Genomic DNA, 57,066 nt, shown 5'->3' with positions numbered 1-57,066 from the left:
CGACCTACTATTCGTTGGACGACGAATCCCGCTACATCGTCGCTGGGCGGATCGGCTTCGGCTCGGTTTCGGGTGCGCCGCTCGGGGACATCCCGGACAATTTCCGGTTCTTCGCGGGCGGCGGCGGTTCGGTGCGGGGCTATCCGTACCGGACGCTCGGACCGATCGGTCCGTTCAACCTGCCGATCGGCGGCCGCAGCCTGCTGGAGGCGTCGCTCGAGGCGCGGATCAAGATCACCGACACGATCGGAGTGGTGCCGTTCTTCGATGCGGGCACCGCCTTCGCCTCGGCCGTGCCGGATTTCGATGAGAAGATCCGGAAATCGGTGGGCATCGGGCTGCGTTACTACACCGGCATCGGCCCGATCCGCGCCGATCTCGCCTTCCCGCTCGATCCCTACAAGGGCGGCCATGTCCGCCCGGCCGTTCTGTATCTCAGCCTGGGGCAGGCGTTCTGAATGGCTGGTTTTTTCGGGAGACTGAGCAAGATCGCCATCCGGCCCAACACATCACCGGGCGTGGCGCGGGTCCCCTCTGCCGTGCCGGAAAGGGGAAGCTTCGCAGCCGTTCCGAACCGGTTCTCGTGCGTTGCGCCCCTCGGCGCTGAAAAGGCTATCGCGCTCGCGCTGACCTGCCTTCTCCTCCTCGCCACCCTCTCGCTGACGATCATTACACCGACCCGCGCGGACGACGGCGAGAAGACCGTGCTCGGCGGGTTGCTCTCCCGGGCGCTCTCGACACCGTCCTCGCGCGTGGCGATCGGGGCGGTGGACGGTGCGCTGTCCTCGGACGCCACGATCCGCGACGTGGCGGTGAGCGACCGCGACGGCGTGTGGTTGAAGCTCGACCGGGCCCGGATCGTCTGGCGGCGCCTCGCGCTGCTGTCGGGCCGGCTCGAGGTGGACAGCCTGGAGATCGGGCGGATCGACGTGCTGCGCCGGCCGATCCCCGGCCCGACCCCGCCGGAGGCCAAGCCGGACGGCAAGCTGCTGCCGGACCTGCCCGTGAAGGTCGAGATCAAGGGCTTCAAGCTGGCCGAGCTGGTGCTGGGCGAGCCCGTGGCCGGCCAGCCGGCCCGGCTTTCGGCCGAGGGCAAGGCGCGGCTCGGCGCGGCCAGCGAAGGGCTCGACCTGCAGGCCCGGGCCCAGCGTCTCGACGCGGCCGGACGCTTCCTGCTGTCCCTCGTCTACGTGCCGCAGGGCGACCGTTTGGAGCTGAAGGCCAACCTGGTCGAGCCGGCCGGCGGACTGCTGTCCAAGGCGGCCAACGTTCCCGGCACGCCTCCGATCGACTTCGACCTCGCGGGCACCGGCACGCTGGATGCCTGGAACGCCCATCTCGATTTCACCGCCGGCCCGGATATCGGCGCGAAGGGCGGCGCCAAGATCTCCCGGATCGGCGCCGAGCGGCGGCTCGCCCTGGATCTCGCCGCGCGCATCGAGGGCCTCGTGCCCGGTCCAGCCGCATCGGTCTTCGCCGGCACGACCAAGCTCGACGGCGGCTTCGCCTTCGCGGATAGCGGCGCCTTCCGGATCGACCGGCTGGAGCTGACCTCGCGGACCGCGCGGCTGGCTGCCAGCGGCAGCCTGACCAAAGACCGGATCGCCGACCTGACGCTCCAGGCCCGCGCCCTGCCCACCGAGGGCGCGGTCACCAAGGCCGGCGAGGCCGAGATCAGCACGCTGGTTTTCGACGGCAGCGTGAAGGGGCCGCTCGCCGCGCCGACGGTGCGGGGGACCCTCGAGGCGGCCGGCCTGCGTAGCCGGGATTCCAGCCTTGACCGGATCGAGGCGCGCCTCGGGATCGATCCCCAGGGCGACCCGTCCGCCCAGCATTTTTCCATCACAGCGGACGGCAAGGTCGACGGCCTGCGGTTGGCGGACCCGGCCCTGCGTCGCGCTCTCGGCAGCCGCGCGCAACTGACCCTGCGGGCGGCCTCCGGGCCGGACGGGGTGATCGACGTGTCGAGCCTCCGGATCGAATCCGACACCGCCAAGGCGAGCTACGCCGGACGGGTCGGACAGAACACCCTGACCGGCACCCTCGACGCCGCGCTGCCGGACCTGGCGATGTTCTCCGGCCTCGCCGGGCGCGGGCTCGCCGGGAGCGTCGATGCCAAGGCGCGCCTCAGCGGCGACCCGGCCCGGAAGGCGCTGGCGGCAGACCTGACCGTCACCAGCGCCGGCCTTGCCACCGGCATCGCGGCGGTTGACCGCGCGCTCGGCCGCGCGCCGACGCTGCAAGGGCGGGTGTCGCAATCCTATGACGGCTACGGATTCGATCATCTGCGCCTGGAGGGCTCGGGCCTGACCGCGACCCTGCAGGGCGAGGCGACCTCGGCCAGCGCGGACGTCACCGGGCGGATCGACCTCAAGAGCCTTGCCGACCTCGACGGACGCCTGACCGGGCGCGCCGGTATCGACGCGCGCATGACCGGCTCCCTCGAGCATCCCCAACTCGCCGCGACCGTCACGGCGCCGGCCGCGACCGCGGACGGCAAGCCGATCCGCGACCTGCGGGCCGAAGCCATCCTCTCAGACGCCCTGCTGGCGCCGGACGGTACGCTGACGCTGGCCGGCGACGTCGCCGGCAAGGCGCTGCGCGGCGGCGCCCACGTGGCGAGGACGGGGCCCGACTGGGTGCTCGACCGGCTCGACCTCAACCTCGGCTCGGTGGCCGTCTCGGGCAACGCCATCGTGGCGGCCGAGACCTGGCTGTCGGCCGGTACGCTATCCGTGAAGGCGGCCAATCTCGCCGACATCTCCCCGCTCGCCCCGGAGCCCGTGGCCGGCCAGCTCGATGCCACGGTCACCCTCTCCCGGGACGGCGGCCGCCAAGATGCCGCGATCCGGGCGACCGGTGCCGCGCTGCGCTACGGCGCCTATGGCCTCAATCGCCTCGACGCCGACCTGAGGGGCCGCGACCTGCGCGCCCATCCCGTCCTCGACGGACGCCTGGACGCCGACCGGCTCCTCGCCGCCAGCCAACAGATCGATACGGTCCGGCTCGCCGCGATCGGCAGCCCGACGGGCAGCGACGTGACGCTCACCGCCAAGGCGCGTGGCTTCAACCTCGACGGCGCAGTCCGGGTCGTGCCGGACGACGACACCCGCATCGAGATTCAGCGCCTCTCGGCTGCCCGCGGCGGCGACCGCTTCGCCCTGACCGGACCGGCCTCCGTGACCTTGCGCGACGGTGGCGCGGTGATCGACGGGTTGTCGATCGCGGCGGGCACGGGCCGGGTCACAGTCTCGGGCCGGGCCGGGCGGGATCTCGATCTGAAGGTGGCGATCCGCGCGCTGCCCCTGTCGTTGGCCCGGATCGCCGCGCCCGACCTCGCCCTCTCCGGTACGGTGGACGGCGATGCGGACCTCCACGGCCCCGCGGCGAGCCCGGAGGGTCATTACGCGCTCACCGTCTCCAAGCTTGTGGCACCCCAGACCCGGCAGGCCGGCCTGCCGCCGGTCGATGCCAGCGCCAAGGGTGCCCTATCGGACGGGCAGGCCAGCCTCGACGGCCGGATTACGGCCGGGCGCGGCGTCGCCCTGACGGTGGCGGGCTCGCTGCCCGTGGAGACCGGAGGCCCGCTGAACCTGCGCGCCCGCGGCACCCTGGACGCGTCCCTTGCCAACACGCTGCTGAGCACCGGCGGGCAGAGCGTCACAGGGCGGGTCGCCATCGATGGCGGCGTCACCGGCACCCTGGCGGCGCCCAAGGCCCAGGGTTCGGCGGTGCTGAGCGGCGGCAGTTTCACCGACCCGGTCAACGGCATCCGGCTGACCGCGATCGACGGGCGCGTGACCGGCCGCGGCGACAGCCTCGTGGTCGAGAGCCTGACGGCGTCCGCCCGGAACGGCGGCCGCCTCTCGGTCACAGGGCGGGTCGCCCTAGAGCCGGATTTCCCCGGCCAGTTCCATATCACCGCCGACAAGGCGGAGCTGGTCTCCAGCCCACTGATGAATGCGGTGTCGAGCGTCGATCTCACCCTGGCCGGCCCGCTGGCCCGGACGCCGCGGATCGCCGGCCGGATCGACATCGTGTCGATCGACGTGGCCGTGCCCGATCGGCTGCCCTCAACGGTGAAGCCCCTGCCGGGCGTGCGCCACGTCAACACGCCGCCCGACGTCCGGGCGCGGCTGGCGCTGCGGGCGGACCGCAAGGCGGCCGTCACACCCGGCAAACGGCAGAAGAAACCCGCCGTGCCGTTCGATGCCACCCTCGACGTGCGCATCGAGGCGCCAAGCCGGATCTTCGTGCGCGGGCGCGGCATCGATGCAGAGCTCGGCGGATCGCTCCGAGTCACCGGCACGTCGCGCGCGCCGAACGCAGTCGGTGGCTTCGGCATGCGCCGCGGGGTGTTCCAACTGGTCGGGCAGCGTCTCGATTTCAGCCGCGGCAACCTGACCTTCGCGGGCAGCCTGACCACGCCGGAACTCGATTTCGCCGCCGAGACCAAGGCCGGCGACGTCACCGCCCGGGTTGCGGTGAGCGGCTACGCGGACGCGCCGCAATTCAGCCTGACCTCCGATCCGGTCCTGCCCCAGGACGAGATCCTGTCGCGCCTGCTGTTCAAGAAGGCCGCGGGCGGCCTGTCGCCGTTCCAGGCACTCCAGCTCGCGCAGGCCGTGGCGCAGCTCTCGGGCGGTGCGGCCGGGCCGGACGTGTTCGAGCAGGCCCGCAAGAGCCTCGGACTCGACAGCCTCGACGTCTCCACGGGCGCCAGCGGCGGCCCGGCGCTCGGCGCCTCGCGCTACATTTCGGACCGCGTCTCCGTCGGTGTGAAGGCGGGCGCCAAGCCCGCCGACACCGCAGTTGGCGTCGATTTCGACGTGACGCGCCGGATCAAGCTGAAGGGCGAGGCGGGGAGCGATGGGCGCACCAGTCTGGGTGTCGGTGCGGAATACGAGTGGTAGGAGCGGGGCGTTCCTTGCTCCTCCGCTTGAAGCGACTGGCGTGCCGTCGATGATGGGCGCAATGCCTCACCCGTTTGCGGGCTGACGGATCCACGGATCAAGCTGGGCGATACGTGCGCAGGACCTAGCGAGGCTCCCTTCTCCCGTGCGGAAGAGGCGGCACGTCGCATCCTCTGAAAGCCGATATGGGAACATCGGAGTCCGCAAAGGCAGAGGGGGGTTGCGGACCTCCGGGTTCGCTTCTCCTGCGTGACCGATCGATCAATGACCGGATCACCGTCCACCACATCACGGTGTGCCCTCACCTTCAAAACCCACACCCCTTCAAACACCTCGGGCGAAGATCCGTTGGCCGGGCGCGACAAGTCTGCTTAGGTGTCGAAGTAAGCCGCGCGGTCAGCCGCGGTTCGGGTGGGAAACGCGAAGGGCGATGGACGAGCTTTTCGAGACGGATGACGATCCGGAGGTCCCGGAGGGCGGCTTCCTGCGGATGCTGCCGATCATCAACCGACGCGGCCTCCACGCCCGCGCCTCGGCGAAGTTCGTGCAGACCGTGGAGCGCTTCGACGCTGTGGTGACCGTCACCCGGGCGGGCGAGACCGTTGGCGGGCGGTCGATCATGGGCCTGCTGACGCTGGGCGCCGCCATGGGCACCCGCATCGCCGTTACGGCGGTCGGCCCGGATGCGCAGACCTGCCTCGACGCCATCGAGGCCCTGCTGGCCAACCGGTTTGGCGAGGACGAGTAGGAGGCCCGCTCAGGTCTCCCGGCCGGGCCACGTGCACAGGTCCGAGACCGGGCAGCGCGGGCAGGCGGGCTTGCGGGCCGTGCAGGTGTCGCGCCCGTGCCGGAACAGCCAGACATGGGCGCCGTCCTTGAACCGCTCCGGCACCGCAAGGGCGAGGCCGTCAGCCACCGCGTCCACCGTGCCGCCAGGGGCCAGCGGGATCCGGTTCGAGACCCGGAACACATGGGTGTCTACCGCGACCACCGGTTCGTGGAACGCGAAATTCGCCGTCACCTCGGCGCTCTTGCGGCCGATGCCGGGCAAGCGGCGCATCTCGGCTGCGCTGCGCGGAACCGTGCCGCCGTAGGTCTCGATCAGGGTCGCCGACAGCTTGACGATGTTGCGCGCCTTAGACGGCCCGAGCCCGACCGGCCGGATGATGTCGGTGATCTCCCCCTCGCCCAGTGCCCGCATCTCCGCCGGATCCTTGGCCAGGGCGAACAGCGCGTCGGCGATGCGCGCCACCGTCGGGCCGGTGGATTGGGCCGAGAGCAGCACGGTGACCAGAAGCCGGAACGGATCGGTGTCGTCGAACCCCGCCTTCGGGGCCGGATCGGCCGCGGCGAAGCGCGCCATCACGGCCTCGACCCGCTCAGGTGTTCCGGGGGATGCGGGCGCCGCGGGGCCCTTGGTCCGGCGGGGTTTGGGCCGGAGGCCGTGGAGTGTGTCGCGCGCCATGGGGACCAGCTAGGGTCGCGATGGCCGGACCGACACGCGGCGGATTGACGGCCCCGCTCAGCCCCGCGCCCGGCGCCAGGCCACCGGGCCGGCGCCGAAGTTGAGCATGCCGACCGCGATCGCATCGACACGGCGCAGCAGTGCAAGCCGCAGCACCCCGCTCCGGGCGGTGAGGCGGCCGGCCAACCCGATCCGCGCGGGCTCGGATGGTGCGGTGGCGGCCGGAGCGCGATCGTCGAAGACCGGTACGGAAACGGCCTGGGGCGCCCAGCCAGCGGGCCGTACGCCGAGGAGGCGGTCGGCCGGGATCGTCCGCGTAAGGCGCGCACGTTCCGCAGGCCGAACCGGCGCCGCGACGAGGCCGCCACCGCGGACCGGACGACCGAGAGTTGCCAAGCGGGTGCGGATCGCACGATCCACCACCTCGGCGGCATCGTGCGGCGCGAGGGGGCCAGCCTGCGCGTCCCGGCTCCAGGCCAGGGCGAGGTCGGGATGCGGCCGCTCCGACGCGGGCTCGCGCACCGCCGTCCCGGTGAGGCCACCCTGTATCACGGTGAAGCGTTGCGCCATCGCCTGTCCCGATCCTTCGACCAACCGTCCCAGTCCGGGACGCGGGGGCGCCCCGGAGGCGCCGTTCGGGTCGATGGCTTCAAGGACGGTGCCGCCCGGCGGATCAGCCCCCCGGGATCGCCAGCGGGTTGTCGGTGAGCGCGGCGGCGTCGGGCGCGTCCACCCGCGGCCGGCCCAGGAACGCGTCCCAGAGGCGCTGGACGAAGGCCGGGTCGAGGTCGCGCAGGATCAGCACCAGCCGCGAGGTGTGGTCGGGGTCGGGCCAGGCCGGCAGGGTCAGGGGCGCGTGGAACACGTGCTGGACCCCATGCACCACGATCGGGTGCTCCGGGTCATCGGCCAGCGCCACGATACCCTTGAGCCGGAGCAGCTTCGGGCCGTGGCCGGAGCGCAGCAGGTCCATAAACATCTCGAAGGCCGGGCGCGGCACCGGCGCGGCGCTGGTCAGGCACACGGCCTGGATCGCCGCATCGTGGCGGTTCACGTCGGCCTGGTGCGGAAGTTCCAGGGCCGCGTCGCCGAGCCAGGCGCGAACGTCGGCGCCCTTGCCGTCGAGGCCGAACAGCCCGCCGAGCAAGTCCTCGGCCGGCGCGTCCGGGGGCAGGATCGGGGCTGCCGGGTTGAGGGCGGCGAGCCGCGCGCGGATCCCGGCGGTGTCGCCGGCGAGGTCCGCCTTGGTCAGGACGATGCGGTCCGCCACCGCGGCCTGCCGGACGGCCTCCGGGTGGGTGTCGAGGGAGGCGGCACCAGTCGCCGAATCCACCACCGTCACCACCGCCTGCAGGCGGTACCGCAGCACCAGGTACGGGTGATAGATCAGCGCGTGCAGGATCGGCGCCGGGTCGGCCAGCCCGGTGGTCTCGATCACAACCCGGCGGAACGGCGTGATCCGGCCGTTGTCGCGCTTGCGCAGCAGGTCCTCGAGGGTGGCGATCAGGTCGCCCCGCACCGTGCAGCACAGGCAGCCGGCGCCGAGCAGGACCATGTCCTCGTCGATGGACTCAATCAGCAGATGGTCGAGCCCGATCTCGCCGAACTCGTTGACGATCACCACCGTGTCGGCGAGTGCCGGATCGCGCAGCAGCCGGTTCAGCAGCGTGGTCTTGCCGGCTCCCAGGAAGCCGGTGAGCACGGTGAGTGGGATGGGCTCCGGGCGGCGAGGATCCGAGACGGGCGAGGCAGTCGATGACATGGCCGCCGAGATGGGGTTTTTCGGGTCCGGAGGCAACGCGTCGGCGTGCGATGCCGGGCTGCCGCTACTCCTCGGCGGCGGCCTTCTTGCCCTGAGGCTTCTTCACCTCGGCCTTCCGGGCCTCGGGCTTGGCCGACGACCGCTGGGCTGCGGGCTTGGCGGGGGACTTGGCGGCGGGCTTCGAGAGGCCCTTGCCGGGCTTGGCCTCCGGCATGCCCGGTGTCTCGACGGACGTGTAGGCGCTGGCGTTGCGCGGCAGGCCGTGGGCCGGCTTCGCGGCGACCTTCGAGGCCGGCTTGGCCGCGGCCTTGGCGGCGCTCGCCGCCTTGGCCTGCTCCAGCCGGGTCTCGCGGGCCTGCTTGGCGGCCTGCAGCGCGGCCTCGCGCTTGGCCTTGGCGGCTTCCAGCTTGGCGGCGCGCGTGTTGGCGGCTGCGGATTTCTGGGCGTTCTCCTGGGCCTCCAGGATCTGCTGGCCCTCCGCCGGGTTGCGGCCGACCCAGACCGCGATCGGCTGGAGCGGTGCCCGCGGCGGCAGCGTCCGGGCGCGCAAGGCCGGGCTGGAGAAGGCCGCCATGGCGAGGGCGGGGGAATTGGCTGCGGAACCGCCGATGAGCTGCGCCGCCGAGCCCGGAGCGCTGACCGCGCCGGCGCCGTCGTCGATCGCGGGGGGCTTCTTGCCGCCGCAGACGTAGGGGCGGATGTCCGGCGGCGCGCCGAGCGCGGAGGCCGGCAAGGCATCGAGGGTCGGGCTGGTCCAGCCGGCGCTCTGGGTGAAGGCGTAGTCGAACAGGTCGGCAGCCTTCACGTCGCGCTCGCGGGGGCTCGGCTGGCCCATCACGATGGTGATGACCCGGCGGCCGTTGCGCGAGGCGGTCGCCACCACGTTGAAGCCGCCCGAGCAGATGAAGCCGGTCTTCATGCCGTCGGCGCCGGGATAGCGGCCGAGCAAGCCGTTGTGGTTCGCCATGACGGCGCGGCCGAACTGGATCGCCGAGATCGAGAACAAGTCGTGGGAATCCGGGAAGTCGCGGATCAGCGCCCGGGCCAACACCGCCATGTCGCGGGCCGAGGTCCACTGGCGCGGGTCGGGCAGGCCGTTGGGATTGGTCCAGCGGCTGTCGCGCATGCCGATCCGCTGCGCGGTCTCGTTCATCTGGTCGGCGAAGCCTTCGACCGAGCCGCCGAGCGTCTCGCCGATGGCGTAGGCCACGTCGTTGGCCGACTTGACCATGATGATCTTGAGGGCGTTGTCGAGGGTCAGCTGCGTGCCCGGCTTGAAGCCCATCTTAGAGGGCGGCTCGGAGGCCGCCGCCGCCGAGATCGTGACCATCGAGTCGAGTGAGACCTTGCCCTGCCGCACCAGATCCAGGGCGACGTAGGTGGTCATCAGCTTGGTGATCGAGGCCGGGTACCAGGGATCGGTCGGCGCCTGGGCGTAGATCACTTTGCCGGAATCGACATCGACCACGAGGATCGGGGCGGTGACCGCGTTGGCGGCCTGGATCCCGATCAGACTCGTGCCGAGAAGACCAGTCAACGCCGCGAGTCCGACGGTTACGCGCCGGAGGAGAGAAGAGGACATTCGAGCCCGACTCGTCAGAGGATCGCCAGGGTCGGCGCCGAGGCACCGGACGTCCGGCCGGCAGGCCGGGATTCTCGCGGCTCGGACCGCTGGAGGCGATCGTCGTGCTGCATCACGGCATGAACGTCGCTACCGTGGCAAGAGCAAGGCGAGACGCGACCGCGGGTCTGCGTGGCCCGGCGGCCAGTGGTCCGCGGGCCGTCCGCCGCTTATGTGCGGGATGGCGGTGAGGCGAGAAGAGTTCGGGAACAGCGGTGGCTTACGCGGTCAAGGAAATCTTCCACACCCTGCAGGGGGAGGGCGCCCAGGCGGGACGCGCCGCGGTGTTCTGCCGATTCGCCGGCTGCAATCTGTGGTCGGGTCGGGAGGCGGATCGCGCAGCCGCGGCCTGCCGGTTCTGCGACACCGACTTCGTCGGGTTGGACGGGGAGGGCGGCGGACGCTTCGCCGACGCGGCGGCGCTGGCCGGCGCCATCGCGCGGACCTGGTCCGGGGGGCCGGAGAGCCGCTACGTCGTGTTCACCGGCGGCGAGCCGCTGCTCCAGCTCGACACGCCCCTGATCGAGGCCGTGCACGCCGAAGGTTTCGAGATCGCCATCGAGACCAACGGCACGCTGCCCGCCCCCCCGGGCATCGACTGGATCTGCGTCAGCCCCAAGGGTGCCAATCTTCTGGCGCAAAAGACCGGGCACGAATTGAAGCTCGTCTATCCCCAGGCCGACGCCGACCCGGCGGATTTCGTCGGCCTCGCCTTCCGGCATCGCTTCCTGCAGCCGATGGACGGCCCGGAGCAGCGCGCCAGCACCCAGGCCGCCATCGCGTATTGCCGTCAGGACGCCCGCTGGCGCCTGTCCTTGCAGACGCACAAAATCATCGGGATACCGTAGGGAGGCCGGACGCGCCGTTCGCCACGCCGACCGTCGGGCCTGCCTTGGCTGAACAGGGCCATGATCTCCCTTCCCGAGCCGATACCAAGAGGAGTGGCGCTGTGGCCGACGCCCCATGCGGCGCGATCCGGGCTGCGCTCAACGCATCACCCCTCCGAGGGGCCGCACCAGCCGGGCAGGTAGCCGGCGTCCTTGGACTTGGCCAGCGCCATCGCCTTCTCCAGCGCCTCGGAGAAGTCGGCCTCGATGCGCTTCTCCTTGATGTTGCGGCGTAAAAAGTCCGCCCACAGGAACTCACTGAACGGCGTCGTGTCCTTGGCGAAGCCGCCCGCCCGGCGCAGCTCGCCTGCGAGGCTGCGGAACGGATCGTCGACGAGGTCCCCGATCGCCTTCGGGATGGCCTTGAAATCCTGGCGGACACCCGCGGCGTCGTAGGGGTAGACCCAGGATTTGTGGTCGCAGACCGTCCAGAACGCATCCTTCTCCAGGTGATGCAGGTCGGCCAGCACAGTGACCAGCACGCTCTCGACGCCCTCTTCCTGCAGGGCCCGGGAGAGATGGTGGTGGTCCACCACGTAGTGGCGCTTCTTCGGGCCGAGCACGGTCGGAATCATGTGCGCCCCGAGGAACGCCTTCTTCTTGTCGCCGTCGTAGCTGCGCCAGCGCCGCCGCTTCTCCTCGACCTCCCGGTAGCCCACCGTCATCTGCGTCGGGCGCAAATCGGCGATCGGGATCGGCTTCAGAAGCGGCTCGCGGACGGGCATGACCTGGGCTTTCTGCGTTGTTCTGTCGCGCAGATCACACAGACGGTCGTGCAGCGGAAGTGCGACGCGGCCGGATCACGCTCACGATTTGCCGAGCGGTCCGGCGCGCACGGCGTCCAGCACGAACACCCTGATCGCCGAGGACAGGTTCTGGCCGCCGCGCCCGGCATCGATCGTCCCGACGAGCGCCTGGACCGACTGGCCGCGCGCCTCCGCAACCTCCCGCAACGCCGCCCAGAACGGATCCTCCAGGGATACGCTGGTGCGGTGCCCGGCTATCACCACGGAGCGCTTGCTGATGCCGGCGCTCACGCCGGGTCGGTCACGAACGAGGCAGTCATGCGGTCGCGTCCGGATCCGGCTCCGCGCGCTCGAGCCGGTGGCCCTCGTGGCGGTCGGTCTCGAGGGCCTTGCGCCGCTGCTGCAGGGTCTTGGCCTTCTTCGGCCGCCCGAAGGCGATCCGGTTCTCCTCGGCCTTGGCATCCTCAGCCGCGCGGGCCTTGGCTTTGCGGACCTGGCGCAGGTTGATGATCTCGGCCACGGACCGCCTCCCAGTTCTTGGTCGGGGGCAGGGGCCCCAAGTCACCGGGGCTCCGTCCCGGACCCCACGAGGTCCCGGACCTTGTGGGGTCCGGGATGTGTCAGCGACTCAATCGGCGCTGGGGGCCAGCATCGTCTCCGGCCGAACGACGCGCTCGAACTCCGCCTCGGTGACGTAGCCGAGACGCAACGCCTCCTCCTTGAGGGTGGTGCCGTTCTTGTGCGCGGTCTTGGCGATCTCGGCGGCCTTGTCGTAGCCGATCGACGGGGCGAGGGCGGTCACCAGCATGAGCGAGCGGCTCATCAGGTCGGCGATCTTGTCCTCGTTGGCCTTGATGCCGACCACGCAATTGTCGGTGAAGCTCACCGCGGCGTCGGCCAGCAACCGGATCGATTGCAGCACCGCGTTGGCGATCACCGGCTTGAACACGTTCAGCTCGAAATTGCCCTGCGAGCCGGCGAAGCTCACCGTGGTGGCGTTGCCGACGACCTGGCAGCAGACCATGGTCAGCGCCTCGCACTGCGTGGGGTTGACCTTGCCGGGCATGATCGAGGAGCCGGGCTCGTTCTCGGGCAGCGACAGCTCGCCGAGGCCGGAGCGCGGGCCGGAGCCGAGCAGGCGGATGTCCTGGGCGATCTTGAACAAGCCGGCAGCCAGCGCCGCCAGCGCGCCCTGCGTAAACACCAGCGCGTCGTGGGTCGCCAGCGCCTCGAACTTGTTGTCGGCGCTGGTGAATTCCAAGCCGGTCAGCGCCGCGACCTGAGCGGCGAATTTCTCTGCGAAGTCGGGATGCGCGTTGAGGCCGGTTCCGACCGCGGTGCCGCCCTGGGCGAGCGCCAGCACGCCGGGCAACGTCGCGGCGACGCGCGAGCCGCCGAGCGCCACCTGGGCGGCGTAGCCCGAGAATTCCTGGCCGAGGGAAACCGGGGTCGCGTCCTGCAGGTGGGTCCGGCCGATCTTCACGATCGATGCGAACGCCTGCGCCTTGGCGTCGAGCGCCGTGTGCAGGTGCGTGAGCGCCGGCATCAGCCGACCACTGATCTCCCGGGCCACGGCGATGTGCATGGCGGTCGGGAAGGTGTCGTTCGAGGATTGGCCGCGGTTGACATGATCGTTCGGGTGGATCGGCGTCTTGCCGCCGCGCTGGCCCCCCAGGGCCTCGTTGGCGAGGCTTGCGATGACCTCGTTGGCGTTCATGTTGGACTGGGTGCCCGAGCCGGTCTGCCAGACCACGAGCGGGAATTCCGCGTCGTATCGGCCGGCCACCACCTCGGCGGCGGCCGCCGCAATGGCGTCGGCGAGCTTCGGCTCCAGGGCGCCGAGGTCCTTGTTCACCAGCGCGGCGGCCTGCTTCACAAGGCCCAGGGCGTGGACCAGCGGGGCCGGCATGCGCTCGGTCCCGATCTTGAAGTTCTGGATCGAGCGCTGCGTCTGCGCGCCCCAGTACCGGTGGGCCGGGACCTCGATCGGCCCGAAGGTGTCGGACTCGGTGCGGGTGGCGGTTCCGGTCTCGGTGGGCGACATCGTGGCCTCTACGTTTGGTGCAGTGCGGTGCCTACTTAAATGAGGCACGGATGAATCGCGATGCCGGTTTTCCCCGGCGCCGGACAAGAGTGGGGCTCTGTTCCCGCCGGATAAGGAGCCGATGAGCGCGACGATCGACCGAACCGACCGCGATCTGGCGGAGGGCGCGTCCGCCCGGTTCCGCCCGCCCGTGCCGCGCCCGCTGCGCGAGCCGCTGGGCCTGTTCGACTTCCTCCGGGCCGCCCGCAAGAACCCGATCACGACTTGGATGGAGGTGCACTTCAAGGAGCCGATCGTGGCCGCCGATGGCGCCATGGGCCGGATCACCGTGGTGAGCGACCCGGCTTTGATTCGCTACCTGCTGGTCGAGAATGTCGAGGGTTACCGCAAGGACGATCTGCAGCGCCGGGTGCTGGCGCCGGGCCTGGGCAACGGGCTTCTGAGCGCCGAGGGCGACGAGTGGCGGCTCCAGCGCCGGACGCTTGCCCCAATCTTCAACGCCCGCACGGTGCAAGGCTTCTCCGACGCGATGAACGCGGCCGGGGCCAAACTGGGGCGCCGCCTCGCCCGCCGGGGCGGCAAGCCCGTCGACGTGGCGCTGGAGATGACCCGCGTCACCCTCGACGTGCTGGAGCGGACGATCTTCACGCAAGGCCTGCCGGGCGATCCGGACGCGCTGGGGCGCGCCATCACCCGGTTCCTCGAGGCGGTCGGGCCGATCGATCCGCTGGACGTGTTCGGCGTGCCCGACTTCGTGCCGCGCATCGGCCGCCTGCGGGCACGGCCGGCCGGGCGCTTCTTCGCCGAGGTGGTCGACGAGCTCATCGCCCGGCGCAAGGTGCTGATGGGGAAGGACGAGGCCCCCCGCGACCTGCTTACCCTCCTGCTCGCCGCGCAGGATCCCGAGACCGGCAACGGCCTTTCGGACCTCGCCGTGAAGGCCAACATTGTCACCTTCATCGCGGCCGGCCACGAGACCACGGCCAATTCGCTGACCTGGGCAGTCTACTGCCTGTCGCAGGATCCCGCCGCGCAGGCTCGGGTGGAGGCCGAGGTCGACGCGGCGGGCGCGGACGATTTCGCCGTGGAGCAGCTGCCCTACACGCGGGCGGTGATCGAAGAGGCGATGCGCCTGTTCCCGCCGGTGCCGTTCCTCAGCCGGCAGGCAACCCGGGACGACCGGCTCGGCCGGATCAAGATTCCGCGCGGCTCGCTCGTGATGGTGGCGCCCTGGGTACTCCACCGCCATCAGACGCTGTGGCAGAATCCGGAGGCGTTCATCCCGGAGCGCTTCCTACCCGAGAACCGCGACGCGATCCCGCGCTTTGCCTACTTGCCCTTCGGGGCCGGCCCGCGGGTCTGCATCGGCCAGAGCTTCTCCATCCAGGAAGCCGTGATCGTGCTGGCCCACGTGGTCCGGGCTGTGCGCTTCCACCTGCCGGCAGACCACCCGCCGGTCAGCCCACTTCACCGGGTGACGCTGCGGCCTGAGCACGGCCTGCGGATGGAGGCCGAGCTGCGGCGTTGAATGGGTTGCCGGGGTACCGGCCGGTTCATATCTTCTGGGCCGGGCGGAGGGAGCCCCCCGATGTCTAACACCGCAGCGCTCGCTACGCTGGACTACGCCGGGCAGGTCGCCCGCGTCCTGCGGTCCAAAGCCAAGACGGAGAAGTTCGTAGCGGAGCAGTCGAAACTTCAGGCCGAGACCCTGAAGGTCGGTCGGGGTCGCATGCTTACCCCGCTTTCGATCGGCTTCGCCGGCATGGCCGCGTTCTTCGGGCCGGTGCCGCCTTCGTCAAACTGTTCGGATGTGACGACTGCCTGGTAAGGAGACGGACTGGCTGGAGTGCTTCGCCATATCGGACTGATTTTTGGGCGTATGCTTCAATCGCTCCAGCGTGCCTCAAGCCGGCGTGTGTTGCGATCATAGATGCGCGCAGCCACGAAGAGCCCCCCAAGACCAAGCGTCGACATGGCGACGGCGATCGTTAGGATTTGAAAGGCGTAGCTCTGGGGCATCCTGCTACGCGTCTGGGCGCAGGAACAACCGGATCGCGATCCGCCAGATCAAATGTCGGATGGGAGACGCGAGCAGGAAAGCTTAGCCGCTATTGACGAAGACATCTGCGGGATGCTGAACCAGCGGACTGATGAACGTCGTTCCGACCGTGAGGAGCGCCGTATTGTCGAAGACGGTCGCGACGAGCTTCACGCCCTCATCGAAGCGTTTCGCACGATTCTTGCGCTCCGCCGCCGACAAGAGGGGCTCCGCAAAAATCTCGTCCACCGGTGAATCCCCGAGCCCTCGATTCGGCCCGGTGAGTTCAGCTCTTCTTCCGGAACGCGTCCAGGCTCACGACCTCGGCGCTGCCCTCTTCACCGTCCTTCTTGGCGGCGGGGCGGGGGGCCTTCTCGTCGGGCTTGTCGCCTTGCGCGGCGGGGGCCGGCAGGCCCTTCGGGGCGGCCGAACCGATCGTGGCGAGCCCGGACCCCTTGGGCCGGACCTCGGTCGGCTCGGAGCCGGCCCCGCGCGGGCCGGTCTTGGCCTGGGTGGCGTTGGCCTCTTCGGGCGCCTCGCCGGCCTCGCTGAGATCGAACTTCAGGCCGAACTGCACGGAGGGGTCGAAGAAGCCCGACAAGGCGTCGAACGGCACCAGCAGCCGCTCCGGCACGCCCGAGAAGGACAGGCCGACCTCGAACGTGTGCTCATGGACGCTGAGGTCCCAGAATTGGTGCTGCAGGACGATGGTCATGTCCTGCGGGTATTTCTCGCGCAGGGCCTGCGACATCCGCACGCCGGGCGCCTCAGTCCGGAACGAGACGTAGAAGTGATGGTCGCCCATCAGCCCGTCCCGGGCGGCATCGGTCAGCACCTTGCGGACGACGCCGCGGAGGGCGTCCTGCACCAGGAGATCGTAGCGAATCAGGTCGTCTGCCATCTGCGGTCGCGCTCTAGCCCGGTCTGCGCCCGGCGCCCCGCCGCGGATGGCCGGACCGAGGAAATGAGTGACGACTTCTGGTGCCGGGCGCCTTCATGCCCCGCCTTCACGATGCGAACCGCGAGGACTTGAGACCGATCTTGGAAACCGCTTACGCGGCCACCGCCACCGAAGCAAAAGTGTCATTGGCGACTCTTGCAAAGGCCCGATAACGGCGGAACCATACCGAACGAAAGATCAACCTTTACGCCTTCGTCGAACCTGCTTCGCCCCCGCCTGAGACCAGTCCAACTCCGTCGGCCTTGCGGCCATCGGTCCTGGGCTCAGGTGGAGGCGCCGGGTACCGCCCCCGGGTCCGATCGGTTTATTGCGAAGATCGTTTATCGCCATAGCCGGCCTCGCGACCGGCTCCCAAGATATAGAGGGGATCGGTCCGGTTTTGAAGCCCGATCGTGTCGCGCCACTGTCTCAGGGCGAACCTCTTGACCAGGCTGTTGCCGGAAGTGCGCAGTTGAGCCGTCCCGCGCCCATGCTCGACCGGATCTGGGGGGTGATCTGGCGGCTCGCACTGCTGGTCGGCCTCGTGATCGTCTATCTCGGCGCCGCGAGCCTGCTCTCCCTGGTGACCGTCCGGGTCGGGTTCGACCTGTGGGCGGGGATCGATCCGTTCCTGCCGACCGAGCGCCGACCGTTCCTCGGCGCCGTGGAACTCGCCCACCGCGCGTTCGCGGTCGATGCCCTGCGCCAAATCTACCTCGCCGCCCTGGTTCTAGGCGGCGCCTGGTGGCGCGACCCCGCCGGCTGGCGCCGACGCCTCGCCCTCGACCGCGAGCGCCCGAATGGGATGCGGCCGGTCGCGCTGCTGGCGCTCCTCCTGGTCTGGCCGGTGCTGCACATCGCCTGGGTCACAGGCACCGCCGAATTATTCGGCGCGAGCTTCGGCCAGCGGGTGCGACTGTCGCCGTTCATGAGCCAGAGCGCGGTCGCGGCCTGGTTGCTCTATCTCGCGGTGCTGGCGCCCGTTGCCGAGGAGCTGCTGCTGCGCGGGGAGGCCTTCGCCCGCGCCCGGGACGCCCTGGGGCCTTTGGGGGCGGTGCTGATCACGGCCGTGATCTTCGCGGCGGCCCATGTCTCGTCCTGGGGGCTCGCCCGGCCGGTCTCGCTGCTGCCGCTCGCGCTGGTGCTCGGCTGGCTGCGCTGGCGCACCGGCCGGCTCTGGCCGGGCATCGCGCTCCACGGCTGGTCGAACCTCGCTTTGGTGACCTACGTGCTTTGGCCGACCTGAGCGCGTGACAAGGGCGGACCGGGTCCGGCGATGACGGTGGATAGGCGGGCCGCGCGCTTGCCGGCGGCGCCGCACACGCGCAGGAATACGGGATGGACGCCTATCACAACCTGTTGCGGCGCATCCTCGACGAGGGCGTGGCCAAGGACGACCGCACCGGCACCGGGACGATCTCGGTGTTCGGCCACCAGATGCGCTTCGATCTGTCCGCAGGCTTCCCGCTGGTCACCACGAAGCGGCTGCACCTGCGCTCGATCATCCACGAGTTGCTCTGGTTTCTGACCGGCGACACCAACGTGGCCGCCCTGCGGGCCAACGGCGTGACCATATGGGACGAGTGGGCCGACGAGCACGGCGACCTCGGCCCGGTCTACGGCCGGCAATGGCGCTCCTGGGCCAAGCCCGACGGCGGCAGCGTCGACCAGATCGCCTGGGTGCTTGAGGAGATCCGACGCAATCCCGATTCCCGCCGCCTGATCGTCTCGGCTTGGAACCCTGCCGACCTCGACCGGATGGCCTTGGCCCCCTGCCACTGCCTGTTCCAGTTCTACGTGAGCGACGGTCGCCTCTCCTGCCAGCTCTACCAGCGCTCGGCCGACGCCTTCCTGGGCGTGCCGTTCAACATCGCCAGCTACGCGCTCCTGACCCACATGATCGCCCAGGTGACCGGACTCGGGGTCGGCGACTTCGTCCACACCTTCGGCGACGCGCATCTCTACCGGAACCACATGGAGCAGACCCGGATCCTGCTGGACCGGGCGCCACGCCCACTGCCGCAGGTGCGGCTCAACCCGGAGGTCCGCGACCTGTTCGCCTTCCGGTACGAAGACATCGCCATCGAGAACTACGACCCGCACCCGGCCATCTCGGCCCCGGTGGCGGTATGAGCACGACCATCTCGCTGGTCGCCGCGATCGCCCGCAACGGCGTGATCGGCCGCGACAACGGGCTCGCCTGGCAGCTGTCCAGCGACCTGAAGCGGTTCAAGGCCCTGACCATGGGCAAGCCGATGCTGATGGGCCGACGGACCTGGGCCTCGATCGGCCGTCCGCTTCCGGGCCGCCGCACCCTGGTGCTCACCAGGGATCGCAGCTTCCGCGCCGAGGGCGCCGAGGTGGTCCACGATTGGGATGCCGCCGCGGAGGCCGCGGCTGCGCCGGAGCTCATGGTCGTGGGCGGGGCGGAGATCTACGCTCTGGCCCTGCCCCACGCCGACACGCTCCACCTGACGGAGGTCGAGGCCGAGCCGGAGGGCGACGTGCGCTTCCCCGCCTTCGATCGCACCGCGTTCCGCGAGACGTTTCGCGAGGCGCACCTGGCCGGCCCGCGCGACGAGCACGCCTTCGCGTACGTCGATTGGGCGCGTATCCGCTGAGGCGCGCCGCCGCGGTTGTGTTCCGGCCTGTGCGTGCCCACCTGCCAGCCTTGACAGCATGGGGCGCACACCCGCAGGTGCCTGTCGGGCGTGCGATCTCATGGGGCTCCGGGCCTCGTGAGAAGAGCCGCCCGCGCAGGCGTTTAGCCAACAAACCGACCTACCCGTCCCACGAACGGGCCGGTGGGCGGGATGAGGTGGGCGAGCGTGGCCGTTCAGGCAGGGAGACGCGGTCCGGGGAGCACGCTCAGTGTGCGGACCGGGTGCGGGCAGGCAGGAGACGACGGCTAGGATGCTTTGGAGCAATCAGAGCGGCGGTGGCGGCGGCGGCCCGTGGGGTCGGCCTGGCGGCAACGGCGGCGGCCCGTGGGGTAACGGCGGCGGCGGCAAGACCCCGCCCAACCTTGAGGACCTGCTCCGGCGCGGGCAGGACCGCCTGCGCGGCCTGATCCCGGGCGGCGGCAACAGCAACAACGGCTATGGCGGCGGAGGCCCGAGCGGCATCGGCGGCGGCCGCAGCGCCGTGGTGATCGCGGGGCTCGCGGTTGCGGTCTGGCTCGCCACCGGCTTCTACACCGTCTACCCGCGCCAGGTCGGCATCGAGACGATCTTCGGCCGCTACGTCGGCACCAAGGGCGAGGGCCTGCGCTACAATTTCCCCTATCCGATCGGCGGCGTGGTCAAGCCGGATGTCGGTTCGCAGAACTCGATCCAGATCGGTTTCCGCGCCGGGCCCGGCAGCCAGGGCCGCAACCGCGACGTGCCGGACGAGAGCCTGATCCTCACCGGCGACGAGAACATCGTCGATCTCGACTTCGAGGTGCAGTGGCGGATCAACCCGCTCAAGGCCTCCGACTTCGTGTTCAACCTTCAGAATCCCGAGGGTACTATCAAGGCGATCTCCGAGAGCGCGATGCGTGAGGTGATCGGCCGCCGCAACATCCAGGCGATCCTGACCAACGAGCAGTCGAGCATCGCCCAGGAGGTGAAGGAGATGGTCCAGAAGGCGCTGGACGAGTACGGCGCCGGGGTGCGGATCGAAGTGGTGCAGCTCGTCTCGGTGAACCCGCCGCCGGAAGTCCGGCCGGCCTTCATCGACGTGAACGCCGCCCAGCAGGACGCCGACACGGCACAAAACGAAGCCAAGACCTACGCCAGCCGCGAAGTGCCGCAGGCAAGGGGCCGGGCGTCGCAGATCTTCCAGCAGGCCGAGGCCTACCGGACGAAGGCGACGGCCGACGCAACCGGCCAGGCCGCGCGCTTCAGCGAGGTTTACGCCTCCTACAAGGCCGCCCCGGCCATCAGCCGCGAGCGGCTCTTCCTGGAGACGATGGAGAAGGTCCTGGGCTCCGTGAACAAGGTGATCATCGACCAGAACGGCGCACAGCCGGGCTCGGGCGCCGCGGCAGGCGTCCTGCCGGTGCTGCCCCTCACCGAGTTCGGGGCCCGCGCCCAGTCCCCGGCCACCACGGGAGCCGCCCGATGAAACAGGCTCTCCGCACCGGCCTGATCGCCATCGCGGCGATCGTCGCGATCGGGCTCTATGCCTCGATCTTCACCGTCGGCCAGATGCAGCAGGCCCTCGTCCTGCAATTCGGCCGCGTCCGCGCGGTGCTCAACGCCACCGGCGAGGAAAAGCCCGGCCTCTACTTCAAAGTGCCGTTCGTCGAGAACGTCGTGATCTTCGACAAGCGCGTGCTCGACCTCGACCTGCCGGTGCAGACGGTGCTCACCGCCGACCGGCAGAACCTCGAGGTGGACGCCTTCGCGCGCTACCGCATCCTGGATCCGCTGCGCTTCTACCAGGCGGTGGGCAATATAGGGCTCGCCAACCAGCGGCTCGCCAGCTTCACCAATTCCGGCCTGCGCAACGTGCTCGCTCGCTCGACCCGCGACGCCATCGTCAAGACCGAGCGCGGCCAGCTGATGCACCAGATCCAGGAGGACGTGAATCGGCAGGCCAAGGCGCTGGGCATCGAGATCGTCGACCTGCGCATGACCCGGGTGGACCTGCCCGCGCAGAACTCGGCTGCCGTCTACAAGCGGATGAAGACCGAGCGTGAGCGCGAGGCCGCCGACATCCGCGCCAACGGCGACCAGAGCGCCGCCACGATCCGCGCCAAGGCCGACCGCGAGGTCACCGTGATCCTCGCCGAAGCGACGCAAAAGTCCGAGCAACTGCGCGGCCAGGGCGACGCCGACAAGAACCGGATCCTCGCAGAGGCATTCGGCAAGGACCCGGACTTCTTCAGCTTCTACCGCTCGATGCAGGCTTACGAGACTGGTCTGAAGGGCTCCGACACGCGGCTGGTGATCAGCCCCAGCTCGGACTTCTTCCGCTACTTCAGCGACCCGCAGGGCCGGGCGACGGCTTCGGCGCCGCGCACGCCGCGCGGGCCCACGGACCCGACCGCTTCGACGGGCGCGACGCGCTGACCGCTGGCGCCCCGGCGCCAGCAGACTACGATGCAAGAAAATACGCGGGCGGCCGATTCCGGTCGGCGGCCCGCGAAACCGGAAACGCGTTCTTGAAGAGGTCGACTATGCACCCCGTCGTGAGCGCCCCCCGGGCGTCCTTCGGCCGCGCGCAGGCGCAGCCCCGTTCCCGCACCCGCTCGTTCATGGCGGCGATCCTGGTCGGCGCCTCGTTCGCGACGGCGTCCCTTCCGGTCACGGCCTTCGCCAAGGGCCCGGCCTCGCTGGCCGACCTTGCCGATCAGGTCACCGACGCGGTGGTCAACATCTCCGCCTCTACCACGGTCGATGCGCGCAGCAGCCGCACCATGCCGCAGCTGCCGCCGGGCACGCCCTTCGAGGACCTGTTCGAGGAGTTCTTCAACCGCCGCGGCGGCAAGGGCGGTGACAAGGGTGGCGAGCGGGGCGACAACGACTCGCCGCGCCAGCAGCGCAAGTCGAACTCCCTCGGCTCCGGCTTCATCATCGACACGTCCGGCATCGTGGTGACCAACAATCACGTCATCGGCGACGCCAACGACATCCAGGTGATCCTGCACGACGGCACCAAGCTGAAGGCCGAGATCATCGGCAAGGACTCGAAGATCGACCTGGCGGTGCTGCGCGTGAAGCCCACTGCCGAGCGCCCGCTGAAGGCAGTCCCGTTCGGCAAGTCCGACACGATGCGCCCGGGCGACTGGGTAATCGCCATCGGCAACCCGTTCGGCCTCGGCGGCTCGGTCTCGGCCGGCATCGTCTCGGCGCGCGGCCGGAACATCGAGTCCGGTCCCTACGACAACTACATTCAGACCGACGCGGCCATCAACAAGGGCAATTCCGGCGGCCCGCTGTTCAACATGGACGGCGAGGTGATCGGCATCAACACGGCGATCCTGTCGCCCACCGGCGGCTCGGTGGGTATTGGCTTCGCGGTACCGTCGGATACGGCCAAGCCCGTGATCGACCAGTTGCGCGACTTCGGCGAGGTCCGCCGCGGCTGGCTCGGCGTTCGCATCCAGAATGTCGACGACGCCACCGCGGAGGCGCTCAACCTGAAGGGCGGCGCGCGTGGCGCCCTGGTGGCCGGCGTCGACGAGAAGGGTCCGGCCAAGACCGCCGGAATCGACGTCGGCGACGTCATCCTGAAGTTCAACGGCGCCCCGGTGAAGGCGTCGGCCGACCTGCCCCGGATCGTCGCGTCGACGCCCGTGGGGCAAAAGGTCGACGTGGTCGTGGTCCGCAAGGGCGAGGAGCTGACCAAGCCGGTCACGCTCGGCCGGCTCGAGGACACCGACAAGCCGCAGCTCGCCAACCTGCGCCAGCCTGAAGCCGAGAGCACGACCCGTCAGGCTCTGGGGCTGAACCTCTCCGGTATCACCGATGAGTTGCGCAAGAAGTACTCCATCAAGGACACCGTGAAGGGCGTGGTCGTCACGCGCGTCGATCCGAACTCGACGGCCGCCGACAAGCGTATCCAGCCCGGCGAAGTCATCGTCGAGGTCGGCCAGGAGGCGGTCAGCACGCCCGCCGAGGTGTCCAAGCGGGTCGACGCCTTGAAGAAAGACGGCCGCAAGTCCGTCCTGCTGTTGGTTGCGAGCGCCACCGGCGATGTGCGCTTCGTGGCGATCGGGCTCGAGTAAGCCGGATCTGACCGAGAGAGCTTGGAGGCCGTCGCTCCGGAAGGATGCGGCGGCCTTCATTTTTGCGGCTAGGCTCAATGGCTCATGGAGACCCACTCCGCGGCGCTTTCCCGCTCGGTCCCAGGTCGCGTTAGCCTGCGCACTGCGCGAGAAGCGAAGGGGCCACTCGAGTAGGCCAAGGGCTTGGCGGATGCGCGGGTCGATGAAAAGCTCATCACCAAAAGCGACATCCGCGACGTTCAGGCCGGCATCGAGGCTCTCAGCCTCAAGATAAAGTCAGACATCGGTACGACCGAAGGCGCAATCACTTCCGCAAAGAGCGAGATGGTGCGCCGGATTTTGGGTTAGACAGGCCTTCAGGGCCAAGCCCGGCCGTGTGCCATCGTCATGCTCGACGGCATCCGCATTCACGAACCCGTCAAACCACGAACTCGGCCACCGCGAAGCCCTGCAGGTACAGCAGCGCGGTGAGGTCGCCGCGCTCGATCCGGACCCGGGCGGCGGCCGCGACCGCAGGCTTGGCCCGGAAGGCCACACCGAGGCCGGCCTCGTCCAGCATGTCGAGGTCGTTGGCGCCGTCACCGACCGCCAGGGTCTCGGCGGGGCTGAGCCCGAGGCCATCGCGCAACTCGATGAGCGCCGCGCGCTTCTCGGCCTTGCCGACGATCGGATCCACCACCACCCCGGTGAGCCGCTCGTCCGCGACGCCGAGCACGTTGGCCCGGTGCTCCTCGAACCCGATCATCTTGGCGATCGGCCCGGTGAACAGGGTGAAGCCCCCCGAGACCAGGCAGGTCCGGGCACCGTGCGCGCGCATCGTACGCACCAGCGTCGTCCCGCCCGGGGTGAGGCTGAGTTGCTCGGTGATCAGCCCGTCCACCGCGGCGACCGGGATGTTCTTCAGGAGCGCCACGCGCTCGCGCAAAGCCGGCTCGAACGCGATCTCGCCCCGCATCGCCCGCTCGGTGATCGCCGCGACATGATCCTTGAGGCCCAGCGTTCCGGCGAGCTCGTCGATGCATTCCTGCTCGATCATGGTCGAATCCATGTCGGCCAGGAACAGGCGCTTGCGCCGATGCGCATCGGCCGGCAGCACGGCGAGGTCGATCGGCTCGCCGGAGAGCGCGATCCGCAGCCGCTCCGTGAGGGCACCGGCGTCGGTGGGATCGCCCGGCACCAGGATCTCGGCGGCGACATCTCCGTGCAGGATCCGCGGCGGATGCTCCGTCCCGAGCACGGCGCGCGCCTCAGCCAGCACCGCGTCGGTGATGGACGGCCGAGCCGGGTTTGCTATCAGGACCGCGACCAGCATCGTGGAGTTTCGCCTTGCCAGACCGGATGGAGGCCGGGGGGCGCCCGGCGGCGATCCTCATCGCAGGGCCTACCGCGTCGGGCAAGTCAGCGCTGGCCGCCCGGCTGGCGCAGCGCCACGGCGGCGTCGTGATCAACACCGATTCCATGCAGGTCTACGGCGACCTGCGCCGGCTCACCGCCCGGCCCGCCCCCGACGAGGAGGCGCGGGTGCCCCACCGGCTCTACGGCCATGTCGACGGGGCCGTGAACTACTCGGCGGGGCAGTTCTCCCGGGATGCCGCCGCCCTCCTGGCGACGCTCGACGGCCGGCTGCCGATCTTCGTCGGCGGCACCGGCCTGTATTTCCGGGCCCTGGAACAGGGGTTTTCGGAGTTGCCACCGGTGCCGGAGGCGGTACGCATGCAGGTGCGCAGCGAGGCCGAGGGCCGCCCGACCGAGGCCCTGCACGCCGATCTCGCCCGTCATGACCCCGACGGCGCGATGCGCCTGCGCCCGAGCGACCGGATGCGGGTGATGCGTGCCCTGGAGATCTTTTTGGCCACCGGCCGCCCAATCGCCAGTTTTTACGGCGACCCCGTGCCTGGGCCGCTGGCCGGCCAAAGCCTCGAGAGGCTTTTTCTGGCGCCTGACCGCACGGTCCTGCGCACCCGTATCGACGCCCGCTTCCGCACGATGGTCGCCGAAGGAGCCCTGGACGAGGTTTCTCGCCTGCGCGCCCGCAAGCTCGATCCCATGCTTCCGGTGATGCGCGCTCACGGTGTGCCGGGACTGATCGCCCATTTCGACGGGGCATTGGATCTTGAGGCCGCGATCGCCCGGGGCCAGGCCGACACGCGGGCCTACGCCAAGCGGCAGGTCACATGGTTCCGTCACCAGATGGGGACTGGATGGCGCTGGCTGGACCCGGATGCGGCAGCTGAACTGTGACGAATACGATGCGCTGCGCTCCCGCGTCCTGACGGGCTCGGATGTCCGGGGATCCGTCCTCGATCAGTGACATGCACGCGCCTTTCCCGCACGCCCTTCCCATCCCGCGAAAAATCGGGAACGATCCCGTCGCTTTCCCATCCATGGACCGGTGCCTGTGAGCTTGGACGACCCATCTCCGCTCGCCCGTACCGCACCGGAGGGCGTCTGGCCGATCGATCCGGACCCGCGTCTCACGAGCCTCCCCGGTCGCCAGCTCTGGCGCTTCACGGGCGGCCGGCCGGTGGCGGCCGAGGTCGCGGGGGTCACACTCGCCGCCGGGGATGCCCGGATCGCCCATCTCGGCATCCGCCGGGATGGGGAGGGTTGGCCGTTCCCGGCCGCGTTCGCGTACGCTCCCGGGACCGGCGCGGCCCTGGGGCCGCCGGTTCCGGTGCCGGCCCCGGAGATCCTCGACGTCGCGGCTGAGAGCGTCTTTGAGGTGCCGCTGCCGAGCGGCGTACCCCTTCTGATCCGGGCCGGGCATCCGGCCGCGCTCTACCTGTTTCAGGAGAATCTGGGCGCGTTCGAGGGCTGGGACGGAAGCAGGTTCGTCGGCCTCGGACGGCTGCCCCCGGCACCGGTGGGGTCGGGCCTGACGGCGGGCCGCCGGGGTATCGCCTATGCCACCGCCGATGCGCTGGTCGGCGTGCGACTGCCGCAGCTCGGGCCCCACTCCGACCATGCCGAGGCCCGGATGCCGGGCCTGCGCTTCCGATCCGCGCCGTGCTGGCGGGGCGGGGACATCCTCGCCCTGGGCGAGCGGCATGGACGTCTCGTTCTGTGCCGCATGGCGGCCGCATCGAACGTCCTCGTGCTGCACGACCTCGACGCCCCCGCGCCGGATGCGGACTTCGCTGGCCCCTGGATGAACCGGCTCGGCGATTCGTTCTGGACGGGTCCGGATGGGTTTGTCGCCTGCCGGACGCTCGATGACGACACCCGGGTCACGCCCTGGCCGGACGGCTTCGCGCCGGTGGTCGCCCAAGCCCCCTGGCGCGACCGGGCCGATTTGCACCATCAACTCGGCATGGTCGCGGGCCGCTACCACGTCGCCGCCCTGGCACCGGATCCAGGTCTCCACGGTCTCGACGGTCCGCATCTCGCGGCCGGGCCTTGCACCTATGCCGGCGCGGAGCGATTCGATGTGCCCTGGCAGGCCTCCGAGGAAATGCTCAACCTTGGCGCCCATGCCGGCAACTTGCTGGTGCCGCGGCTGGCGATGACCCGCGACACGATCCTGCTCGCCCTCGACATTCCCGGCCCGCGCGGGGGCTTCTTGCGCGGCGAGAGCCTACCGGCGCCCGTGGCCGGGCACGTGCTCCACCACGCCCACGGAGCCGGCCTGCGCCGGCTGCCGGTGGGTCTGGCGGTGTCGCGGATCGGCGATGCGCGGGCGCTGCTGCACGATGGCGTGCTCTACCTGTGGAGCCGGTCGGAATGCCGCTGCCACGCCCTGCGGCTGCGCGCATCATGAGCCGGGCGCCCCTCCGGGCCTTGCTGATGCTCGCTCTCTTGCTCGGTGGACGCGCCCTGGCCGATGCGCCGGTGCGGCAGGTCTTCCTGGTGCAGGATTCCGGTTGGATGGAGCCGTTCCTGACCGCCGAGGGCTCGCAGTTCCGGCCCCTCGTCGAAGCCCTTGTGGCATCCGCGGCCCGGGTCCCGGGGGCCGACGTGGCGGTGGCGACCTTCGACCAGGACGGACAGGTGCCTGGCCGGCCCTCGCCGCGGATCCTGTATGAGGGGGCCTACGATTCCGCCCGGGTCCGGGCTGCTGTCGCGGCGATCGACCTGCCGCGCAAGGCCGGTGGTGGCGCCTATGCCGATGCCGACTTCAACGGCGCGCTGCTCGGCGCGATCCGCATCGGCCTGCGCGGCCGGGACGGGGTGATCTGGATGGTCACCAACAACAAGAACTCCCCGGGCAACAGCGCCGAGGTCGAGCGCAACACCGCCGCCTTCTACGCGGCGCTGCGCGGGTCCGACGCGATCAGCCGGATCGTCGCCTACCCGGTTCGGATGCCCCTGAAGGGTCGCAACTTCTCGGAGGGCGGCTTCGTCATCTACGGCATCGGCTACGGCGCGGCCGGGGGCCGGGCACTCGAGGCCGCCTTGGCCACACCCGGACTGAAGGCCCTGTTCAATCATCCGCCGGTGAGCTTGAAGCCGGTGCTGGCCGGCGGCCTTACGCTGCGCTTCGACCGCCTCGACGCCGGAGGGTTGCAGGCTGGGCTGGAGAACGGCGTGCTGGTGGTGCGCGGGGCCGACGCGGCGGCGGGGACGGTCCTGCGGCTCACCGCCCACCTGGGGAACGGCCTCTATCCGCAGCGGGTCGCGGCCGCCCGGCTGGCGCTGCGCTGGAACGAAGAGGGGGCCGGGACCGGGCTGGCCCAGGCGGCGGTCTCGCCGTCCGACATCACCGATCTGGCGCCCCAGGCCGAGAGCGGGCCGCTCGCGGTGGTCCTGACCCTGCCGCCGATCCCGCGTCCGGTCGGCCTCGCCGGTCTGGTGTCCGACGGCAGCACCGTGGATGGCACCCTGACTCTGCGGCTGGCGGACTTGCGCCTGGCGCTGGATCCGGCCTTCCTGGAACGGGTGCGGCCGATCTTCGGCAGCGGATTGTTGTCCGGAGACCAGATGGGCGGGCCGGTAGGGGATGCGAGCGCCGTGGAGGGCCGGCTGCCCGGCCTGTTCCGCGATTATCGCGGAGTCTCGGAAGCCTCGGTGAGTCTGCCGGTGCGGATCGAGGCGGCGTTCTCGCCCTGGCCGCTCATCGCTGCCGCCGCGGCTGCCCTGGGCCTCGCTGCCGCCGCCGGCCTCGGGGCGGTGGCCGCTACCCGGGCAAGGCAGCACACCGTGACGCTCGGCACCGTCCAGAAGCGGGTGAGCCTCAGGCCGTACCGGGCCCAGACCGTCCGTGCCCCGGACGGCAGCCGCTGGCAGGTGCGGGCGGGCCTGTGGGGGCCGGCCCGAGCAACCCGTCTCCAGGAGCCCGGAACCGGCGCATGATGTTTTTGTATCGCGATGGCGTTGGGCCATCCGGGATCGTCCGCGTCCAGGCCCGGACGGGCCAGGATTTCACCATTCCCGCCCCGCAGAACCCGGCCCCGCAAGCCGATCCGCTCCAGACCGTGCCGCCGCCGGCCCAATCCAGCACCGCGGCGAACCCGTTCAGCGGGCTCGAACGGGGGCCGACCACCACAGAACTCGCGCTCGGCGCCGCCGCGGTGGTGGTGCTGGCGCTGCTGTTCCTGTTCGTCCGCCAGGGCGTGCGCGCCCACCTGATCAACCGCCGCGCGACGCTGGACGCCGCCAACGGCGCGAGCTGGATGCTGTTCTCGGCGCTGATGCTCACCGCGTCGATCCTGGTGAGCGCCACGGTCGGCCGGCTGTGGCAGGCCTGGGCGGGGCTGGCGGCCGGCTTCGCGCTCTGCATCGTGCTGTTCGGCGCCGCCCTGGTGCTGTTCCTGCGCGCACCCGACCGGAGGCGCTGAGACCATGGCTGATGCCCGGCCCGCCGCCGAGACCGAAACGCTTCTGAAGGTCCGCCCGACCGTGTTCGTGGCGCTTGGCGGCACCGGCATGGAGGTGCTGCTGCGCCTGCGTCGCCGGATCCTCCAGGCCGACTGGAATGGGACGCGGATCAGCGCCCTCGACCAGTTTCCGGCGGCGTCCTTCCTGTATTTCGACACCGACACCCTGGAGGCCCGCGAGGCCGGCCGGGCGGCGGCCACCGACGCGCTCTCGGCCAAGGTCGCGTTCCGCGAGGGCGAGACCCTGCAGAAGGCCGTCAACCTCGCTCGCTACCAGGCCGAGCGGCGCAGCTATCCGCACATCGATTCCTGGCTTCCCGCTCGGGACCTGTCGCGCATCGACGCCTCGAAGGGTGCGGGCCAGATCCGCGCCATCGCGCGGCTGCTGTTCTTCGACGAGGTCCGCAATTTCACCGGCCGGCTCACCGCCAAGGCCGGCGCGGTGCTCGCCAACGTCTCGAACGAGGCGCAGTTGCGCGCGCTGGGCCTCGACACCTCAACCGACCTGCGCGTCGTCGTGGTGGCGTCGGTTGCCGGCGGCACCGGCTCGGGGGCGGTGATCGATGCCGGCTACGCGATCTCCTCGCTGGAGACGCCCAAGCGCCCGGACGCGGTCGACCTCTTCCTGGTCCTGCCCTCGGGCTATGTCGGGGCCAACAAGGACCGGGTCTTCGCCAACGGCGTGGCCACCCTGTCCGAACTCGAATACGCCATGCGGGGCAATCCGGAGCCGCCCTATGTCGAGAGCTGGGGCGACCACGCTCGGGTCTCCCGGGGGGTCGAGCGGCCGTTCAGCGACGTCTACCTGTTCGACACCCAGAACCTCGCCGATCAGCGCACAGGCGCGATCGGCGACCTCTACGACATGATGGCGGACGTGCTGTTCGAGGATTTCGGCAATTCCGAATTCTCCGGCCGCAAGCGCTCAACCGGGGTCAACCAGACCCAGCACAAGATGCGCAAATGGGCGCCGCCGAGCCCGGACCGCGCCAGCCGTGCCGCCCTGTTCTCGCTGAACTACTCGGCCCTGGGCCAGGCGGTTCTCGCCACCCGCGGCAGCCTCGAGTTCGAGGAGCACGCCGCCAGGGCGGGCCTCGGCATGGTGGAGGCGTTCTTCGGCGTCGCCCGCGGGCAAGGGGAGCGTCTGGCGGAGCGCAACATCCCCACCGTGGAGGAGCGCGACCGCTTCGCCGCCGACCGGCTCGCCCTGCGCTTCTCCGCCTTCGAAGCGTTTCCGAGGGTGCTCCAGCCGGCGCCGCCCGGCATCCCCGAATACGACCTCGTCGGCACGCTGCTGCAGCGGGCGGACGGCTCGTCGATCCAGGAATCGGTGGCGCTCGGCGTCGAGGAGGCGGTGGACGCGATCAAGGCCGAGATCGCCAGCCCCCGGGACTGGGCGCCGAACCTGCGCAAGGCAGCCGAGCGCCTGCGCGACGACATCCTGGGCCGTACCGGTTCGGGCGCCGCCTACGGTCCCCGCGGCGCCGAGGTGCTGGACGTGCGCGCCAAGCTCGAGGCGGCCTGGCTCTCCGACCGGGACGGCGCTCTGCCGGCCGCGTTCTATCGCCTCCTCGACGACCAGGAACGTGGCGGCCTCGACTACGCGCGGGCGTTGATCGAGGGCGTGAAGGACCTGATCGAGGCCGATGGCGGCGCGCTCGCCCGGCTCACCGGCGCCGCAGACACCTACGCCCGCCTCGCCGACGAGATGCTGGCGGAGCCTTTCTCTGCCTCGCTGAGCCGGCTCGACCAGGTCCGCCCCGGCCTGATCTTCTCGCACCGGCGTGACGCCGAGCGCTACCTGGAACAGGCCCGGGAGGATCTGCGGGGCTCCTGCGTCCTGCGCATCCGGGCAGTGGCCGCCCGCGAGGGGGCCGAGCTGCTGCGCCGGGTCTCCGCCAGGCTCGGCGCCCGGACCGGGCGCGACCCGGAGACCGGCGTAGCCCGCTACGACGGCCTGCTCGGCGCCCTGAACCAGGGCCACGAGGATGTCGGCCGGCTGATGCGCGAGCTGCGCCTCGACATCGCCGAGATCCGCAACGCCATCGAGCGCCCCTCGGGCGGTACCTTCCTGGTCCTGCCCTCCGGCGACCTACCGGACAAGATCGCGGTCGCCCCGGCCGAGCGGCTCGCCTGGGCCCGCGAGGCATTCCGCGCCTATGGCGGGTCACGCGCGATCTTCGCGCTGCTGCGCGAGGAGGAGACCCGGACCGACCTGCTCAACGCCGTCCGCGAGATGGCCCGGCGCCGGCTCGGGCCGCACCGCGCCCGCATCCCGTCGGCGCTGGATGCGCTCCGCGAATTGCCGCCCGCAAAGCAGCGCGAGACTCTGGAACTGATGCTGCTGCGCTGCATGCCCTGGATCTACGCACGGTTCGACGCCTTCAGCCCGGGCGGCGACCAGTTCAAGACGATCCTGGCGGTGGAGGGCTCGCGTGCCTTCCAGGCGGAATTCGGCCCGATCCTGCGGGCGAGCCTGCCGCCGGTGCTGGGCGCCGGAGAGATCGGCTTTCTCGAATCGAGCCAGCGGGGCCGCATCGTCTGCTACTGCGAGCTGTCGGGCGTACCGCTCGACGTGCTTGGTCCCCTACGCCGCGACTGGCGGACCGCCTACGCGCAGGAGCTGGACCGCCTCGACGCGATTCCGCTCCACAATCACAAGGACTATCTTCGCTTCCCGGACCCGGTCGCCCCCTCGGCCGAAGAATCGGATGCCCTGCGCGAGACCCTGTCGCTGTTCCTGCGCGCCGTCTGCCTCGGCCTGCTCCATCGGGCGCCGGAGACGGGGCTGTGGCGCTTCGCGTTCGAGCCCGGCGACTGGCGCAGCGTCGGGTCCGAGCGGACCCTCAGGCGCAAGCTGTTCGACAGGGTCCAGCGCGCAGCGATCGAGGCCCAGCTCGCCGAGGCCGAGGCGGCCCTGTCTCCGGTCCAGAACCTCGCGATGGCGGCCCTGTTCGCCTGGACCGCCAAACGGGCCTACGCACCGCGGCGGGAGACAGTGAACTTCGACGCCGAGGCCAGGGTCGGCGGCGTCGGCAATGCCGTCGCGGCGTCGCTTGCCCTACGCTGGCGACAGGCCGCCGTTGAGGCCGGCGGCCTGCCGGTGGATCCGGACCGGTTGTTCGACACGCTGCTCGCCCGGGTCGAGGACTGGGCCAAACCGATCTCGGGGAGCCTCTCCGACGTGTCGGCCGAAGAGGCCAACCGCGACCCGTCCGATCCGCCGGCCCTGCGGGCCGTGGACAAGCGGGTGATCGAGCCCTCCGCCTTCACGACCGAGGCGCTGCTGCGCCTCGCGAGCCCGGCCGCGCCCGCCCCGCCGCCACCGCCGATCAATCTCTTCTACGTCTACCGGGACACGGTCGAAGGCCCGTTCCCGCTGGCCGAACTCGTCGCGCAGGCGCGCGCAGGCATCCTGAGCGCTACCACCCAGATCCACCCGCAGGGAGGCGCCTGGATCGCCGCCGGCGACCACCCGGCGCTCGCAACCCTCCTGGCTCCACCCCCACCTCCGCCTCCGGTTCGCTGAAAGGGCTTTCGATTTGTGCGGGTGGCTGGCCGAAGGAGTCACATCGGCCACACGGACCTTGCGCGCGCAGCCAAGCAACTCAGTGATGCGCCACGTCTTAAAATCGCGCGCGGCCTTAAGTAGCTTTCCTGCACCCGCAATGAGGGCCGTGGCGCTCAGCTACGCATCGCTAAAACCTGCGCCTGCGCCGCCCGGATCGCCGATCGGGCGACACGGCTATTCGCCGAAACGGGATCGGGTTCGCCGCCGGCCAGCACCGTCCGCCGAAGCGCGGTGAGCGCCGGGTCGCCCCAGGCGTCGAGCAGGCTTCCGAACGCGGCATGGCGGGCGGCGTCGAAGCCGGCCCGACGGCCCGTCGCGTCCTTGGCCGGGTGCGCCGGATGCAGCGCCGCGCAGGGCACGAGACCGGACGGGATCGGTGCGGTGGCCGCGTGCGTCCGGCCGAGCCGCAGGAGCTGGGGCAGGATATGCGTGTGCGGCCCCGATGCGCTTGCGCCGCCGGCCGGTGGGATCGGCGTATAGACCTCGACCCGGCCGAAGCGGGCCGAGAAAACCCGATGCGGGCTCGCCTCCATCAGGAGGGCCCCGATCGCAGCGCCGGGCGCGAGAATCGGTCGTCCGCACGCGGCTCTCAGACGGTCGATCAGGTCGGGAGCGGCCACCCGCACGCAGGCATCGACCGCCCGGAGCCCGAGGCCGAGATCGAACAGGATCGCCCCGCGATCCTGCGCCCGCGCCGCGGCCTCATCCGGTCCGAGCTCCGTCAGCACGACACGGCGGCCCATGGCACAGGCTTGAGCGGGCAGGCAAAGGGCGACCGCTTGGCTCCACCCGCCGGTGAAGCCGGTCTCGTAGGCGAACGGCACCAGATCCGGACTCGCGGTGAGGGCGATCGCCCCCCGCGGCGTCGCGAGCCCGATCCGGCCACCCTCGCAGAACGCGGCGGACTCGGCCGGATCCCGCGCGAAGGCCGCCACCGCCCCGTAAGCACCGAGGCTCCAGGCGCAGGCCGGGTCGGCAAGGTGATCGCGCAGCAGGAACTCGACCGAGACGGGGGGCATCGGCTCTCCTTGAACCGGCTTTTTCTTGCCAGGACTGTTTTGGCCAAACCCGTTACGGGCAAGACTGACCCTGGAAAACAACGGCGAAGACCGCCGGTCGGCCGGCGGCCCGCAACCGACACGCCTTGACACGGCCGGCGAATGACCGGAAGTCGCGCTTCGATCATCGAGGTTGATCTCGGCGCAGCCGGCGCGATGCCCGGGACGTCCGAAACGGAGAGGTCCGCGGGGCTGCCCGGCAGCATCGGCGGTGAGGGGCGCGCTGGCATGGACGTGTTCGAGACCGAAATCCCGGACGTGAAGCGCATCAAGCCGAAGCGCTTCGGCGATGCGCGCGGCTGGTTCTCCGAGACGTTCCGTGCCGACGCGATGGCCCGGGCCGGGATCACCGCCCCGTTCCTGCAGGACAACCAGTCGTTCTCGGCCCCGCAGGGCACGATCCGCGGCCTGCACTTCCAGATCGCCCCGCAGGCCCAGGCCAAGCTGATCCGGGTGCTCCAGGGCGCGATCCTCGACGTCGCGGTGGATATCCGCAGCGAATCACCAACCTTCGGCAAGTACGTTGCCGTGACGCTGGACGCCGAGAGCGGCGAGCAGCTCTACATCCCGCACGGTTTCGCCCACGGCTTCTGCACACTCAGCCCGGACGTCATGGTCGCCTACAAGGTCGATGCCTATTACAGCCCGGAGCACGACCGGGCGCTGGCCTGGGACGATCCCGAGATCGGGATCCCGTGGCCGGTCGCGGGCGAGGCCGCGATCCTGTCCGACAAGGACCGCCGCGCACCCCGGCTCGCCGATCTCGGCCGGGTTTTCTGAACCCGCGTTTCCGGCCGCCGCACGGTCGGGCCGTATTTTCGTCACGCCGGGCGGTCTTTAGCTCCCGGCAGCTCATTTCCGCACGCGAACGATCCGAAGGGGACCCACCATGCGCATTCTCGTGACCGGAGGCTGCGGCTTCATCGGCTCGGCGCTGGTGCTGCACCTCGTCAACGATCTCGGCCACGAGGTGTGCACCCTCGATGCGATGACCTACGCGGCCAACCCGATCTCCCTCGCGCCGCTTGCCGACAACCCGCGCCACCGGCTGGTCGAGGCCGACATCTGCGACCGCGCCGCCGTGCAGGCCGCCATGACCGAGTTCAAGCCGCAGGGGGTGATGCATCTGGCCGCCGAGAGCCATGTCGACCGCTCGATCACCGATCCGGGCGCATTCGTGCGTACCAACGTCATCGGCACCCAGACCATGCTGGACGCCGCCCGGGGCTATTACGAAGCCCTGCCGGACGCCGAAAAGAAGACCTTCCGGTTCCTCCACGTCTCCACCGACGAGGTCTACGGCTCACTGCCCCCGGGCGCGTTCTTCACCGAGGACAGCCGCTACGACCCACGCTCGCCCTACTCGGCCTCGAAGGCGGCGTCCGATCACCTGGCCCGCGCCTGGCACGAGACCTACGGGCTGCCGGTGCTGGTGACCAACTGCTCGAACAATTACGGGCCACGGCACTTCCCGGAGAAGCTGATCCCGCTGATGATCCTCAACGCCCTCGAGGGCAAGAAGCTGCCGGTCTACGGCGACGGCCTGAATGAACGCGACTGGATTCATGTCGAGGACCACGCCAAGGGTCTGGTCGCGGTGCTGGAGCGTGGCCGGATCGGCAACACCTACCTGCTCGGCGGCCGGGCAGTGCGCAACAACCTCGCGGTGGTGAAGGCGCTCTGCGCGGCGTTCGACCGGCTGCGGCCGGAGCAGGGCCCCCATGAGCAGCTGATCAGCTTCGTCGCCGACCGGCCGGGCCATGACCGGCGCTACGCCATCGACTGCACCAAGGCCGAGACCGAACTCGGCTGGAAGCCGCAGAAGACCTTCGAGCAGGCGTTGGAAGAGACCGTGGCCTGGTACCTCGACAACGAGAGCTGGTGGCGCCCGATCCGCGAGGGCCGCTACACGGGCGAGCGCCTCGGGCTGACCGGCTGATGGACATCCTGGTCCTCGGCGGCGCCGGCCAGGTCGGCACCGAGTTGCAGGCCCTGGCTTGGCCGGCCGGCGTTTCGGTGCACGCGCCGACCCGGGCGGAGCTCGACATCACCGATTCGGGCGCAATCGCCGGCGCTCTGGCCGTGCGCGATTACCGGGCGGTGATCAACACCGCCGCCTACACCGCCGTCGACAAGGCCGAGTCCGACGTGGTCGAGGCCTGGCGCCTCAACGCGCTCGCCCCGGCGATCCTGGCGGCCGCGACGACCGCCAAGACGATCCCGCTCGTACACGTCTCGACCGACTACGTCTTCGCCGGGACGAAACCCGACGGCGCCTACGCGCCGGACGCGCCGATCGACCCGCAGAGCGTCTACGGCGCCAGCAAGGCCGCGGGCGAACTCGCCGTACGCAGTGCCAACCCGCGCCACGCGATCGTGCGCACCGCCTGGGTGGTGAGTCCGCACCGTGGCAACTTCGTCAAGACGATGCTGCGGCTCGCCGGCGAGCGCGACGCCCTGACGGTGGTCAACGACCAGCACGGCTGCCCCACCTCCGCGGCCGACCTCGCCGCCGCCCTGGCGACGATCGCCCGGCGCCTGGCCGAGGATTCGGACGCGCCCACCGGGACGTTCCATTATGTGAATGCCGGCGCCACCACGTGGCACGGCTTCGCCGAGGCTATCGTGGCAGGGTCCGCCCGGCGCGGCGGCCGGTCGATCCCGGTCACCGGCATCCCGACCTCCGCCTATCCGACACCGGCCCGGCGGCCGGCCAATTCGCGCTTGTCCCCCGACAGCCTGACGGACGCCTACGCCATCGCGCCGCGGCCCTGGCAGGCGGCGCTCGACGACATCCTGGACCGGCTCGTGGGGCCGGTTCGAGAGGGAGCTTCCAAGCCATGAAGGGCATCGTCCTGGCCGGCGGATCCGGCACGCGCCTGCATCCGGCCACGCTGTCGATCAACAAGCAGCTGCTGCCGGTCTACGACAAGCCGATGATCTACTACCCGATCTCGGTTCTGATGCTGGCCGGCATCCGCGAGATCCTGATCATCTCGTCGCCGGAGCACCTCGACAACTACAAGCGCCTGTTCGGCACCGGCGAGCAGTTCGGCCTGCAATTCACCTACGCGGTGCAGCCGCGGCCAGAGGGCCTGGCCCAGGCCTTCGTGATCGGACGCGACTTCGTCGGCACCGACGACGTGGCGCTGATCCTTGGCGACAACCTGTTCTTCGGCGCCGGCATGAGGGAGCTGCTGCACGAAGCGCGGTCACGCAAGGACGGCGCGACGGTGTTCGCCTACCACGTCGACAATCCGCAGGCCTACGGCGTGGTCAATCTCGACAAGACCGGGCGCCCGACCAAGATCGTCGAGAAGCCGCAGAATCCGGAATCCACATGGGCAGTGACCGGCCTGTACTTCTACGACAACCAAGTGCTCGACATCGCCGCCGCCGTGAAGCCGTCGGCCCGGGGCGAGCTGGAGATCACCAGCGTCAACGAGGCCTATCTCGAGCGCGGCCAGCTCTACGTCGAGCGGATGTCGCGCGGCTATGCCTGGCTCGACACCGGAACGCACGACAGCCTGCTGGAAGCCAGCGAGTTCGTCCGCACCCTGCAGAACCGCCAGGGCCTCCAGGTGGCTTGCCTGGAGGAAATTGCCTTCCTCCAGAAATTTATCACCCGCGAACAGTTGATCGCCCGCGGCGAGATGTTCGCCAAGACCAATTACGGCCAGAACCTGCTCCGCCTCGCCCGCGAGAGCGAGGACGAGTTGGCTCTGCGGTAACGCGCGCCGTAAGATTCCGGGGCCAGATGGCCTCGGAGCGCCGTGAGGCGCGGAAAAACCTACTTCGGCGCGCAGCCGATGCAGATGCCCTGCGAGATCTTGTCGTCCTCGATCTGCTGGCGGGTGCGGTCGCGGCGGTCGTTGACCGTTACGGCGCCCGCGCCGGAGGCGGGCGGCATCGTCTGGCCGACCGACGAGGTGTGCGGCGCCGTGATCGTAGAGGTCGGTCCCCCGCCGGTTCCGGTCTGAGCCTGTGCCGAGGCGGCCGAGGCGGCCAGCACCGGCAGCAGGGCCGATAGGCCGAGGATCGTGATCGTGCGGGTCATCGTGACGGGTCTCCTTGCCCGGACCTAACGCGAGCGTGACCGCCCGGTTCGCATGCACCCGCGAACTCACCCTTTGTTCGCCTTTGCAGAGTCGGTCCGGCGCCGTATCAGGGGCCGCCGACCCCCGATCCCGTGCCGAAACCCCGGAGCCGCCGCGACGATGCGCGACCCCAACGCGATCGACTTCTGGCGCGGCTTCGCCCTGGTGACGATTTTCATCAACCACGTCCCGGGCAATACCTTCGAGCGCTACACCTTCTCGCAATACGGCATCTCGGACGCCGCCGAGCTGTTCGTGTTCCTGGCGGGCTGGTCGATCGGCATCGCCACGCGCGGACGCGACGGCAAGCCGGAGGCCGCGGGCAAGAGCGTGGTGCGGCTGCTCGCCCGCACCGTGGAGGTCTACCGGGCGCAGCTCACCGTCATGCTGCTCGCGCTGGCGCTCATCGCCGGCGCGGCGCTGCTGCTCGACAACCCCCTGATCCTCGAATGGCACAATGCCGGCGGGTTCTTCGCGGACCCGATCCAGTCGGTCTGCGGCATGGCGCTGATGACCTACCAGCTCGGGTTCTTCAACATCCTGCCGCTCTACGTGGTGCTCATCGGCATCGCGCCGATCTTCGTGCTGGTCGGCCGACTCAGCCTGCTGGCGACGCTGGCGCTGTCCGGGGGCGTCTACCTCGCGAGCCTCGTGTTCGAGTGGAACGTGCCGTCCTGGCCCGGGGAGGGCGATTGGTTCTTCGATCCGTTCTGCTGGCAGGTGCTGCTAGTGCTGGGGTTCGTGCTTCAGGGCTGGAGCCTGCGCTCAGACACCCTCCGCCGGTGGTCGCGGCGCCTGATCCCGGCCGGCTTTGCCATCGTCCTCGTGGGCGTCGTGCTCGCCGTGACCGGTCTCCGGCCGGATCCGCTGATGGTGCCCGAGCCGCGGCTGCTGTTCACGTTCGAGAAAACCTACCTGACACCGGCGCGGCTTCTTCATTTCCTGGGGGTATTGCTCGCCTTCGCGCCGCTTTACGCAGTTCTAGCTCCCCGAATCGGGGTCGTCGGGCGCTATCTGAGTCAGCTGGGCCGGAACTCCCTGGCGGTCTTCTCGATGGGGTCGATCCTGAGCCTGTTCGGGCAGCTCGTGCGTTTCCAGACCGGCGGAGGCGTGCTGGTCGATATGCTGGTCGCCGGAAGCGGCCTGGTGGGTCTGGGGTTCACCGCATGGTTCGTCGAATGGCGCACCCGCAGCAAGTCGTCCCGGCCCCGGCCGTGAGGCGCACGCGCGTCTCCGGGATTCGCCGGGTGCTGACCGGCCTGATCCTTGGTCTCGCGGCGCCGATGGCGGCAGCGGCGGAGCAACCGGCCGATCCGGGTCCGGGCGATCAGCCCAGCCTGTCGCAGGAATGCCGGGTGCCGGGCGCGCAGCTCTACACCATGGCCAAGCTCAGCGCGGTCCGGACCGCGCTGAGCGAGAATCGCGCCCTCAAGATCCTTGCGATCGGCGGCAGCTCAGCACCGGGCGCCTCGGCCTCGTATCCGGCCAAGCTCGAAGCCGCCCTGGAACGGGCCTTGCCCAAGATCGACGTGACCATCGACCACCGCGGCCTACCGGGGGAGATCGCGTCAGGCGCCTCCGAGCGCCTGCGTACCATGGTGGCGGAGGCGGAGCCCGACCTCGTCGTCTGGCAGGTCGGCACCCACGACGCCATCGCCCGGGTCGATGCCGACGCGTTCGCCAGTTCGCTGAGCGAGGCCGTCACCTGGATCCGCTCGCACGGGATCGACGTGGTTCTGGTCGATCCAATCTACACCGCCAGCATGGCGGCGGATGTCGACTACAACCGGATTGTCGACGCGGTCCGTACGGTGGCGAACCAGCAGCAGGTGCCGTTAGTCCGGCGCTACGAGGCCCTGCACTACCTCTCGAGCCGCACCGACAAGGGCGAGAGCCACATGCTCGGCCGGCAGTTCCGGCTGAACGATCTCGGCCTGCGCTGCATGGCCGAGCACGTGGCGTTGACCATCGCCACCTCGCTTGCCCGGACCGAAGCCGCCCCGGAACCGGCAACCGCACCCGGCCCCGCGCCCTTAACCGAGCCGCAACGCGCACCGGGCTAGACACCTCATCCCGAGACCGTTCTTCGGCGGTTACTGGAACAACGTTCTGGATACAGGATCCGAAGATCCCGCATCCGAGGATATCAGGTTCCTGGCGCCGCCTTCACGGGATCGATGGGCATCATCCGGCTTTGAAGGCCGACCCCGCTTTCGGGATGATGCGCGAGAATAGCCCGGTGCGGAGCGCGTAGTGTCAGCCACGGCCGTCCCAGCCCGCCCCCTGGTCGCCGCCGCCGGTCGGCGCCTCGACGCCCTGCGGGCCGGGCCAGGGCGGGCGGCGCTCACGGTCTTCGCAATCCGGGTCGGCGCCGCCGGTTTCGCCTACGCGGCACAGGTGCTCGCCGCCCGGTTGATGGGCTGGGACGCCTACGGGGTCTTCGCGTCGGTGTGGGTCTGGACCGCGATGCTGGGCCACACGCTCACCCTCGGTCTGTCGCAGGGCGCCTGCCGGTTCGTTCCGGGCGACCAGGCTCGGGGCGATCTCGACCTGGCCCGCGGCTATATCCGGGCCGGTGCCCTGGTGACCGGCGGGGCGGCCGTCAGCGTGGCCGGTCTCGGCGCGGCCCTGCTGTGGCTGGAGCCGAGCTTGTTCGCATCGGCATACCGCGCGCCGATCGCGGTGGCTTTGTGCGTGATGCCGCTCTTCGCCCTCCAGGATTACCTCGAAGGGGTGGCGCGAAGCCAGAACTGGGTCGGGCTCGCGATCGCGCCGCCCTACCTGCTGCGCCAGAGCCTGATGATGGCCTGCATGGTCGGCGCCGTCCTGCTCGGAGCCCCGCCCCGGGCCGAAGTCGCGATGGCCTGTATGCTGGTCGCGGCCGCGATCGCCACCGCGCTTCAGGCCGCCCTGCTCGTGGCGCGCCTGCGGGCGGACCTGCCGGCCGGGCCGCATCGCTATCATTGGCGGACTTGGCTTGGCACGAGCCTGCCGATCGCCGGGATCGACCTGGCCAATGCCGGCTTCACCTTCGTCGACGTGATCGTGCTCGGCGCCCTGGTAAGCCCGGCCGAGCTCGGCTTTTACTTCGCGGCGACCCGGATCCAGCAATTCGTGGTGTTCGTGCACTTCGCCGCCAGCGCGGCGACGCTTCACCGCTACAGTGCCGCCCATGCCCAGGCCGACCTCCCGCTGCTCGCCGACCTCGTCCGCCGCCAGGGCCGGCTGACCGCCGCCGCCACCCTGCTGGTCGGGGCCGGGATCGTGGTCGCAAGCCCCCTCCTACTGGCGATGTTCGGCCCCGGCCTCGGCTCCAGCGTCCCGATCCTGGCCGTGCTGGTGGCCGGGAGCGTCGCCGCCAGCTTGTTCGGCCCCGGCGAGGACCTGCTGACCATGCTGGGCGGGGAGCGCCTCTGTGCCGGCATCACCGCCGCCATGCTGGTTGCCGCCGCGCTCCTGTGCTTGGCCCTGATTCCGCCCTTTGGAACCCTGGGCGCCGCGCTCGCAGTGGCGCTGGCGACGATCGCCCGCGCCATGCTGCTGGCCGCCGCCGCGGGACGCCTGCACGGGCTGCCGACCCCGATCTGGTCCACAGGAGCGACGCGATGATTGTCCACGCGGCCGCCGCGCGCGTGAGAGCGTCCGACCTGTCGGTCTCGGTCGGCGCGGCACCGGAGCCAGAGGCGTGGGACGCGCTGTTCGCCGCGAGCGCCACGCCCCACCCGCATTACGCACGCCACACGATCGCCGCGCACCAAGCCGCCGGGATGCTTCCGGCGGCTGTGAGCTTCGTCACGGTTCACCGCGGGGATCGCCTGTCCGCGCTCCTGCCGTTCGCGTTCCGGCGCGACCTCACCGGCCTCGGTGGCCGGGTCGCACGGCCGTTCCTGTCACCGCTGGTGACGGCCACGACGCCCCTGGTGATCGACGGACCCGAGCGCGCCGCGACCGTCGCGGCCCTGGTCACCGGCCTGGATCAGGCGTCCGGCGGCCGGGCCTGGCGCTGGCCGCTCCTGCCGGTGCAGGACGGAGTGATCCCGGAGATGCTCGCGGCCATGCGCGCGCGCGGTTGGGCCATCGGCACGGTGGCGGCGTTCGAGCGCCCGGTGATGGAGCGCCGGGAGGACCACACCGCCTTCCTGGCCGGGCACCCGAACCGCTCTCGGTTCAAGGATCTGCGTCGCCGCGCCCGTCGGCTCGGCGAGATCGGTAGCCTCGCGCATGTGAGCGCCACGCATGGCCCGGATCTCGCCGCGTTGGTCGCGGCGTTCCTCGCCCTCGAACGCCGGGGCTGGAAGGGCGAGGCCGGGACCGCCATGGCCTGCCGGCCCGAGACCGAGACGCTCGCCCGCGCCCTGTTCACCGATGTGTCCGGCCCGGTCGCGGTCCGGGCGGATGCGTTGACGCTCGATGGCCGGCCGATCGCGGTCAGCCTCGCCTTGGTCTCCGGTGGCACCGCGACGCTGCTCAAGACAGCCTACGACGAGGATCTGCGCAACCATGCCCCCGGCCTGCTGCTGGAGGCAGACATCGTGCGCGTCTGCCACGAGACCGGCTTCGCCGACAGGCTCGACTCGGCGACGCTCGATGGCTCGGCCCTCGAAGACCTCTACCGCGAGCGCACGCAGGTGGCCGAACTCATCGCCCTGCCGCCGGGGGATCGGACCCTATCCCTTGAGCGGCGCCTGCGGCTGGCCCGGTTAGAGCACGAGGCGCGCGCCGCAGCCAAGAGAGCGTTGCGGCGGCGCTGACGTTCACGCCATATGCGGCGTCATCTATCGGACGCCGGGCGCTTCGGGACGATGCCCTACCGGCTGCGGTATGGACCCTCACCCTGGACCTGGTCGTAGACGCCGTGCCCGGTTCGGGCTCGATAGGCCCGTCCCGCGATCTGGCCGGGCGTTGGCGGCGTGCCGGGCTGGGCGAAGCTGGTCTCGGGCCGGTAGGCCGGCCCCCAACCGATCTCCTCGTCGCCGGCCGGGTCCTTACCCGGAAAGCCGGTGGCGTAGCCGACGCTCTGGGCTAGAGCCGGGGCAGTCGCCAGACCGAGCAGGGCGGAGAGGGTGAGGCGAAGCGTAGTCCTTGAACGCATCGTTGATGTCTCCCGAAGTTCGATCCGGAAAGCGGATCCTTTGCGAGGGAAACGCCGGATCGCGACACGCGTTCTGTGGGGGCGATTCCGTGTCGCGGGCGAGCCCCGGGCCCACCGGCCGGCGACCAACGACGGTTCGCCGCATAGGTTCGGGTCGGCACGGGGAAGTCGCCATGGAGGATTGGAAGGCGGAGTTCCGGGCCGAGCTGCGCGCCATCGAGATCGCCACCGCCGACGCGGCCTCGGCGCTGCTGCCGGACCTGCTGCGGCGCCTGCGCCGTCACGAGGCCGGACTCGGCGGATGGGGATACCTCTCGCCCTATCGCCGCTGGCGGATCCGACGCCTCACACGCGCCGTGGCCGATGCCCGCTGGCAGGTCGAGCAGGGTCAGCTGGCGCGGATGGGCGGCCTCGACACGAGCCGGTGACGCGCCGGCCGGCTCAGGCAGCGGCCGACTTGCGACCGTCATTCCGGGGTGCGGCGACAGCGCGGCCGAGGCGGTCCGTCTGCTCGGGGGCCGGGGCTGGCAGGCGCACCAGGACGACAGTGCCGACCGTCTCCTCGGAGCGGATCCGCAGGGAGCCGCCGTGCAGCTCGACCATGGAGCGGGTGATCGCCAGCCCCAGCCCCGAGCCCTTGTGGCTGCGGGTCATCTGCGCCTCGACCTGGGTGAATGGCCGGCCGAGGCGGGCGAGGTCGGCGCGCGGGATCCCGATGCCGCTATCCTCGACGAACAGGTGAGTGCTGGCCCCCGCGCGGCGGACGCGCACCGCAATGCGGCCCCCGGCCGGTGTGAACTTCACGGCGTTCTGCACGAGGTTGGCCAGGATCTGCTGCATCGCACTCGGATCGGCCAGCAGCTCGATCCCGGGCTGCACGTCGATGCCGACCGCGATCCCCTTCTCCCGGGCCGCCGCCTCGACGAGGCCGAGCGCCGACGCGACGGCGGCATCGGCGGGAATCGTCCGCGGGTTCAGCCGCACCCGGCGCGCCTCGAGCCGGGCCATGTTGAGGATGTCGTCGATCATCGAAAGCAGGTGCGAGCCGCTCTCGCGGATGTCGCGGCAATACTCGGTGTAGCGAGGGGTGCCGAGAGGTCCGAGAACCGCGTTCTCCATAACGTCGGCGAAGCCGATGATCGCGTTGAGCGGCGTGCGCAGCTCGTGACTCATGTTGGCCAGGAACTCGGACTTGGCCCGGCTGGCGGCCTCGGCCGCGGCCTTCTGGTCGAGGTAGCGCTCGGCCAGATCGGCGAGCTGCTGGGTCTGGAGTTCGAGGGTACGGCGGGAGCGTTTGAGGTCCTTGACGGTCTCGATCAGTTCGCGCTCCGAGGCCTGAAGCTGCTCCTGATGGCGCTTCAGGCTGGTGATGTCGGTGCCGACCGAGACATAGCCGCCGTCCTTGGTCCGGCGTTCGCTGATCTGCAGCCAGCGGCCATCGGTCAGTTCGGCCTCGAAGGTCCGGGCCGCTAGCCCGGTAAGCGCCAGGTTGGCCTCGGGGGATTCGCGTCGGACCTGGGGCAGCACGCCCCGGCCCATCACGTCGATGTAGCTCCGGCCCGATTGCGCGTCCTCGGGGCTGAGGGCGTGGAGGTGGCGGAACTTCGAATTGCACAGGACGAGGCGGTTGCCGGTATCCCAGAGCACGAAGGCTTCCGAGATCGCCTCGACGGCGTCACGCAGGCGCATGTCGGAGGCCGCGTTGGTCTCCTCCAAGGCCCGCTGCTCGGTGATGTCGGTGGCGATGCCGACGAGGTGGCGGCCACCATCAGTGGCATCCGGCATCACTTCGGCCCGGGCGCGCAGCCAGACATAGGCGCCGTCGGCCCCGCGCATCCGGAAGGCATGATCGACGCAGGTCTGGTTGGCGGCGAGGCCACGGGCCAGGCTGTAGAGGTCGCCGTCGTCGGGATGGACCAGGGCGTTCACGGCCCCGAAGGAGAGATATTCGTGCTGCCGCTGGTAGCCGAGCAGGGCGTACATGGAATCCGACCAGTAGATCCGGCCCCGGGCGATGTCCCAGTCCCAGAGCCCGCAGGCGCCGCGGCGCAAGGCGGTCTCCAGACGGCCGCGGATCTGTTCGCGGGCACGGTCGGCGCGGGTCGCCTGCCGGCTCTGCAAACCATAGGCGAGGCCCACGCCGACGATCACCAGGATCGCGGCGGCGACCAGGACGATCTGGTCCCGGGCCCGGGCGCTCCAGCCGCGCATCAGCGGCTCGATCGGCTGAAGTACGGCGACCTGACCGGCCCCGTCGGGCAGGCTGTGGATGGCCGCCAGCACGCTCTCGCCGCCGGGCAGGTCGAGGGCCATGGCACCGGCGCGCTCGCCCAGGCCCGAGAGCGGCTCGCTCTCACCGAGCACCTCGGCCAGGGTCGTCGAGCTGGCGGGCAGCGGCGGGTGGGCGGCGGCGATGCGGGCATCGGGCCGAAGCAGCAGCAGGCGGCGCCCCGGGTGCCGCTCGCTCTCCGGCAACAGCGCACGCAGATCGCCCGCCCGGCCACCGGCCGACGTGATCGCCCGGGCGGCCAGCCGAGCGAAACCCTCGACCTCGGCCTTGGCGCCGGCCAGGATCTCGGCCTTCTGGCCCTGGATGTGGAGTGCCGCAAGGCCGATCAGGCAAGCGAGGAACACCGCCAGGATGCCCGGCACGGCGTAGCGCAGCCACCGCTCGACCAGACCGAGCCGCGGATCCTGGACGCGCATCGGCCAGGAAACGGCAAGACTCGATTCCGCACGCGCGGAGAAGGAAGCGGAAGCCGCCTCCGGCATGACCGAACCTCACCCTTGGGAACTGCGATCCGTCCGCGGCGTCTCGCGCGCCCCGAATCTGATTGAATACAACCATCTTCGAGGGGCGCTTGTCCACGGATTTTTTACCATTCGGCCTTGACGCACCCCCTGGGTTCGGACTCGGCCAGAGAATCGTTTTCTACCGCAAGTTCAGTATCTTAGCCGCCTCCGAGGGTGCGCGCGACGATGTCCGCCGAGTCCCGCGAGAGGCCCGGGATGGCCTTGATCCGATTAAGCATTTCGCCGGCTTTGGCAGCCCGCGATTTTTCCAGCCGACGCCAGGATCCGAAGGCCGTCAGGAGCCGCGCAGCAACCTGTGGGTTGGCCGAATCGAGGGCCGCGACCGTATCGGCGACGAGCGAAAAACCGGCGCCATCGGCCCGAGCGAACTGAGTCGGGTTGCCGAAGGCGAAGCTTCCCACCACGGCACGCACCCGATTCGGGTTGGTCATGGTGAAGGCCGGATGGGACTTCAGCCGGGCGATTCGTTCCAGGGTCCCGGATTCGGGGATCTGAGCCTGGATGGCGAACCACTTATCGAGGACGAGCGGCTCGTCGGCGAAGCGCTCCGCGAAGCCCGCCAGCGCCTCCTCCCGGGCCTGACCGGGGATCAGCGCCAGGATCCCGAGCGCTGCCAACCGGTCGGTCATGTTGGTGGCGCGCGCCAGACGGTCTGCGGCGCGCGATACCCCGGTCTCGGGGTCGCCCGCCGCGATCAGGTCGAGGGCGGCGTTGCGCAGGGACCGGCGCCCGGCCGACGCTGCGTCCGGGCTGTACGCCGCGTCGTCGGCTGCCGCGAGGGCGGCGTCGAGCCGCTCCAGGCGCGGCCGCAGAACTTGGCCGAGATGCGCCCGCAGCGAGAACCGGGCCCGGTGGATCGCATCGGGATCGACGTCCGACAGCAGCGCGTCCGCGGCCTCACCCTCGCTTGGCAGGGCCAGGACCAGGGCCGCGAAGGCCGGATCGGACAGCGCCTCGCTGTCCAGGAAACGCCCGAGCGCCTCCGCGAACGCGTCCGCCCGGGCTGGATCCGGCTCGAGGATGAGGCGGAGGGCGATGTCCTGCGCCGCCTGCCAGCGGTTGAACGGATCGCTGTCCTGCGCGAGCAGCCGCATGCGCTGGGCGTCGGTGAGCGCGAAATCCAAGCGCACGGGGGCGGAGAAGTCGCGCATCAGCGACGGCACCGGCTCTTCGGTGACGCCGTCGAACACGATCTCGGCCTCTGTCCGGTCGAGGACGAAGATTCCGTCACGCACATCTGGACAGGTAGCACCCGAGAGCGGTCCCGCGGCGCCGACGAGCCCGAGCGCCACCGGGATCACCAGCGGCGGCGTGTCCCGGCCGCCCTCGCCGGGCAGGCTCTGGGTGAACCGCAGGGTGCAGCGGGACGCAGCCGGATCGTACGCCATCGTCGCCGTCAGGCGCGGCGTTCCGGGCCGCTCGTACCAGCGGGAGAAGGCCGAGGGGTCGCGGCCCGTCACGGCCGCGAAGGCGGCCAAGAAGTCCTCGACGGTGGCGGCGCGGCCGTCATTATCGGCAAAGTAGCGGTCCATGCCGGCCCGGAACGCGTCTGCGCCGATCAGCGTGCGCAGCATCCGGACGATCTCGGCGCCCTTGTCGTAGACGGTCGCCGTGTAAAAGTTGTTGATCTCGGCATAGGCCCGCGGCCTGACGGGATGGCGCAGGGGGCCCGCATCCTCGGGGAACTGCCGCGCCCGCAGGGACCGGACCTCGGCGATCCGGTGGACCGGCCGGGAGCGCATGTCGGAGGAGAATTCCTGGTCGCGGAAGACCGTCAGCCCCTCCTTGAGGCAGAGCTGGAACCAGTCCCGGCACGTGACCCGGTTGCCCGACCAATTGTGGAAATACTCGTGGGCGATGATCGCCTCGATCGCCGCGTAATCCCCGTCGGTGGCGGTCTCCGGACTCGCTAGAACGTACTTGTCGTTGAAGATGTTGAGGCCCTTGTTCTCCATGGCGCCCATGTTGAAGTCGGACACCGCGACGACGTTGAACACGTCGAGGTCGTAGGGACGGCCGAAGGCGGTCTCGTCCCAGCGCATCGAGCGGACCACCGCGTCGAGGGCGTAGCCGGCGCGGTCCTCCTTGCCGGGCTCGACGTAGACCGCGCAGGTGACGGCGCGCCCCTCCATCGTGGTGAAGCGCGTCTCGACCTGGCCGAGCCGGCCGCCGACCAGGGCGAACAGGTAGGCGGGCTTCGGGTGCGGGTCGTGCCAGATCGCAAAATGCCGATCGGTCCCGGCGGAACCGGATTCGACGAGGTTGCCGTTGCCGAGCAGAACCGGAGCCTCGGCCCGGTCCGCCTCGATCCGAGTGGTGTAGACCGCCATGACGTCGGGGCGGTCGAGGAAGTATGTGATCCGCCGGAAGCCGTCGGCCTCGCACTGGGTGCAGTAGACCCCGTTCGACCGGTAGAGGCCCATCAGCTTGGTGTTGGCGGTCGGGTCGATCTCGGTGACGAGGCGTAAGGTGAATGGCTGCCCGGGCGGTGCGTGCAGGCCGAAGCCCGATGGCGTGGCCGTGTACGCAGCCGCGGCGAGCGCCGTACCGTCGAGGGTGACCGAGACCAGCCGGAGGTCGTCACCGTCGAGATGAAGCGGCGCGCCCGCGCGGCCGCCCGGGTTCGGACGCAGGGCCAGGGTCGCGTCGATCCGCGTGGCGTGCGGATCGAGACGGATATCGAGGTCGACGCGGTCGATCAGATAGTCGCTCGGCCGGTATTCCTCCAGGCGGATCAGCGGCGGCGTCTCGGTGCGCATTCGGCTCTCTCCGGATCGGGGGCTGGCCCGTTCTGGTCCCTCGCGCGGCCCGGCGCAACGCGGTCGGGGCGTGAGGGCCCATGATCGGAAACCTCAGCGCGTCGTGCCGCACCCGGGACGATTCTGAGCCGCGCCCTTCAGCCGCCACAGCCCGCCGATCAGGCCGAGGTTGATGGCGGCGAGCAGCGCCAGCAGGCCCCACAGGGCGTCGGGCCCGATCCGCTCCAGCAGGAAGGCGCCGAGCGGCGGCGCAATAGCTTGAGCCACCAGCGCGGGCCGGGCCAGCCGGCCGACGAGCCCGGCATACTGGTCGGGCCCGAACAGCACGAGGGGTACGGTACCGCGCGCGATCGAGTAGACGCCGTTGCCGGCCCCATAGATCATCAGGGCGAGGCCGATCACCGGCTCGTGCGAAGCCAGCAGCAGCAGCCCGCAGGCGACCAGCGCGAAGGCGGCGGTCAGCGTCCAGAGCGGGTGATGCCGGCCCCGGTTGGCGATCTCGATCAGCCGCGCGGCGACCTGCGACGGCCCGATCAGGCCGCCATAGGCGACGGCGGCGGCGAGGGTGACGCCCCGGGCCTGCAGCAGGATCAGCAGGTGCACCGAGACCAGCGCCATGATGGTGCCGCCGAGCACCAGCACGCCGGCCATCAGCAGGAAGGCCCGGACTTGCCGCGGCGTCAGCGGTACGACGGGCGCCCCTTGCCCGGTCGTCACCACCGCCGGGCGAGGGGCCGGCGGGATCAGCGCGAGGACCAGCGGCAGCGACACCGTCAGGTGCAAGCCGGCATAGGCGAAGCAGGTCCCCCGCCAGCCGACCTGCGCGACCAGGAACGCCGTGAGCGGCCAGCACACGGTGCTGGCGAAGCCGCCCACCAGCGTCAGAGCCGTGATCGCGGACCGCGCCTCGGCGCGGTACAGGCGTCCCAAGGTGGCGTAGGCAGGATCGTACAGGCCGCAACCCATGCCGACGCCGAGGATCAGCCAACCGGCCAGGAAGACCGGCAGGGTCGGGGACAGGCCCAGCACCGTGAGGCCTGCCGCCAGCAGCAGGGCCGCCAGAGCCAGGACCGGCCGCCCCCCGCGCGCCTGGATGACGCTCCCGACGCGCGGCGACACCACTGCCGCAACCAGCAGGCCGAGGGACAGGCCGCCGACGATCCAGGCCAGCGGCCATCCGGTATCCCGGGCGATCGGCTCGGCCATCACGGCCGGGAGGTAGTAGGTCGAGCCCCAGGCGAGGATCTGCACGACGCCCAGCGCGGAGATCACCGGCCAGCGGCGGGTCCGATCGGCCACCGGATCATCCCGTCCCGAGCAGGGGCAGCCACAGGGCCAGGGCCAGCAGGGCGACGAGCAGCACCGGCACGGTGGTGACGAGGCCAATCCGCATGTACTGGCCCCAGCCGATCCGCTGTCCCTTGCTCGCCAGAACGTGCAGCCACAGCAGCGTGGCGAGGCTGCCGATCGGGGTAAATTTGGGGCCGAGGTCGCAGCCGATCACGTTGGCGTAAATCATCAGTTCGCGCATCAGCGGCGACACGTCGGGCGCCTGCTGGATCGCCAGCGCACCGATGAGCACGCTCGGCATGTTGTTCATGATTGAGGACAGGATCGCGGCACCGAAGCCCGCCCCGAGCGTCGCCGCAAGCGGCCCGTGACCGGCGAGCCAGACCAGGCCGCCGGCCAGCGCATCGGTCAGCCCGGCATTCCGGAGCCCGTAGACCACCAGGTACATGCCGAGGCTGAACAGCACGATCTGCCACGGCGCGCCGGCCAGCACCTTGCGGATCGGGATGCGCCCGCCCGTCCGGGCGAGGAGCAGGAGCATGGCCGCGCCCGCGCAGGTGACCACCGAGACCGGCACCCCGAACGGCGCCGTGACGAAGTAGGCCCCGAGCAGCAGGCCGAGCAGCGGGAACGCCGCCCGGAACAGCAGCGGGTCGCGGATCGCGTCGCGGGGCGGTTCCAGCTCGTCGACCGGGTAGGTGACCGGCAGCGCGGACCGAAAATACAGCCCCAAAACCAGCAGCGTGGCGGCGAGCGACACCAGATCGACCGGCACCATCACGGCGGCGTAACGCCCGAAGGTGATGGCGAAGAAGTTCGCCGAGACGATGTTGACCAAGTTGGAGATCACCAGCGGCAGGCTGGTGGAATCCGCCACGAATCCGCAGGCGACGATGAAGGCCAGGGCGGCCTGCGGCTTGAACGCGAGCTTCAACAGGATCGCCAGCACGATCGGCGTCAGCAGCAGCGCCGCCCCGTCATTGGCGAACACGGCCGCGATGGCGGCGCCCAGCACCACCACCAGGGGGAACAGACACCGGCCCCGCCCGCCGCCCCATCGGGCGACGTGCAACGCCGCCCAGTGGAAGAAGCCGGCCTCGTCCAGCAGCAGCGAGATGATGATCAGGGCCACGAAGGTGAAGGTCGCGTCCCAGACGATGTGCCAGACCACCGGCACGTCGGCCGGCTGGATCACCCCCGTGGCGAGGGCCACGCCCGCACCGATCAGGGCACTCCAGCCGATCCCGAATCCCCCCGGCTGCCAGATGACGAAAATCAGGGTGACGACGAAGATGACGAGCGCGAGCATGCGGACGGGGATCTTTCCGGCGCCGGGTCAGGCGAGACCGACGCGGCGGCCGACTTCGTCCACCACCGGCTCGCCGCTTTCCTTGACGACCGCGCCCTGCTGCTGCGGCAGCAGCTCGAGCACCCGCTCGGACGGCCGGCACAGCCGGACACCCTTCGGGCTGACCACGAGCGGCCGGTTGAGCAGGATCGGGTGCGCCTGGATGGCATCCAGCAGCTGCGCGTCGGTCAGGGCCGGGTCGGCGAGGCCGAGTTCGGCATAGGGCGTGCCCTTCTCGCGCAGCGCATCCCGAACCGAGAGGCCGGCGCGGGCAAGGAGTTGCTCGAGCAGTGCCCTGGCTGGCGGTGTCTTGAGGTACTCGACGACGTGCGGCTCGATGCCGGCGTTGCGGATCATCGCCAGGGTGTTGCGCGCGGTGCCGCAATCCGGGTTGTGGTAGATCACCACGTCGAAGGCGCAATCAGGCATGGTCCACCTCGTTGGTTCCGGGGCCGCAGGCGGCGAGCGCGGGCGCGCAGATCTCCGGGTGTCCCTGGCAGCAATCCGTCATGAGGAATGCGACCAAACTGGCGAGAACCGGATAGGCGACACTATAGATGATGGAGCGCCCGGCACGGCGCGATCCGATCAGTCCAGCCTGCTGCAACTCCTTCAGGTGGAAGGAGATGGTCGAGGCGGACACGCCGATGGCGCCGGCCAGCGCCCCGGAGGCCATGCCGTCCGGGCCGGCCTTCACCAGCGCCCGCAGCGCCCGCAACCGGTGCTCCTGACCAAGCGCCATGAAGGCCGCGAGGGCTTGCGGTTCGTCCATTTTCGTTTCTACAATCAAACGATCGTACGAACATACGAGAATGCCTGACCGTGGACAAGCCCGCCCAGCCCTTCGACGACAGCCTCCCGAATCTCAGCCGCCCCCATTTCGCGGTGCCGAGCGCGGCGCAGCTTGCAATCGCGCTTCCCTATGCGCACGCGCCGCGCTTCCTGATCCTGTACGGCTCGCTGCGCGAGCGCTCGTTCAGCCGGTTCCTGGCCCAGGAAGCGGCGCGCCTGCTCGAAGCCATGGGAGGCGAGGTCCGGATCTACGATGCGCACGGCCTGCCGCTGCCCGACGATGCCACGGCCGACCACCCGAAGGTGCAGGAACTGCGCGCGCTGTCGCTGTGGTCGGAGGGGCAGGTCTGGGTCTCGCCGGAGCGCCACGGCAATCTCACCGGCGTGATGAAGAGCCAGATCGACTGGCTGCCGCTCAGCGAAGGCTCGGTGCGGCCGACGCAGGGGCGCACCTTGGCGGTGATGCAGGTCTCGGGCGGCTCGCAGAGCTTCAACGCGGTCAACAGCCTGCGCCTGCTCGGGCGGTGGATGCGGATGATCACCATCCCCAACCAATCCTCCGTGCCCATGGCCTACCGGGAGTTCGACGCGGCCGGCCGGATGAAGGCGGGGCCGCTGTACGAGCGCGTGGTCGATGTCTGCGAGGAGTTGATGAAGTTCACGCTGCTGACCCGCGAGCGGGCCGACTATCTCGTCGACCGCTACAGCGAGCGTAAGGAGCGGGAGCCGGAGCGGCTGCGGGCGGTGGCAGACGATATCGGCATCGGCAAGCCATGACCGGCCCGGGTGGCCTACTCGGCCGGGGACGCGCGCTCTAGCTAGGACGGAGGCCGGCCCCGCCGGTCATGTTCGTTTCCGCTGAGGGCGTCGTGACGGCCCTCGCTCCGAAAGAGGGATAGCCGCCAGATGGAATACCTGCACACAATATTGTGATCTTTTTATTTGCTGTGCATTTGATTTTACTTCGAGTCGTCAGGCATCACGTGGGTGCATTTGAGGCCACTTGGGTGCACCGGGCTACTTGATAGTCGCTTACTACTGAATTTCTGCATGTAGAGGTCGGTGGGGGAGGGCGTTATAAGCAGGGACGAGGTTGATTCCCTGCGGTTAAGACCGCGGGCACGCCTCCGAACCCTAAGGATCACGCCGTGACGCGAATCGTTGTCTATGCTGATGGAGGCTGCTCACCCAATCCTGGCCCTGGTGGCTGGGGGGTGGTCATCTCGGGCCCGGACGGGCCTTTGGATCTATGTGGGGGTGAGATTAGTAGTACGAACAACCGCATGGAGCTGACGGCAGCCATCCGGGCGCTGGAGCACTTCCCCGAGGGCGCGCAGATTGAGATGCGCTGCGACAGCCAGTACGTGGTCAAATCCGTCACCGAATGGATGGGCGGCTGGAAGGACAAAGGTTGGCAAAACTCGAAGGGCCCGGTGAAGAATCTCGACTTGATGCAACGTCTGGACGAGCTCGCCAGCCAGCGCGATGTGAAGTGGACGTGGGTTCAGGGCCACTCCGGAGATCCACTCAACGAACGAGCGGATTGCCTCGCGACGCAGGGCAGGCACAGGGCGCACAGCCTTTCAGCTCAGCCTTCTTCGTCGCCAAGTCCTGCCGTGAAGGTTCCTGTTGCAACTTTACCCCCGGTAATGAGCAGGCTGGCAATGGCAGCATTCCGACCACTGTCCATTCTGGTTGACTTCTCGCTAGCGCGTGAAGTTTCGCATGCTGCCAAGCAGTCTGGCACCCAGGAAGCAGTGTTTCTTGAGGAGTGCATCAGATTCGTACTCGCGCTCGGACCAGAGGAAACTGCCCGTCTACGAGCGAGTATGGGGGCCGCTTCGGGCTCGGCCGGATAAGCGATCGAGGCTTCAGTCATTCGCAGGACGGCATCTCCCCATCAATTTTTGCTCGAGTCAATTCGCTACCGAATTTGACCCATAGCCGACTACGCCCGTTACCATCTCGAAAGTCTGCCCTTGTACCGATTCTGTTGAAAAACTCGGGTGTTGCAGCGGCTGTGATGAGGTGATTCACTCCTGTCCAGAGACGGAGATCGAAGCAGATGATGGGACCTCGGCAAGTCGAGCAGGGTGCCCTGTTCTACGAGTTCTCGCTCGACACGCACGTTCCCACCGACCATCTACTTCGCTCCATCGACCGCTTCGTCGACCTGACCGGCCTGCGCCAGGAGCTGGCTCCGTTCTACGCCTCGACGGGCCGCCCTTCCGTCGATCCCGAGTTGATGATCCGCATGCTGATCGTCGGCTACTGCCTCGGCATCCGCTCCGAGCGTCGGCTTTGCGACGAGGTCCACCTCAACCTCGCCTACCGCTGGTTCTGCCGGCTCGGTCTCGACGGCCGGGTGCCGGATCATTCTACCTTCTCCAAGAACCGCCATGGCCGCTTCCGCGACTGTGATCTCCTGCGTCGCCTGTTCGAGACTGTGCTCGCCCGCTGCATCACCGAGGGGCTCGTCGGTGGCGAAGGCTTTGCCGTCGATGGCAGCCTGATCAAGGCCGATGCCAATCGGCAGAAGGGGGTGGAAGGCTCTGCCGGCCTGCCGCCTGAGGTCGTGAGCCGTGCTGCTCAGGAGTATCTGGCCGTCCTCGACGAGGCCGCCTTCGGGGCCGCAACGCCGGTGCCGCCCAAGTTCATCTCGCCCGCCGATCCGGCCGCGCGCTGGACCGGAGCGCACGGCGGGCAGGCGTTCTTCGCCTACACAGCCAACTATCTGATCGACCTCGACCACGCGATCATCGTCGACGTCGAGGCGACCACGGCCATCCGGCAAGCCGAGGTTACAGCGGCCAAACGCATGATCGAGCGTTCGCGCGAGCGCTTCGACCTCTATCCGGCCAAGCTGGCTGGCGACAGCGGTTACGGTTCGGCCGAGATGCTGGGTTGGCTCGTCTACGAGCAGGGCATCGAGCCGCACATCAGCGTATTCGACAAATCGACCCGCACCGACGGCACCTTCTCACGCGCCGACTTCACCTACGACCAGCCGGGCGACGTCTACCGCTGCCCGGCGGGCCAAGTGCTGACCACGACCGGCACCCTGGTCAACGACGGGGCGACGCTGCTGTACCGGGCGAGCAAGTTCGCCTGCGCGCCATGTCCGTTGAAGGCGCGGTGCTGCCCGAACGAGCCGGTGCGCAAGGTCCCGCGCTCGATCTACGAGGGCGCGCGGGACATGGCCCGCGACATCGCGCGGTCCGAGGAAGGCAAAACCTCACGACGCGAACGCAAGAAGGTCGAGATGCTGTTTGCCCACCTCAAGCTCATCCTGAAGCTGGACCGCCTCCGGTTACGAGGACCGAACGGAGCGAAGGACGAGTTCCACCTCGCAGCCGCCGCCCAGAACCTGAGGAAGCTCGCCAAGATCATCCCGGTCCCGCAGCCGAGCCCGGCTTGACCGGCAGGGGACACCCGGCTCGGGAACGAGAGCTCATCCCGCTCACGCTCCGATCTCGGACGAGAACGAGTTTTTCAACGAAATCGTACCTAAAGCAGACATTTCATGGACGGGCCTAATATCAGGAGTATATTGCCATCGTCGCCTCATGACCGACATTGTCGAGGCTTTAGACCGGGCCGAGGCCCATTTTCGTGGCGGTCTAATAGCTCTCATGGGTCTGAAGAAACGGCGCGCAGGACGCGTCACACCGGCCGGAAATTTGTGCTGAAGCGAGGTGCGAAGCTCCTGTGTTTGCAGGAGTAACTAGTGGCGGAACTGGCGGACCTCGCACGCAGCTCCGACGTTCCAACGGCATGACGATAAGGTCGACGGATCTGGAAGGCTCACTGTCTCTGGCTCGACCCCCAAGGCTCGACGCGCGCACCCGATCAGCTTGGCCGGCCGAGATCACGTCAGCCAGCGGCGTCGATACGGACTTGAGCGCAGCGTGCCCCGGATGGGGCCTGGTTGCGATGCGTGCGACGGCCGTCGGCCCAATGGCTGTAGTCTGCGACGCTTCGATTCCGCCGAACTGCCGGTCACAACGGAGCGACGCCCATCCAGTCAGGCGGGACGCTTCTGCCGTACAACGTCCCCTTCCGGTCGCGGTCGCGGTCGTAGGATGCGGTAGCGAAGCGGTGCTCCAGCATCGACCGCTGGCATCCGTGGAGATGGTGGCCCGAGCCTCCCAGCCACAGCACGCAGCGGGCGTCGGCTGCCGCCAGCGCGAGTTCCAGCGCCCGCCACGCGCCGAGACCGTCGGTTGCGGCGACCGCCTCACCATACCAATGCGCGGCCCAGCATGCGCGGGCGTAGCAGCGTCCGGCCTTTGCCGCAGCGTCGCGTAAGAAGCCGTGTCGAAAGCGCTCGTCGTCGAAGAAATCGTCCAGGGCTGGATCGGATACGGCAAACCCGGCGGCCGTCACGGCCCTGGCGAGGTCGAGCGGATGTCGCCCGGTCGCGCGATCTTTTACATAAGCGACGACCAAGTCGTGACGCCTTGCAGTTTCTGCGGCGAGGATCAGGCGGGCCATCGCTCGGTCGTTCGGCGCTCGATCCAATTGCCGACGGCGTATGGACTCGATCGCTGGATCGTCCGAACTCCTCCATAGTAGCAGCGACGTGCGCGGGACGAGACCGATCGGGAGCACTTCGGGAAATAGCGGCGCGACGTCTCCGTAGGCGTCGAAAAGGCGTGCAGCTCGCTTCGGATCGACGTAGGAAACAGCGCGAGCGACGTCGTGCGCCAGAACGGCGAGGACCGGCGCCCTTTCAGTCGCCGTCGCCTCCTCCGCCAGCGCGAGCAGCCGTTCGAACGCCGAAGGCGCCTCCCTGGCGGCACGGTCTACGACCTCGCTGGATGGAGGATGCAGCAACATCTCGCGGCCGGACGATGCGAGGTCGCGATGGAGGGCGAAGAAGTCCCTCATGTTACGCATCGGCCTGCGCGCGCCGCTCCCGACGTCGAAGCCATCGGCGGGGCCGAAGTCGATGCGGTGCCAACTGCCCGAATTCTCATCGCGCGCCGGTAGATCGTCCGGCCGGACGATGGCGACCTTCATGCCGGTCGGCAGCACGCCGACCGCACTGGTATCGCGCAGCACCCGATGCAGATCGTTGACCGCCGCCTCGAGCGTCGCCGCGCCCGAGTGCTCCAAGGCCGAACTCCGCAATGCTGGGGTCAGCTTGGCGAGCGCAGACGGCTCGTCGGCATCTAGCATTACAGTTGCATTTTCGACGAGGTTCTGACTCTCTGCGTCACCATGATTCGCGCATCATGGACATCGGGGACCTCGATCGAGGCGACGCTGGAGTTGTGGGCCTCGTCGCTGCGGGAGGTG

General features: G+C 69.8%; 51 protein-coding genes and 1 other RNA gene (1 of these 52 only partly in view). 30 read left to right on the top strand and 22 right to left on the bottom strand.

Annotated features, from left to right (window positions below):
- From FV242_RS14385 to FV242_RS14375, 3 genes are all read left to right on the top strand, one after another.
- Positions 1-458 carry the final stretch of an autotransporter assembly complex family protein gene (locus FV242_RS14385; RefSeq protein ID WP_147939389.1) on the top strand. Its footprint begins 1,486 nt before the window's first position, so the window shows 458 of its 1,944 coding nt (coding positions 1,487-1,944); the start codon falls outside the window, past its left edge; the stop codon is at positions 456-458.
- A complete protein-coding gene (locus FV242_RS14380; protein WP_246692706.1) occupies positions 459-4,913 on the top strand; it encodes a translocation/assembly module TamB domain-containing protein in 4,455 nt (1,484 codons plus the stop codon).
- A 430-nt stretch (positions 4,914-5,343) separates the two neighbouring features.
- Positions 5,344-5,661, top strand: coding sequence for an HPr family phosphocarrier protein (locus FV242_RS14375; RefSeq protein WP_147907485.1), 318 nt, complete (start codon positions 5,344-5,346; stop codon positions 5,659-5,661).
- Positions 5,662-5,670: 9 nt separating this feature from the next.
- On the opposite strand, the gene nth is transcribed toward FV242_RS14375, so the two are convergent.
- The 4 genes from nth to FV242_RS14355 all read right to left on the bottom strand — a co-directional run bounded on the left by nth (position 5,671) and on the right by FV242_RS14355 (position 9,722).
- Positions 5,671-6,276: an endonuclease III gene (gene nth / locus FV242_RS14370; protein WP_246692705.1), complete on the bottom strand. Its 606-nt coding sequence runs from the start codon at positions 6,274-6,276 to the stop codon at positions 5,671-5,673.
- A 159-nt stretch (positions 6,277-6,435) separates the two neighbouring features.
- On the bottom strand, positions 6,436-6,948 hold the full coding sequence (locus FV242_RS14365) for a hypothetical protein (protein ID WP_147939387.1): 513 nt from the start codon (positions 6,946-6,948) through the stop codon (positions 6,436-6,438).
- A 103-nt stretch (positions 6,949-7,051) separates the two neighbouring features.
- A complete protein-coding gene (locus tag FV242_RS14360) occupies positions 7,052-8,140 on the bottom strand; it encodes a GTP-binding protein (RefSeq protein WP_147939386.1) in 1,089 nt (362 codons plus the stop codon).
- Positions 8,141-8,204: 64 nt separating this feature from the next.
- Positions 8,205-9,722 carry a D-alanyl-D-alanine carboxypeptidase family protein gene (locus FV242_RS14355; RefSeq protein WP_147907481.1) on the bottom strand — a complete coding sequence of 506 codons (1,518 nt, stop codon included), beginning with the start codon at positions 9,720-9,722 and terminating at the stop codon, positions 8,205-8,207.
- 254 nt (positions 9,723-9,976) lie between these two features.
- On the opposite strand from FV242_RS14355, the gene queE reads away from it, so the two are divergent.
- Positions 9,977-10,609, top strand: coding sequence for a 7-carboxy-7-deazaguanine synthase (queE, locus tag FV242_RS14350; protein WP_147907480.1), 633 nt, complete (start codon positions 9,977-9,979; stop codon positions 10,607-10,609).
- 146 nt (positions 10,610-10,755) lie between these two features.
- On the opposite strand, the gene FV242_RS14345 is transcribed toward queE, so the two are convergent.
- From FV242_RS14345 to fumC, 4 genes are all read right to left on the bottom strand, one after another.
- Positions 10,756-11,373 (bottom strand): ParB-like protein, encoded by a 618-nt coding sequence (locus FV242_RS14345; RefSeq protein WP_147939385.1) that lies wholly within the window; start codon positions 11,371-11,373, stop codon positions 10,756-10,758.
- Between the two features lie 81 nt (positions 11,374-11,454).
- Positions 11,455-11,685, bottom strand: a complete 231-nt coding sequence (locus FV242_RS14340) for a ribbon-helix-helix domain-containing protein (RefSeq protein WP_147939384.1) — start codon at positions 11,683-11,685, stop codon at positions 11,455-11,457.
- Positions 11,686-11,710: 25 nt separating this feature from the next.
- Positions 11,711-11,914, bottom strand: a complete 204-nt coding sequence (locus FV242_RS14335; RefSeq protein WP_147939383.1) for a DUF4169 family protein — start codon at positions 11,912-11,914, stop codon at positions 11,711-11,713.
- A 108-nt stretch (positions 11,915-12,022) separates the two neighbouring features.
- Positions 12,023-13,438: a class II fumarate hydratase gene (gene fumC / locus FV242_RS14330; protein ID WP_147939382.1), complete on the bottom strand. Its 1,416-nt coding sequence runs from the start codon at positions 13,436-13,438 to the stop codon at positions 12,023-12,025.
- Between the two features lie 121 nt (positions 13,439-13,559).
- On the opposite strand from fumC, the gene FV242_RS14325 reads away from it, so the two are divergent.
- Together FV242_RS14325 and FV242_RS14320 are read left to right on the top strand one after the other, a co-directional pair.
- Positions 13,560-14,966, top strand: coding sequence for a cytochrome P450 (locus tag FV242_RS14325; protein WP_147939381.1), 1,407 nt, complete (start codon positions 13,560-13,562; stop codon positions 14,964-14,966).
- Positions 14,967-15,026: 60 nt separating this feature from the next.
- A complete protein-coding gene (locus FV242_RS14320) occupies positions 15,027-15,266 on the top strand; it encodes a hypothetical protein (RefSeq protein WP_246692704.1) in 240 nt (79 codons plus the stop codon).
- 273 nt (positions 15,267-15,539) lie between these two features.
- Here the strand turns inward: FV242_RS14320 and FV242_RS14315 are convergent, their stop codons facing one another.
- From FV242_RS14315 to ssrA, 3 genes are all read right to left on the bottom strand, one after another.
- Positions 15,540-15,725, bottom strand: a complete 186-nt coding sequence (locus FV242_RS14315; protein WP_147939380.1) for a hypothetical protein — start codon at positions 15,723-15,725, stop codon at positions 15,540-15,542.
- A gap of 37 nt (positions 15,726-15,762) precedes the next feature.
- Positions 15,763-16,377, bottom strand: coding sequence for an SspB family protein (locus tag FV242_RS14310; RefSeq protein ID WP_147907472.1), 615 nt, complete (start codon positions 16,375-16,377; stop codon positions 15,763-15,765).
- A 66-nt stretch (positions 16,378-16,443) separates the two neighbouring features.
- Positions 16,444-16,825: a transfer-messenger RNA gene (ssrA, locus tag FV242_RS14305) on the bottom strand.
- Here ssrA and FV242_RS14300 point away from each other — a divergent pair.
- The 7 genes from FV242_RS14300 to FV242_RS34540 all read left to right on the top strand — a co-directional run bounded on the left by FV242_RS14300 (position 16,817) and on the right by FV242_RS34540 (position 23,479).
- A complete protein-coding gene (locus tag FV242_RS14300; protein ID WP_187278422.1) occupies positions 16,817-17,662 on the top strand; it encodes a CPBP family intramembrane glutamic endopeptidase in 846 nt (281 codons plus the stop codon). The genes ssrA and FV242_RS14300 overlap by 9 nt on opposite strands.
- A gap of 92 nt (positions 17,663-17,754) precedes the next feature.
- Complete coding sequence (locus FV242_RS14295; RefSeq protein WP_147907471.1) at positions 17,755-18,549, top strand: thymidylate synthase; 795 nt, start codon at positions 17,755-17,757, stop codon at positions 18,547-18,549.
- Positions 18,546-19,037, top strand: coding sequence for a dihydrofolate reductase (locus FV242_RS14290; RefSeq protein ID WP_147939379.1), 492 nt, complete (start codon positions 18,546-18,548; stop codon positions 19,035-19,037). Before FV242_RS14295 ends, FV242_RS14290 begins: the two co-directional genes overlap by 4 nt.
- 292 nt (positions 19,038-19,329) lie before the next feature.
- Entirely contained in the window at positions 19,330-20,523 is a 1,194-nt protein-coding gene (hflK, locus tag FV242_RS14285; RefSeq protein ID WP_147907469.1) for an FtsH protease activity modulator HflK, read from the top strand.
- The gene (gene hflC, locus FV242_RS14280) at positions 20,520-21,473 is read left to right on the top strand and encodes a protease modulator HflC (protein ID WP_147857461.1); all 954 of its coding nucleotides are present in this window, start codon (positions 20,520-20,522) and stop codon (positions 21,471-21,473) included. The genes hflK and hflC overlap by 4 nt, the downstream gene beginning before the upstream one ends.
- Positions 21,474-21,580: 107 nt before the next feature.
- Positions 21,581-23,131 carry a Do family serine endopeptidase gene (locus FV242_RS14275; RefSeq protein WP_187193716.1) on the top strand — a complete coding sequence of 517 codons (1,551 nt, stop codon included), beginning with the start codon at positions 21,581-21,583 and terminating at the stop codon, positions 23,129-23,131.
- A 183-nt stretch (positions 23,132-23,314) separates the two neighbouring features.
- On the top strand, positions 23,315-23,479 hold the full coding sequence (locus FV242_RS34540) for a hypothetical protein (protein ID WP_187193659.1): 165 nt from the start codon (positions 23,315-23,317) through the stop codon (positions 23,477-23,479).
- 70 nt (positions 23,480-23,549) lie between these two features.
- Here the strand turns inward: FV242_RS34540 and serB are convergent, their stop codons facing one another.
- Positions 23,550-24,443: a phosphoserine phosphatase SerB gene (serB, locus tag FV242_RS14270; RefSeq protein ID WP_147907468.1), complete on the bottom strand. Its 894-nt coding sequence runs from the start codon at positions 24,441-24,443 to the stop codon at positions 23,550-23,552.
- Positions 24,444-24,469: 26 nt separating this feature from the next.
- Between serB and miaA the strand changes: the two genes are divergently transcribed.
- From miaA to FV242_RS14245, 5 genes are all read left to right on the top strand, one after another.
- Complete coding sequence (gene miaA, locus FV242_RS14265; RefSeq protein WP_147939391.1) at positions 24,470-25,372, top strand: tRNA (adenosine(37)-N6)-dimethylallyltransferase MiaA; 903 nt, start codon at positions 24,470-24,472, stop codon at positions 25,370-25,372.
- 157 nt (positions 25,373-25,529) lie between these two features.
- Positions 25,530-26,888 (top strand): hypothetical protein, encoded by a 1,359-nt coding sequence (locus FV242_RS14260; RefSeq protein ID WP_147939378.1) that lies wholly within the window; start codon positions 25,530-25,532, stop codon positions 26,886-26,888.
- Positions 26,852-28,420, top strand: coding sequence for a hypothetical protein (locus tag FV242_RS14255; protein WP_147939377.1), 1,569 nt, complete (start codon positions 26,852-26,854; stop codon positions 28,418-28,420). The genes FV242_RS14260 and FV242_RS14255 overlap by 37 nt, the downstream gene beginning before the upstream one ends.
- The gene (locus FV242_RS14250; protein WP_147939376.1) at positions 28,417-28,905 is read left to right on the top strand and encodes a hypothetical protein; all 489 of its coding nucleotides are present in this window, start codon (positions 28,417-28,419) and stop codon (positions 28,903-28,905) included. Before FV242_RS14255 ends, FV242_RS14250 begins: the two co-directional genes overlap by 4 nt.
- Positions 28,906-28,909: 4 nt before the next feature.
- Positions 28,910-32,473: a tubulin-like doman-containing protein gene (locus FV242_RS14245; RefSeq protein ID WP_147939375.1), complete on the top strand. Its 3,564-nt coding sequence runs from the start codon at positions 28,910-28,912 to the stop codon at positions 32,471-32,473.
- Between the two features lie 155 nt (positions 32,474-32,628).
- Here FV242_RS14245 and FV242_RS14240 read toward each other — a convergent pair whose 3' ends face one another.
- Positions 32,629-33,534 (bottom strand): hypothetical protein, encoded by a 906-nt coding sequence (locus FV242_RS14240; protein ID WP_147939374.1) that lies wholly within the window; start codon positions 33,532-33,534, stop codon positions 32,629-32,631.
- Between the two features lie 267 nt (positions 33,535-33,801).
- On the opposite strand from FV242_RS14240, the gene rfbC reads away from it, so the two are divergent.
- The 4 genes from rfbC (at position 33,802) to rfbA (ending at position 37,304) form a co-directional block, all read left to right on the top strand.
- Positions 33,802-34,353, top strand: a complete 552-nt coding sequence (gene rfbC / locus FV242_RS14235; protein WP_147907462.1) for a dTDP-4-dehydrorhamnose 3,5-epimerase — start codon at positions 33,802-33,804, stop codon at positions 34,351-34,353.
- A gap of 109 nt (positions 34,354-34,462) precedes the next feature.
- Complete coding sequence (gene rfbB / locus FV242_RS14230; RefSeq protein WP_147939373.1) at positions 34,463-35,512, top strand: dTDP-glucose 4,6-dehydratase; 1,050 nt, start codon at positions 34,463-34,465, stop codon at positions 35,510-35,512.
- Positions 35,512-36,417, top strand: a complete 906-nt coding sequence (gene rfbD, locus FV242_RS14225) for a dTDP-4-dehydrorhamnose reductase (RefSeq protein WP_147939372.1) — start codon at positions 35,512-35,514, stop codon at positions 36,415-36,417. Before rfbB ends, rfbD begins: the two co-directional genes overlap by 1 nt.
- Positions 36,414-37,304 carry a glucose-1-phosphate thymidylyltransferase RfbA gene (gene rfbA / locus FV242_RS14220; protein ID WP_147939371.1) on the top strand — a complete coding sequence of 297 codons (891 nt, stop codon included), beginning with the start codon at positions 36,414-36,416 and terminating at the stop codon, positions 37,302-37,304. Before rfbD ends, rfbA begins: the two co-directional genes overlap by 4 nt.
- 59 nt (positions 37,305-37,363) lie before the next feature.
- Here rfbA and FV242_RS14215 read toward each other — a convergent pair whose 3' ends face one another.
- Positions 37,364-37,630 (bottom strand): hypothetical protein, encoded by a 267-nt coding sequence (locus FV242_RS14215; protein WP_147939370.1) that lies wholly within the window; start codon positions 37,628-37,630, stop codon positions 37,364-37,366.
- A gap of 160 nt (positions 37,631-37,790) precedes the next feature.
- Here FV242_RS14215 and FV242_RS14210 point away from each other — a divergent pair, with 160 nt between their 5' ends.
- The 4 genes from FV242_RS14210 (at position 37,791) to FV242_RS14195 (ending at position 42,421) form a co-directional block, all read left to right on the top strand.
- Entirely contained in the window at positions 37,791-38,888 is a 1,098-nt protein-coding gene (locus FV242_RS14210; protein WP_147907457.1) for an OpgC family protein, read from the top strand.
- Positions 38,849-39,733, top strand: coding sequence for a GDSL-type esterase/lipase family protein (locus FV242_RS14205; protein WP_147907456.1), 885 nt, complete (start codon positions 38,849-38,851; stop codon positions 39,731-39,733). Before FV242_RS14210 ends, FV242_RS14205 begins: the two co-directional genes overlap by 40 nt.
- 190 nt (positions 39,734-39,923) lie before the next feature.
- Positions 39,924-41,279: a lipopolysaccharide biosynthesis protein gene (locus FV242_RS14200; RefSeq protein ID WP_147939369.1), complete on the top strand. Its 1,356-nt coding sequence runs from the start codon at positions 39,924-39,926 to the stop codon at positions 41,277-41,279.
- Positions 41,276-42,421 carry a GNAT family N-acetyltransferase gene (locus FV242_RS14195; RefSeq protein WP_187278421.1) on the top strand — a complete coding sequence of 382 codons (1,146 nt, stop codon included), beginning with the start codon at positions 41,276-41,278 and terminating at the stop codon, positions 42,419-42,421. Before FV242_RS14200 ends, FV242_RS14195 begins: the two co-directional genes overlap by 4 nt.
- Positions 42,422-42,477: 56 nt before the next feature.
- Here FV242_RS14195 and FV242_RS14190 read toward each other — a convergent pair whose 3' ends face one another.
- The gene (locus tag FV242_RS14190) at positions 42,478-42,762 is read right to left on the bottom strand and encodes a hypothetical protein (protein WP_147939368.1); all 285 of its coding nucleotides are present in this window, start codon (positions 42,760-42,762) and stop codon (positions 42,478-42,480) included.
- A 173-nt stretch (positions 42,763-42,935) separates the two neighbouring features.
- Between FV242_RS14190 and FV242_RS14185 the strand changes: the two genes are divergently transcribed.
- On the top strand, positions 42,936-43,190 hold the full coding sequence (locus tag FV242_RS14185) for a hypothetical protein (RefSeq protein WP_147939367.1): 255 nt from the start codon (positions 42,936-42,938) through the stop codon (positions 43,188-43,190).
- Between the two features lie 13 nt (positions 43,191-43,203).
- Here FV242_RS14185 and FV242_RS14180 read toward each other — a convergent pair whose 3' ends face one another.
- From FV242_RS14180 to FV242_RS14155, 6 genes are all read right to left on the bottom strand, one after another.
- The gene (locus tag FV242_RS14180) at positions 43,204-45,534 is read right to left on the bottom strand and encodes a PAS domain-containing sensor histidine kinase (protein ID WP_147939366.1); all 2,331 of its coding nucleotides are present in this window, start codon (positions 45,532-45,534) and stop codon (positions 43,204-43,206) included.
- Positions 45,535-45,713: 179 nt separating this feature from the next.
- The gene (pepN, locus tag FV242_RS14175; protein WP_147939365.1) at positions 45,714-48,335 is read right to left on the bottom strand and encodes an aminopeptidase N; all 2,622 of its coding nucleotides are present in this window, start codon (positions 48,333-48,335) and stop codon (positions 45,714-45,716) included.
- A gap of 93 nt (positions 48,336-48,428) precedes the next feature.
- Positions 48,429-49,634, bottom strand: coding sequence for an MFS transporter (locus FV242_RS14170; RefSeq protein WP_147939364.1), 1,206 nt, complete (start codon positions 49,632-49,634; stop codon positions 48,429-48,431).
- A gap of 4 nt (positions 49,635-49,638) precedes the next feature.
- The gene (locus tag FV242_RS14165; protein WP_147939363.1) at positions 49,639-50,934 is read right to left on the bottom strand and encodes an arsenic transporter; all 1,296 of its coding nucleotides are present in this window, start codon (positions 50,932-50,934) and stop codon (positions 49,639-49,641) included.
- A gap of 27 nt (positions 50,935-50,961) precedes the next feature.
- Entirely contained in the window at positions 50,962-51,402 is a 441-nt protein-coding gene (arsC, locus tag FV242_RS14160) for an arsenate reductase (glutaredoxin) (RefSeq protein ID WP_147907449.1), read from the bottom strand.
- Complete coding sequence (locus tag FV242_RS14155) at positions 51,395-51,745, bottom strand: helix-turn-helix transcriptional regulator (RefSeq protein ID WP_147907448.1); 351 nt, start codon at positions 51,743-51,745, stop codon at positions 51,395-51,397. Before FV242_RS14155 ends, arsC begins: the two co-directional genes overlap by 8 nt.
- Positions 51,746-51,795: 50 nt before the next feature.
- Between FV242_RS14155 and arsH the strand changes: the two genes are divergently transcribed.
- The 3 genes from arsH (at position 51,796) to FV242_RS14140 (ending at position 55,183) form a co-directional block, all read left to right on the top strand.
- A complete protein-coding gene (gene arsH / locus FV242_RS14150) occupies positions 51,796-52,542 on the top strand; it encodes an arsenical resistance protein ArsH (protein WP_147907447.1) in 747 nt (248 codons plus the stop codon).
- Positions 52,543-52,913: 371 nt separating this feature from the next.
- Positions 52,914-53,624 (top strand): ribonuclease HI, encoded by a 711-nt coding sequence (gene rnhA / locus FV242_RS14145; RefSeq protein WP_147939362.1) that lies wholly within the window; start codon positions 52,914-52,916, stop codon positions 53,622-53,624.
- Between the two features lie 206 nt (positions 53,625-53,830).
- Positions 53,831-55,183, top strand: a complete 1,353-nt coding sequence (locus FV242_RS14140) for a transposase (RefSeq protein WP_147939361.1) — start codon at positions 53,831-53,833, stop codon at positions 55,181-55,183.
- A gap of 581 nt (positions 55,184-55,764) precedes the next feature.
- Here the strand turns inward: FV242_RS14140 and FV242_RS14135 are convergent.
- Positions 55,765-56,883 (bottom strand): hypothetical protein, encoded by a 1,119-nt coding sequence (locus FV242_RS14135; RefSeq protein ID WP_147939360.1) that lies wholly within the window; start codon positions 56,881-56,883, stop codon positions 55,765-55,767.
- Between the last annotated feature and the right edge of the window lie 183 nt (positions 56,884-57,066).

Source organism: Methylobacterium sp. WL64 (genome assembly GCF_008039945.1).
GTDB lineage: Bacteria > Pseudomonadota > Alphaproteobacteria > Rhizobiales > Beijerinckiaceae > Methylobacterium.
This window is presented reverse-complemented; position numbering and strand designations above follow the sequence as displayed.

Excerpts from the sequence above, each read along its gene's own strand:
- FV242_RS14295 (WP_147907471.1), top strand. The coding sequence starts at position 17,755 with ATGGACGCCTATCACAACCTGTTGCGGCGCATCCTCGACGAGGGCGTG.
- miaA (WP_147939391.1), top strand. The coding sequence starts at position 24,470 with ATGGAGGCCGGGGGGCGCCCGGCGGCGATCCTCATCGCAGGGCCTACC.
- FV242_RS14185 (WP_147939367.1), top strand. The coding sequence starts at position 42,936 with ATGGAGGATTGGAAGGCGGAGTTCCGGGCCGAGCTGCGCGCCATCGAG.
- FV242_RS14275 (WP_187193716.1), top strand. The coding sequence starts at position 21,581 with ATGCACCCCGTCGTGAGCGCCCCCCGGGCGTCCTTCGGCCGCGCGCAG.
- FV242_RS14210 (WP_147907457.1), top strand. The coding sequence starts at position 37,791 with ATGCGCGACCCCAACGCGATCGACTTCTGGCGCGGCTTCGCCCTGGTG.
- nth (WP_246692705.1), bottom strand. The coding sequence starts at position 6,276 with ATGGCGCGCTTCGCCGCGGCCGATCCGGCCCCGAAGGCGGGGTTCGAC.
- hflC (WP_147857461.1), top strand. The coding sequence starts at position 20,520 with ATGAAACAGGCTCTCCGCACCGGCCTGATCGCCATCGCGGCGATCGTC.
- FV242_RS14190 (WP_147939368.1), bottom strand. The coding sequence starts at position 42,762 with ATGCGTTCAAGGACTACGCTTCGCCTCACCCTCTCCGCCCTGCTCGGT.
- FV242_RS14205 (WP_147907456.1), top strand. The coding sequence starts at position 38,849 with ATGGCGCACCCGCAGCAAGTCGTCCCGGCCCCGGCCGTGAGGCGCACG.
- FV242_RS14380 (WP_246692706.1), top strand. The coding sequence starts at position 459 with ATGGCTGGTTTTTTCGGGAGACTGAGCAAGATCGCCATCCGGCCCAAC.
- fumC (WP_147939382.1), bottom strand. The coding sequence starts at position 13,438 with ATGTCGCCCACCGAGACCGGAACCGCCACCCGCACCGAGTCCGACACC.
- FV242_RS14195 (WP_187278421.1), top strand. The coding sequence starts at position 41,276 with ATGATTGTCCACGCGGCCGCCGCGCGCGTGAGAGCGTCCGACCTGTCG.
- FV242_RS14240 (WP_147939374.1), bottom strand. The coding sequence starts at position 33,534 with ATGCCCCCCGTCTCGGTCGAGTTCCTGCTGCGCGATCACCTTGCCGAC.
- FV242_RS14255 (WP_147939377.1), top strand. The coding sequence starts at position 26,852 with ATGCCGCTGCCACGCCCTGCGGCTGCGCGCATCATGAGCCGGGCGCCC.
- rfbD (WP_147939372.1), top strand. The coding sequence starts at position 35,512 with ATGGACATCCTGGTCCTCGGCGGCGCCGGCCAGGTCGGCACCGAGTTG.
- FV242_RS14245 (WP_147939375.1), top strand. The coding sequence starts at position 28,910 with ATGGCTGATGCCCGGCCCGCCGCCGAGACCGAAACGCTTCTGAAGGTC.
- FV242_RS14325 (WP_147939381.1), top strand. The coding sequence starts at position 13,560 with ATGAGCGCGACGATCGACCGAACCGACCGCGATCTGGCGGAGGGCGCG.
- FV242_RS14320 (WP_246692704.1), top strand. The coding sequence starts at position 15,027 with ATGTCTAACACCGCAGCGCTCGCTACGCTGGACTACGCCGGGCAGGTC.
- FV242_RS14215 (WP_147939370.1), bottom strand. The coding sequence starts at position 37,630 with ATGACCCGCACGATCACGATCCTCGGCCTATCGGCCCTGCTGCCGGTG.
- FV242_RS14290 (WP_147939379.1), top strand. The coding sequence starts at position 18,546 with ATGAGCACGACCATCTCGCTGGTCGCCGCGATCGCCCGCAACGGCGTG.
- FV242_RS14140 (WP_147939361.1), top strand. The coding sequence starts at position 53,831 with ATGATGGGACCTCGGCAAGTCGAGCAGGGTGCCCTGTTCTACGAGTTC.
- FV242_RS14180 (WP_147939366.1), bottom strand. The coding sequence starts at position 45,534 with ATGCCGGAGGCGGCTTCCGCTTCCTTCTCCGCGCGTGCGGAATCGAGT.
- serB (WP_147907468.1), bottom strand. The coding sequence starts at position 24,443 with ATGCTGGTCGCGGTCCTGATAGCAAACCCGGCTCGGCCGTCCATCACC.
- FV242_RS14345 (WP_147939385.1), bottom strand. The coding sequence starts at position 11,373 with ATGCCCGTCCGCGAGCCGCTTCTGAAGCCGATCCCGATCGCCGATTTG.
- FV242_RS14155 (WP_147907448.1), bottom strand. The coding sequence starts at position 51,745 with ATGGACGAACCGCAAGCCCTCGCGGCCTTCATGGCGCTTGGTCAGGAG.
- arsC (WP_147907449.1), bottom strand. The coding sequence starts at position 51,402 with ATGCCTGATTGCGCCTTCGACGTGGTGATCTACCACAACCCGGATTGC.
- hflK (WP_147907469.1), top strand. The coding sequence starts at position 19,330 with ATGCTTTGGAGCAATCAGAGCGGCGGTGGCGGCGGCGGCCCGTGGGGT.
- FV242_RS14365 (WP_147939387.1), bottom strand. The coding sequence starts at position 6,948 with ATGGCGCAACGCTTCACCGTGATACAGGGTGGCCTCACCGGGACGGCG.
- FV242_RS14165 (WP_147939363.1), bottom strand. The coding sequence starts at position 50,934 with ATGCTCGCGCTCGTCATCTTCGTCGTCACCCTGATTTTCGTCATCTGG.
- FV242_RS14250 (WP_147939376.1), top strand. The coding sequence starts at position 28,417 with ATGATGTTTTTGTATCGCGATGGCGTTGGGCCATCCGGGATCGTCCGC.
- rfbB (WP_147939373.1), top strand. The coding sequence starts at position 34,463 with ATGCGCATTCTCGTGACCGGAGGCTGCGGCTTCATCGGCTCGGCGCTG.
- FV242_RS14310 (WP_147907472.1), bottom strand. The coding sequence starts at position 16,377 with ATGGCAGACGACCTGATTCGCTACGATCTCCTGGTGCAGGACGCCCTC.
- rfbC (WP_147907462.1), top strand. The coding sequence starts at position 33,802 with ATGGACGTGTTCGAGACCGAAATCCCGGACGTGAAGCGCATCAAGCCG.
- FV242_RS14355 (WP_147907481.1), bottom strand. The coding sequence starts at position 9,722 with ATGTCCTCTTCTCTCCTCCGGCGCGTAACCGTCGGACTCGCGGCGTTG.
- rfbA (WP_147939371.1), top strand. The coding sequence starts at position 36,414 with ATGAAGGGCATCGTCCTGGCCGGCGGATCCGGCACGCGCCTGCATCCG.
- pepN (WP_147939365.1), bottom strand. The coding sequence starts at position 48,335 with ATGCGCACCGAGACGCCGCCGCTGATCCGCCTGGAGGAATACCGGCCG.
- FV242_RS14360 (WP_147939386.1), bottom strand. The coding sequence starts at position 8,140 with ATGTCATCGACTGCCTCGCCCGTCTCGGATCCTCGCCGCCCGGAGCCC.
- FV242_RS14375 (WP_147907485.1), top strand. The coding sequence starts at position 5,344 with ATGGACGAGCTTTTCGAGACGGATGACGATCCGGAGGTCCCGGAGGGC.